Origin of the sequence: Tepidimonas fonticaldi (assembly GCF_007556755.1) — a bacterium.
Taxonomy (GTDB): domain Bacteria; phylum Pseudomonadota; class Gammaproteobacteria; order Burkholderiales; family Burkholderiaceae_C; genus Tepidimonas; species Tepidimonas fonticaldi.
Genome location: NZ_VJOO01000014.1, coordinates 1 through 57,671, shown reverse-complemented (window position 1 = coordinate 57,671; position 57,671 = coordinate 1). Strand labels below are relative to the sequence as shown.

Sequence of the window (57,671 nt, the reverse complement as noted above, 5' to 3'; positions counted from 1 at the left end):
GGCCGCCGGCTGCCCGGTCGTCATCAAACCGGCGGAGCTGACGCCGCTGACCGCGCTGGCCGCGGCCGAACTGGCCATCCGCGCCGGCATCCCGGCCGGGGTGCTCAACGTGCTGACCAGCGACGGGCCGGGCAGCGTGGAAATCGGCAAGGTGCTGTGCGCGAGCGACGTGGTGCGGCACCTGAGCTTCACCGGCTCCACCGAGGTCGGCCGCATCCTGATGGCGCAGTGCGCTCCCACGGTCAAGAAGCTGTCGCTGGAGCTGGGCGGCAATGCGCCGTTCATCGTCTTCGACGATGCCGACATCGACAGCGCGGTCGAAGGGGCGTTTGCCAGCAAATACCGCAACGCCGGCCAGACCTGCGTCTGCTCCAACCGCATCTATGTGCAGGAGGGCGTCTACGAGGCCTTCGTGCAAAAGTTTGCGGCCAAGGTGGCCACGGCCAAGGTGGGCAACGGCTTCGAGGACGGCGTCAACCAAGGCCCGCTCATCGAGGAGGCGGCGGTCCAGAAGGTGCAGCGCCACGTCGAAGACGCCATCGCCAAGGGCGGCCGCGTGCTGACCGGCGGCCGGCGCCTGGGCGGGCTGTTCTACGAGCCGACCGTGATCGCCGACGCCCGCCCCGACATGCTGTGCGCAAAGGAAGAGACCTTCGGCCCGTTTGCGCCGGTGTTCAAGTTCCGCACCGAGCAAGAAGCCATCGACGCCGCCAACGCCACCGAGTTCGGGCTGGCCAGCTACTTCTACAGCCGCGACGTGGGCCGCATCTTCCGCGTCGCGGAGGCGCTGGAATACGGCATGGTGGGCATCAACGTCGGCATTCTGGCCACGGAGCATGTGCCGTTCGGCGGCGTCAAGCAATCCGGCCTGGGCCGCGAGGGCTCGCACCACGGCATGGACGAGTATGTGGAGCTGAAGTACGTCTGCATCGGCGACGTGCTGAAGTGACGTGACGGAGCGGCCGGGGGTGGCCGTACACTGGCGACGCCCCCTGCCGATGGTCTCCGCACGCATCCCATGATCCGTTGTCTCTGGCGGCTGCTGGCCGCCTTCGCCTGGCTGGTGGCGGCGCACGGCCAGGCCGCCGGCGCCGCCAGCCCCCTCCTCGACCGCACCGCCGCGCCAGCACCGGACACCGCGGCCGCGCCCTCCGGCCACCGGCCGCGCATCGGGCTGGTCCTGTCGGGCGGAGGGGCGCGCGGCTTCGCGCACGTCGGCATCCTGAAGGCGCTGGAGGCGGCGCGTGTGCCGGTGGACGTCATCGCCGGCACCTCCATGGGCGCCATCATCGGCGGCCTGTACGCCAGCGGCATGGACCCGGCCGCGCTGGAGCGGGAGATTCTGGCGGTGGACTGGGGTCGGCTATTCGACGACCGCCCGCCCCGGCAGGACCTGACCCAGCGCCGCAAGGAGGAGGACTTCACCTACTCGCCTGCGGTGCGGCTGGGCTTCAAGGACGGCCAGTTCCAGTTCCCCAAGGGGGCGGTGTCGAGCCGGTCGCTCGAGCTGCTGCTGCGCCGCTACACCCTGCACACCCGGCACCTGCCGGACTTCGACGCGCTGCCTACGCCCTTTCGCGCCGTGGCGACCGATATGGAGACGGGCGAACCGGTGCTGCTCTCGTCGGGGGATCTGGCCGCCGCCTTGCGCGCCAGCATGTCGGTGCCGGGCGTGTTTTCGCCGCTGGAGTGGGACGGCCGCATCCTCGGCGATGGCGGCCTGGTCAACAACTTGCCGGTGGACGTCGCGCGGGCGATGGGGGCGGAGATCGTCATCGCCGTCAACATCGGCACCCCGCTGGCCCGCCGCGAAACGCTGGGCACCGCGCTGGGCGTCACGGTGCAGATGATCAACATCCTGACGGAGCAAAACGTCCGCCGCAGCATCGAGGGCCTGAACCGCCGCGACCTGTTGCTGACCCCCGATCTGGGCTCGCTGACGGCGGCCAGCTTCGACCAGGGCCCGGCGCTGATGGCGATCGGGGAGCGCTACGGGGCCTCCGTGATCGAGGCCCTGCGGCGCTTCGCGCTCGACGAAGTGGCCTACGCGGCGTGGCAGTCCGCGCGGCAGACGCGGCACGAGGCCCTGCTGGCAACGCTGCCCGACTCGCTGGCCTTCGTGCGCATCGAGGGCGTCTCGTCGGCACAGGCGGCGCGGCTGATGCGGCAAATCGACGTGGCCCCAGGCGATGCCCTGGAGCCGCACCGCATCGAGGAGGACCTGGGCCGGCTGGTGGCGCTGGACGACTACGTCCAGCTCGACTACCGGCTGGCGCCCGCCACCGACGGCACGGGCGAGGGCCTGATCTACCGGCTGCGCGACGACGACGGGGCGCGGCACCAACTTCGGCTCGGACTGAACCTGCAGACCGACTTCCAGGGCCAGGGTGACTTCCGCCTGCGCCTGAGCCATACCCTGCGCGACGCCGGCCACCGGGGCGCCCAGTGGCGCACCCGGGTGGAGTTGGGCGCGACGGTGGCGCTGGGCACCGAGTGGTACCAGCCGCTGGGCGACGACCGCAGCCGCTTCACGAGCGCGTACGCGGACCATGAACTGCGCAAGATCGAGTGGTTCGACGCCGGCGGCGATCCCCTGGCGCTGTTCCACCGCCGCACCACGCGCATCGGCGCCGACCTGGGCTGGCACCTGGGGCGGGCCGGCAACTGGGGCGACGTGCGCGTCGGTGCGATCGCCGCACGCCGCCGCTCGCTGATCGACTACGACAACCAGCGGGTCGGCCGCGGCACGCTGCGCGACGTGGGCTGGCGCGAGTATGCGTGGCGCCTGGCGTGGGTCTCGGATCAGCTGGACCACGCCAACTTCCCCGGGCAGGGGCACCGCTACCAGATCGAGTGGCAACGTGGCCACTACCGCGCCCGGGGGACCGCGACGGACTTCATCCGCTGGGAGGCGAGCCTCAACGAGGTCTTTCGCGACGGGCCGCACGTCTGGAACCTCTACGGACGCCTCAGCCGCTCCACCGCGCTGCCGCCGGGCGCCGCAGACGAGTACTCGCTGGGCGGCTTCCAGCAGCTCTCCGGCTACCGGGTCGGCCAGGTGGCCGGCAATGCCCTGATGCTGCTGCGGCTCGGCTACTACCGGCGACTGTCGCTGAATCCGGGCGTGGCGCGGGCGCTGTTCGTCGGAGGCACGCTGGAGGCCGGCGGGGCCTGGGATGCGACGGAGCGGCTGCGCCTGTCGGGCTACCGCGACAACCTGCGCTGGGGCAGCAGCGCATACCTGGGCGCGGACACGGCCATCGGCCCCGTCTACCTCGGCCTGGTGCACGCCCCCCGCGGCTACACGGGCCTGTACTTCCTGCTCGGCAAACCGTGAACGGCCCGGCCCCGCCCGGGCTTTGCTCTACAATACTGGGGCGACGCGGGCGTCGTTCAATGGTAGGACCTGAGCTTCCCAAGCTCAAGACGTGGGTTCGATTCCCATCGCCCGCTCCAGCATCCCCGCAGCCGGCATGCCGCCGGTTCCTGCAACCGATGGCACGTCCGGCCGTCGACGAGCTCCCCACACCGTGTTCAAGAACCTGACGGTCTTTCGCATCGGCGACGGCTTTGCCGCGACCCTGGAACAGATGGAGCAGGCCCTGGCGGCCCTGCCCTTCCACCCCTGCGGCCCCACCCAGATGCAGAGCGAGGGCTGGGTGCCACCGCGCGGCCAGCCCCATGCCCCCCTGGTCGAGTCGGTGGCGGGCCACCGGTTGATGCGCTACCGCATTGAGACCAAGCGCGTGCCCGGGGCCGTCGTCAAGCGCGCGCTGCAGGCGCGCTGCGCCCAGATCGAAGCCTCCGAGGGCCGCCAGCCGGGCCGGCGCGAGCAACGCGACCTGAAGGAAGCGATCCTGCAGGAGCTGCTGCCGATGGCCTTCGCGCAGGCGGTGGACGTGCAGATCTGGCTCGACGTGGGCGCGGGGCGCATCGCCTTCGACAGCACGTCGCCCAAGCGCGTGGACGCGGTGGTGACCGCCCTGGTCCGGGCGCTGGACGGGCTGCGTGTCGAGCCGCTGGAGACGGCACTGTCCCCGGCGACGGCGATGGCCGGCTGGCTCGGCTCCGCGCCGCAGGACTGGCCCACGCACTTCGCCCCTGGCCGCGACGCCGAACTCAAGAGCGACGGCGACAGCCCCGCGGTGGTGCGCTTCACCCGCCACGTGCTCGACACCGAGGATATGCAGCGGCACCTGGCGCAGGGCAAGCGGCCGACCAAGCTGGCCCTGGACTGGGACGGCCGCGTGAGCTTCGTGCTGACCGACGGCGCGCAACTGCGCCGCATCGCCTTCCAGGACGGCGTCTTCGAGGACAACGACGCTGGCGAGGGCGACGGTTTCGACACCGACGCCGCCATCGCCACGGGCGAGCTGTCGGCGCTGATCGGCGACCTGCTCGCCGCGCTCGGCGGTGAGCAGCGGCGCTGACTCAGCCCTTGAGCACCTGACCGTCGCCCCCGGTGACGCGCACGTCGATCGGGATGCCCTGCTGCACGCTCATCGAGATGGTGCAGAACTCCTCGAACTGCCCGAGGATGCGGTCGAGATGCTCGTACGCGTCCCCGGGGCGCTCCAGTCGAATCTCGACTTCGATGCGCTGCACCCGCAGGCGATTGGCGGCGTTGCGGCCGACGGTGGCGCGCGCCACCGCGGTCAGGGTGCCGGGGTCCTGCTTGAATTTGGTGAGCGCAAACGTCAGGCTCGCGCTCAGGCAGTTGGCCACCGCCGCCAGCAGCAGGTGTTTCGGCGTGGGGCCGTTGGATTCGCCCAGCGGGGGCGGTTCGTCGCTGAACAGCGTGGGCGTGTCCAGCCCGAAATCGATCGCGAACTGGTAGCCGCTGCGGCGGACGAGCGTGACGGTGGTCGGTGTGTCCATGTTCGGGTTTCTCCGGGGTCGATCGGGCGGGACGCTTGCGATGGATCAAGGAATCCCGCGCGTTCCGCTCCCATCATACAAACTCCCAAGGGTATCAACCATCCATGAGGAGACGGTCATGGTCCGATTCGATCCCGATCGCCGCGAGGCGCTCGCACGTCTGGCCGCACTCGGTGCCCTGGGGCTCATGGCCGCCCCCGGGGAGTCCCGGTCGGACCCCACACCGGTGGACGGCAAGGCCCGCATCGTCATCGTCGGGGCCGGGGCGGCCGGACTGGCCAGCGCCTCGCACCTGCGCCGCCGCCTGCCGCAGGCGAGCATCACCCTGATCGACGCGCGGCGCGACCACTATTACCAGCCCGGCTTTACCCTGGTGGGCGCCGGCATCAAGCCCGTCAGCTACGTCGTGTCGACGACGCAGGAGTACGTCGCGGCCGGCGTCGAATGGGTGCAGGAGGCCGCCGCCGAGATCGATCCCGAGGCGCGCCGGGTGACCACGGCGGGTGGGCGCAAGGTGGGTTACGACTTCCTGATCGTCGCCTGCGGCCTGGAGCTCGACTACGCGGCCATCGACGGCATGGACACCGCCTGGATCGGTCGCGACGGGGTGGGCAGCGTGTACAACGGCCCGGAGGCGGCCGCGGCCACCTGGAAAGTCATGTCCGCCTTCGCCGCGCAAGGTGGGGTCGGGCTGTTCGGCCGCCCGCACACCGACATGAAGTGCGCCGGGGCGCCCCTGAAGTACACCTTCATCACCGACGACCGTCTGCGCCGTGCGGGCATGCGGGGCAAGGCCGAGCTGCACTACCTCGCGCCGCAAAAAACGCTGTTCTCCGTCCCCATCGTCTCGGAGAAGGTGCGCATGCTGTTTCAGGACCGCGGCATCCGTCCGCACTACGAGCACCAACTCGTGTCCATCGACCTGGGGCGCCGGCTCGCCACGTACCGCTCGATCGCCGGGACGACGGAGCTGAAGTACGACTTCATCCACGTCGTGCCCCCGATGCGCGCGCCCGCCGTGGTGCGCGACAGTCCCCTGCCCTGGCAGGACGGCCCCTTCGCCCGCGAGCGGTGGCTGGAAGTCGACCGCGAGACGCTGCGCCACAAGCGCTACGACAACGTGTTCGGCGTCGGGGACATCGCCGGCGTGCCCAAGGGCAAGACGGCCGCCAGCGTCAAGTGGCAGGTGCCGGTGGCGGTGGATCACCTGGTCGGCGACATCAGCGGCAAGCCCTCGCAGGACAAGTACAACGGCTACACGTCGTGTCCGCTGATCACCCGGCTGGGCCGGGCCATGCTGATCGAGTTCGACTACCAGGACAACCTCTATCAGTCGTTCCCCGGTTTCATCGCGCCGCTGGAGGAGTTGTGGGTGAGTTGGGTCATGAAGACGGTGGCCCTCAAACCCACCTACATCAGCATGCTGCGCGGCCGCACCTGACCCCCGCACCCCCTCGGAGACCCCGATCATGAAGACCTACGACCCTCTGGTGTTCCTCGCGGTGTTCCAAGAGATGCTGGGCCCGCTGCTGTGGATCCTGCCGCTGCTCGCGCTGGGCACGGCGGTGGGATTCGGCTGGGTATGGCGGCGGGACGGCCACCTCGTGTCGCGCCGGCTGGTGCAGTCGGAGCTGCTGGGCCTGCTCGGCGGCGGCGTCGCCCTGGTGGTGATGGCCGCGGTGTCGTCGTCGGGCTTCACCGACGCGGCCGGCCCGGCGGACTGGTTCCTGATCCTAATCGTCTACGGTACTGGCTTCGTCGCCACGATGCTGCTGGCCTACACCGTGATGGGGCTGCTGGGCCGCCCGAGCGGCCGCGCCACGTGACCAGCGGGGCGGGACTCAACCGCCACCGCGCTGCAGATAGAGATCGAAGCGGCGCATGAATCGGTGGCGCTCGTCGGCGGTCAGCCCCTCGAAGCGAAAGCCCACCCACAGCCGGGGCAGCCGGATCAGGGCGATGGTCCGGGGGGGCAAGGGTCGCCAGGTGAGCGCCAGGGTCCCCGTGCCGATGCGCACCTGCACGCCATCGCCCGTGCGCGACCAGGGGTGGTCCCCGATCGCCGCGGGCAGCCAGCCCAGCCACTCCTGGACCGTGCACCCCATGTCGCGCTCGAAGGCCTGCGGGTAATACGACTGCATGGGAGGGGGCGGTCCGGACGGGGGGCCACCGGGGTCGCTCATCCCCCGGCGATTGGCGGCCAGACCGCCAGCACGTCCCCCGGGGCCAGCGCGCGCCCGGCGCGCTCGGACGGGGGCACGAACACGCCATTGACCAGCACCAGGTGCACCAGCTTCGGGGGGAGCTGATGGTGGTCAATGACGGTCTGCACCGTGGTGCCCTCGGGGACCTCCAGCTCGATCTGATTGAAGCGCGCGCCAGGGGGCAGGTAGTCCCCCAGCGTCGCGAACAGCTTGAATGTGACCTGCATGCGAACGCGGCTCCTCAGCGCCGACGGGTGTCGGCCGCCCCTGCCCACCGGGACTGCGCCTGGGCGGTGGCCAGGTACGCGGCCATGAAGCGTGTCGGATCTTGCATCAGCTCGCGCTTCCACACGCCCAGTCGGACCTTGCCCTCGACCAGCCCGCGCAGGGCACCGACGTGGTCGGTCCAACCCACGCTGTTGCAGCCCACCATCACATCGCCGTCGAAGCACAGGCTCAGCACCTTGTGGTGCTCGGCATCCACCCGTTCCACCCGGTCGCCACCGGGCACCCCCTGCCAGTTGCCAAAGCTGGTGGAAATGAGCCCCAGCGTGTCGAGCACGTTGATTTGCGTGACCCCGCGCAGCTCCGCCCGCTGGCCCACCATGTTGAGCGCAGCCACGCGCGCCTGATCGGCGGCATTGGGCTGGATCGCACTGACGATGGTGGTCCCCGACACCTTGTCGAAGGCCTCGGCGCAGTCCCCCGCCGCATAGACGCCGGGCACGTTGGTTTGCATGTGCTCGTCGGTCAGCACGCCTTGCAGGCAGCGGATGCCGGAGTTCTCCAAAAAACCGATGGCGGGCTTGACCCCCGCGGCGATGATGACCAGATCGGCCGCGACCGCGTGGCCGTTGGACAGGCGCACGTTCAGCGGCGCGCCGGGTTCGATCGCTTCCAGGCGCGTGCCGGTGTGCACCGCCACGCCTTTGGCTTCGCACCAGTCGCGGATCATGCCGCCGGCGGCCGGCCCCATCATGCGCGGCACCATGCGATCGCCCATCTCGACGATGGTCAGGGTGACGCCGCGCTGTTGCAACGCCTCCATGATGATGCAACCGATGAAGCCGGCCCCCAGTTGCAGCACGCGGGCTCCGGGTTTGGCCCGCTCCATGATGGCGCGGGCATCCGCCAGGGTCCAGCAGTGGTGCACTCCCGGCAGGTCGATGCCGGGGATGGGCGGGCGGGCGGGCCGCGACCCGGTGGCGATCAGCAGCCGGTCGTAGGTCAGGGTGTGCCCATCGTCCAGCCGCACGGTGCGCGCCGACGTATCCACCGCAGTCGCCTGCCCTTGCACCCGCTCGATGCGCAGGCGCTCGTAGTGATCGGCCGTTTTGCGCAGGTGGGTGCCGGCCTCGTCGATGTGCCCGATCAACAGGTACGGAATCGCCATGCGCGAATATGGCGGCTCCGGCTCGTCGCCGACGAGCGTGATGCGATCCGCCGGAGCATGCTTGCGGATGGTTTCGGCCGCGATCACCCCGGCCGGCCCGGCCCCCAGAATGACGTGGTGGGTCATGTCGTGCGTTGGATCAAAGGCCCAGTCGCGCCTTGGTTTCGGCGGTCGGGCGGCCTTCCGCGTCCCAACCCCGCACCGCGTAGTACTTGGGCAGCATCTCGGGCAGCTTGTTGACCAACCCCTTGGCGGGGCCGCTCTTGGCGGGCTCGGTCAGCAGGCGCGGCGGCAGGCTGTCGTCCTTGGCCGTGAAGCCGGCGGCGTTGTTGAACTCGCGCTCCATGTTCCAGATGCGCTCGCCGATGCGCTCCAGCTCCTCGGTGGTGTACTCGTCGCCGCAGGCGGCCGCAACCTGCGGCGCCACGTCGGCCAGCCCCCAGGCAAAGCTGGTAAAGATGCAGATGCCCGCCGAGTCGAACGCCGCCGTGGCGTCCTGGAAGGCTTTGACCAGCTCGGGCTTGCCCTCGGCCGTCAGCGGGTCGGTCTTGACGGGGATGCCCAGCACCTCGGACGCCACGGTGTAGCCGCGCAGGTGGCAGGCACCGCGGTTGCTGGTCGCATAGGCCAAGCCCATGCCCTGGATGCCGCGCGAGTCGTAGGCGGGGAACTCCTGGCCCTTGACGCTCATGGACAGCTCGGGGTGGCCGTACTTCTCGCACAGGCGTTTGGAGCCCAGCCCGATCTCTTTGCCAAACCCGACGCCGTTGGCCGTCATGTCCGCCAGCTCGCACAGCGCGCGGGCGGAGCCAAACGGCGCTTCGATGCCGATCTGTTCCTTGGTCAGCACGCCCAGTTCGTACAGCTCCATGACGGCACCGACGGTGGCCCCAAAGCTGATCGGGTCCATCCCGTGCTCGTTGCAGATCAGGTTGGCGTACTGCAGCGCCTCCAGATCGTTCACGCCGTTGGCGGCCCCAAGCGCCCACGCGGCCTCGTACTCCAGCCCGCCGCTGGCCCCCCAGTACTGGGGCTTGTTCTGCACGCTGAAGTGCGTCTCGTCGATCTTGCTGATGCGCCCGCACGCGATGGTGCAGCCAAAGCACGCCTGGTTGGTCACGAGGTGCGTCTTGCCGTCGGTGGGGCGCGGCGTCAGCATGGCCTCGGCCGAAATGTCTTTGGCCCCCTCGAACTGCACGTCGCGGTGGTTGCGCGTGGGCAACGCGCCGATTTCGTTGATGACGTTCATCAGCACCTGCGTGCCGTATTTGGGCAGCCCCTGCCCCGTCACTGCGTTGTCGGCCAGGATCTTTTTCTTTTCTTTCGTGACCTGCATGAAGGCCTTGGGATCGCGGACATTGCCCACGCCCTTGGTGCCACGCACGGCAATCGCCTTGAGGTTTTTGCTGCCCGCCACCGCCCCGACGCCGGAGCGGCCGGCGGCGCGGTGCAGGTCGTTGACCACTGCCGCGTACAGGACCTGGTTTTCGCCCGCGCGCCCGATGCTGGAAATGCGCAGCAGCGGGTCCTGCAGCGAGCTCTTGAGGATTTCCTCCGTCTGCCAGACCGATTTGCCCCACAGGTGCGAGGCGTCGCGCAGCTCGGCCACGTCGTCGTTGACGTACAGGTACACCGGCTTGGGCGATTTGCCCTCGAAAATGATCATGTCCCAGCCGGCCATCTTGAGCTCCGCCCCCCAGTAACCGCCGGAGTTGGAGCAGGCAATGGCCCCAGTCAGCGGGCCCTTGGTGATGACGGTGTAGCGTCCGCCGGTGGAGGCCATGGTGCCCGTCAGCGGCCCGGTGGCCCAGATGATCTTGTTGTCGGGCGACAGCGGATCGACCTTGGGGTCCACCTCCTCGACCAGGTATTTGCTGCCCAGCCCGCGCGAGCCCAGGTATTGGCGCGCCCAGGTCATGTTCAGCGGCTCGGCCGTGCAGGTGCCGGCCGTCAGATTGACGCGCAGGATTTTTCCAGCCCAAGACATGTTCGTGCTCCTTTGACGATCAGGCCGCGGCCGTCTGGTTGCCCAGTTTGTCGGCCCACTGCTTCATGCGGTCGATGCCGGTCCAATTGGCATCGATGAAGGTGATGGCGCCCGTGGGGCAGGCATCGGCGCAGGCCGGCTCGCCGCCGCACAGATCGCACTTTTGGACCTTGCCGGTTTCCTGCACGTAGTTGACGGTGCCGAAGGGGCAGGCAATGGTGCACACCTTGCAGCCGACGCAGGTAGTCTCGTTGACGACCTTGGCTCCCGTGACCTTGTCGACCGTGATGGCCTCCACCGGGCAGGCATGCAGGCACCACGCCTCGTCGCATTGGGTGCAGGTGTAAGGCACTTTGCGCCCGGTGTGGTGGAAGTCGAACACCTTGATGCGCGATTTGGACGTGGCGTATGTGCCGTAGTTTTCGAACGAGCAGGCCATTTCGCACTGAAGGCAGCCCGTGCACTTGGCCGGATCGATGTGCAGCACCTTTTGCATGCTTGGTCTCCTGGGTAGCGGGGCCGCAAGGACGCCCTTGTGAAGTTCACCGCTTTGGTATTGTTGTAGGAGAATCCCCTGCCATCCTTGGGGATAACCCTAGTCGACCGGGGAGGCGTGCGGAATTTCTCAAAATGCGACAGTGAACGTGTACGACGGGCGTCGCGCCGAATCGGCATTTGCCGTCCAATTGCCCCGGCGAATCGGTCAGCCCGCGGCCGATCCCCCCGCACGCCCGCACCGTCGCCATCGACCAAGCCCGGCGCCGGATGCTCGACGACCCGCAGCTCGACGGGGATGTGCCGGGCCTCGAGCCGTGGATCGCGTCCTCGTGGCGCCGCTGCCTGGCACGCGGGCAACGCCCAGGCGAGCGGGTGGTGTTCGACAGTGTCAGCGCCGCCGTGATGCGGCGGACCTTGGAAGCCAGCCAGACCCTGAGGCAGGCGGCCACCCCCATCATCGACCGCACGCTGGGTCGGGCAATGTCCGACACCGGCTACTTTGCGCTGCTGACCGATCCGAACGGAATCGTCATCGACGTGCACGGCCCGGTCGATCCCGGCAACCGGCATATCCATGCAATCGCCCGCATCGGCGTGGATCTGTCGGAGAGCGCGATCGGCACCTCGGCCATCGGCGCCGCGCTGACCGAGCGGATGCCGGTTTGGCTGCACCGGGGGGAACATTTCTTCGACAACACTGCGGTCTACAGCTGCGCCGGGGCACCGCTGTTCGACCCCGACGGCGCATGCATCGGCATGCTCGATCTGACCGGTGTCATGGCGCCGGAGCGCCGCGCCCTCAAGCACTTGGTCAGCGTGACGGCGCGCCGCATCGAAAACGCCCTGGTGCTGTTGCGCCCCCATGCCCTGAGCCTGCGATTGACGTGGCCCGGGCATCTGCCGGGCGATGACGACGATGGCCTCCTGATCCTCGACGCCGACGGGCGCATCGTGGGCGCCAACCGCACGGCCACCGAGATGCTGGACCTGCGGGCGAACATCGGGGCGAGCGCGGGCGGCTGGCCCCACGCCGACGAGGTGTTTGCCGTGCCGTATGGCGACCTGTTCAGCGCCGCGCGACGGGGGCGCGGGCCGCTCGAAGTACCCAGTTGGCTGGGGCTGCGGCTGCTGGTGTTGGCGCAGTCGGGGGGCGACGACACCCAACACGGCCCCAGCTTACCTCTCAAAAGCCGGGAGGCGGCCCTCATCCGCCACGCCGTGGCGCAAGCTGGCGGCAATGTGGCCGAAGCGGCGCGGCAACTCGGAATCAGCCGGGCCACGGTCTATCGCAAGCTGGCCCAGCGCTGAGGCCGGCAACACCTGCCGCGCCGATCAGCGCCGCGCGCTCGGGAAGAAGGCCGCCTCCCCCCCGATCCGATAACTGGCAATCGCTGCTTGCCCCATAGGCCCGGTGATCCAATCCACAAACGCTTGTGCCGCTGCCGTCTTGACGTGTGGGTGTCGTTCGGGGTTCACTCGAATCACCCCGTAGGGATTGAACAGGCGCGGGTCCCCCTCGACCAGCACGGCCAAATCGGCGCGGTTTTTGAAGTTCAGCCAAGTGCCGCGATCCGTCAACACATAGGCAGCGGTGGCGGCGGCCATGTTGAGCGCGGCCCCCATGCCGCAGCCGCATGGCCGATAGCCGCTCCATCCAGGCTCGGGTCGCCCCGCCTGCGCCCAAAACCGCAATTCGGCGGCGTGGGTTCCGCTCCTGTCGCCGCGTGAGACGAACGGCGCGCCGGCTGCCGCCACCTTACGCAGCGCCTCCACGATGTCGCGCCCCCGAACACCGGCGGGATCCGTCTTGGGCCCCACCAGCACGAAATCGTTGTACATGACCTCCAGCCGCTGCACCCCCCAGCCTTCCGCAACGAAGCGCTCCTCGGCCGCCTGATCGTGCACGAACAACACATCGGCATCGCCGCGGCGCGCCATGTCGATCGCTTGCCCGGTCCCCAGCGCCACCACCTTGACCTCGATCCCTGTCGCCTGTCGAAACAGTGGCAATAGGTGGCCGAAAAGACCCGACTGCTCCGTCGAGGTGGTGGAAGCCACGACGAGGGGCTGCGCGTGAACCGTCCACGCCACGAGACAGCCGACAACCGTCAGTAACCAGGATAGCAACTTCATGGGGTTTCTCCAAGGACAAAAGCACGAGCCTGAGGCGAATGCCGCGCCAGGACATCGGGGTCGAAAAAATCATCCACAGGAAGATCGGCCAGAATGCGCCCTGCTTCCAGATAGACGACGCGGCTGGCCAGGCGCCGCACCTGCCCCAGTTGGTGACTGCTGAAAATCAGAGTCCCTCCCCCCTCCTGCGCTGGTGAGGCGCCAGGAGCGGCGAAAGTGCGGATCAAGGCCTCGACCTCGAGCCGGGCCTGCGGATCGAGGCTGGCGGTCGGCTCATCGAGCAGCCAGACATTGGGGTGCTGCGCCCAGGCCCGGGCCAGGGCCAACCGCTGCTGCTGCCCCCCCGACAAGGTCCGCCCGTTGCGCCCCGCGTAGGCCGCCAGGCCCACCCGCTCCAGCGCTTGCAGGGCCAGCACCCGCGCCTGTGCCCAGCGCTGCCCCTGCAACCACAGCGCAATCGCCACGTTGTGCAACGCGCTCGAGCGCATCAGGTACGGCCGCTGGAACACCAGGGCCGCACGCACCCCCGGGGCGCGGTGCAATACGCCCCCCACCGGCAACAGACCCATGAGCGTACGCAACAGCGTACTCTTGCCACTGCCGTTGCTGCCCACCAGCGCCACGCGCTCGCCAGGCTGCACGCGCAGGTCGATCCCGCGCAAGGCGTGTACCTGCCCCGCAGGGCCCAGACGGACGTGCACCCCGCGAAAGTCATATAGCGGCGTCATGCGCGCGCCTCCAGCAGTGTAGGCCCATCCGCCCGTTCGCGCCAGCGTCGCAGCAGCGCCACCAGGGCATTCAGGATCAGCACCACCCCCAGCAGGACGATGCCCAGCCCCAGCGCCAGCGGCAGATCGCCCTTGCTGGTCTCCAGCGCAATCGCCGTCGTCATGACGCGGGTAAAGCCATCGATATTGCCGCCCACGACCATCACCGCCCCCACCTCCGAGACCGCGCGCGCAAACGCCGTGATCACGACCGTCAGCAGCGCGTACCGCTCATCCCAAGCGAGCAGCCAGCCGCGCCACACCGTCCCGGCGCCCAGCGCGCGCAACTGCTCGCCGTACTGCGATTCCGCATCCTCCACCACCTGGCGCGTGAGCCCGATGACCAACGGCAACACCAGCACCGTCTGCGCCAGCACCATGGCCTGAAACGTAAACAACCACCCCAGAAAGCCCAGCGGCCCCGAGCGGGACAGCAGCAGGTACACCACCAGCCCGACCACCACCGATGGAACCGCCAGCAGCGTATTGACCAGCGTCACGACGGCAGCGCGCCCCGGAAAACGCGCCACGGCCAGCCATGTTCCGATCGACAACCCCAGCACGCACGCCAACCCGCAAGCGGTCGCACTGACCGCCAACGACCGCGCGACGATCTGCCACAACGTCGCGTCCCCCGACAGGACCAACCCCCAGGCAACCGCCAACCCCTGCGCAAAAGACTCCATGACCGTGCATCGTAGCGGCCGAGCAAACGGCAAGCGCCCGTGGCTTTCCCGGTATGCAGCGGCGTGCATAGGCCTGGGGACACCGGCAGCGCAGGCGGTGCCCCCGTCACATCGGGCACACTGTGGGCATGCGCAGGATTGGGCTTCACTACCTTCTGGACGACACGGGCAGCGACCATGCCGCCCCGCTGCGCAACCCCTTGATGGATCTGCTGTACGCCGTGCGCACTGGCGGCTCGATCGCAGCGGCGGCGCGTGCGCTGGGGTGGTCGTACCGACATGCGTGGGGACAGCTCAAATCGTGGGAAGACCGGCTCGGTCAACCGCTCGTGCACTGGGAGCGGGGCCAGGCCGCCACCCTCACCCCGTTTGCCGAAAAACTCATCTGGACCGAGCGGCTGGCGCAGGCCCGCCTGATGCCACAGATCGAGGCCCTGCGGGCCGAGTTGGAGCGCACCTTCGCGCTGGCCTTCGACCCGGACAGCCATGTGCTGCCGCTGTACGCCAGCCACGACGACGCCCTGCCGCTGCTGCAGACACACGCGGCCGAACACGCGCGCCTGCACCTGGACATCCGCTTTTGCGGCAGCGTGGAAGCGCTGCGCGCACTCGACGACGGGCGCTGCGTGGTCGCTGGCTTTCACACGCGTGAGCAGCCAGGCATCGACAGCCCCGCTGCGCGCGCCTACCGGCCGCTGCTCGCCCCGGGGCGGCACAAGCTGCTGGGCTTTGCGCAGCGCTGGCAGGGCCTGATCGTCCCCCCAGGCAATCCCCGCCGGCTGCGCGGTCTGGCGGACGTCGTGCGCTGGCGGCTGCGTTACGTCAATCGGCCCGAAGGCACCGGGACCCGGCTGCTGTTGGATGAGCTGCTGCGCGAAGCGGGCCTGCAACCGCAGGAGCTGCCGGGCTACGACCGCTGCGAGCCCTCGCACGCCGCCGTTGCGCAGACGGTGGCCAGCGGCAGCGCCGATGCGGGCTTGGGTACACAGGCGGCCGCGCAGCGGCTGGGGCTGGGCTTCGTCCCCTTGGTGCGCGAACGCTATGCCCTCGCCTGCCTCGAAACTGCCCTGGAGCAACCCGGGCTGCGCGCCCTGCGCGACGTGTTGACCACGCCCGCCTGGCAGGCGCGACTGGCCGGCATTCCAGGCTATGCGCCGCAGGACTGCGGCGCCGTGCTCTCTCTGACCGCGACGCTGCCGTGGTGGCGGCTGCCGCCAAAGCGCCGGCCCAGGAAGGCCGTGGGGTCAGAATAGCTCCCGCTCGGCTTCCAAGTACGCCAAACTGGTGTACTTGCCAATATTGGAGTCGAACCCCGCCATCCCCCGCGCCCGTGCGGCCACGCGGGGGTCCTTGAGCACGAGTTCCTTGGCCTTTTCCAGCGGCACGCCGTCCTTGACGGCCTGCACGCACGGCTCCCAAATGCCCTTGAGGAAAGTGCCGTAGTCGCGCAGCAGCGTCTTGCTGCCGCGCCCATGCCCCGGCCACCACACTTGGTCGCCGGCGGCCTGTTGCAGCGCTTCGTAGTACTTGAACGTCCCCGGGTAGGAGCCATCGTCGATGTTGGCGATGCGGTTTTCCATCGCAATGTCGCCGACATAGGTGAAGCGATCCTGCACCACCTCCACGCACAGATCGGACGGCGTGTGCGCCTTGCCGTAGTGGTGCATGCGCAGGGTGACATCGCCAAAAGTGAACGTCTGCCCGTGCTGCACCGGCCGGTTGGGCGCCACCACCTGTGTGCCCATCGTGGCTTGGTTGGTCCAGCGCTCCATCAAGCTGCGCCACAGGCTGCCTTCGGCCCCTTTGATCTGCTCGATGGTGTGCGGCAAGGCGTAGATTGGCAGCGCCTCGCCGTACGTCTTGACGAAGGCGTGATTGCCCAGCCAGTGGTCGCCGTGGTAGTGGCTGTTGAAGATCGCCACCACGGGCTTGTCGGTCACGGTGCGGATCATGCGGACGACCATCTCGCCGTGCTGCAGCGAGCACCCGGCGTCGAGCATCACCACCCCCACCGAAGTCACGACGAACACCACATTGGCCATCACCCCGCGGTTTTCCGGCGTGGGAAAGCCGTCCTGAGCGTAAATCATCCAAACGTGGGGGGCGATGCGCTCGGGCTTCACATCGGGCACCGGCGGCCCCTCGATAAAGTCCTGCAACTGCTGGGCAAACAGCCGCACCTCCGGCATGGTGGCGAGGCCGGCCCCCACCAGGCCGGAGCCGGCGGCGATTTGCAACCAGCGGCGGCGGGACAGGGCGACAGAAGACATGGGGGCAACTCCTTCGGGGGCAGGCTCGGGGCCGAGCGGCTTTCAGCCCTCTCTTTTTGATCGCTCAATAAGCATACAACGATTGCACCAGCACGGCGACGCCCGCCGACAGTCCATCGACGCCGGGCGGACGGCGCAGCGATGCGCCCGTGCGACGGCCGCCAAGACGCCGCCGACCGGCCCGCCCCGGCCTGAGCGTCACACTCCCAGCGAGGCACCCACCCCCATCAGCGTCAGCACCCCCAGCCCGGCAAAAATGGCGGCCGCCACCCCATGCACCAGCCGCATCGGAATGCGGTTGGCCAGCTTGTCGCCCACGAACACCGCCGGCACGTCGGCGATCAACATGCCCAGCGTGGTGCCGATGACCACCATCAGCGGCGCGGCGTAGTGCACCGCCATTGCCACGGTGGCAATTTGCGTCTTGTCGCCCATCTCGGCCAGGAAGAAGGTCACCAACGTGGCCCCAAAGACGCCAAAGCGCCGCGCAATCGATACCTCGTCCTCCTCGATTTCGTCGGGGATCAGCGTCCAGACGGCCATTGCAATGAACGACAGGCCCAGCACCCAGCGCAGCACCTGGGGGCTGACGGTGGCGGTGATCCAGGCACCCAGCGCCCCGGCCAGGCCATGGTTGGCCAACGTCGCGACCAGAATGCCCAGGATGATCGGCAGCGGCTTTTTGAAGCGGGCCGCCAGCAGGAAGGCGAGCAGCTGCGTTTTGTCGCCGATTTCGGCCAGGGCGACGACGCCCGTCGAGACGAAGAGAGATTCCATGGACGGTTCCCGGCCGGAGCAAAGACGAATGACCACGGCGGATCCCCGGCCGAGTCGGAGGCACCCTGGTCAAAGGTCTTGCCAAGTCCGGAAACCGCCTGCGCCATGGCAAAACTGCCAAGCATGTTGACGCAGGCCTCTGGCGGTCGCAGAGCGGCTACTCCCCAGTGACGACCGAGATTGTACAAACAAGGGGGGCGGCGCCGTCGGCGCAGACGCCATCGACGCGGCCTGACCGGCCACGGGGGAAATTGTCGGCAAAAGCTTACGAGTCATGCCGAGGGCATCCGTGGGCTTGCGCGTAGAAGGCCGACGGATGCCCTCCCATCAAGGCCGGGCGGCTCCATGGAGCCAGACCCCGTGCGGCGAGCTTCACTGCGTATCCCCCGGAAGCTCCGCCGCCCCCATCCAGTAGCACAGCAGCGGCGCCGGAATGCGCATGATGCGCGTCGGTACATCGGCATCTTCGGCCAGCGGCAGGCCCTGCATCGGCCCGAAGTGGTCCAGCGCTTTGGTCACCACGTAGCCGCGCGCGATGCGCTTGGCCTGGCACAGCTCGATCAGGCCCTTCAACTCGCGCGCACCGGTGTGCTGGGCGCGGTACTTCACCTCGAACGGAATGAGCTCGCCGCCCACTTCAGCAACGAGATCGACCTCGTGCTCGCGCTTGCCGCGCCAGTAGGAGAAGCGCACGTTCTGCGCGTAGTAGCGGGCAAACAGGTGCTTGAAGACGGCCGTCTCGGTGGCCACACCCAGAGCAGCAGCATCCTCCAGGATGGCCTTGCCCTTGAGCATCACCGCTGGCGCGATGGCGGCATCGGCCAGATAAATCTTGAACCGCGCGCGCAGCACGTCCTTGCCGTAGCCGTAGGGCGCCAGGCGGTAGATCAGGTGGGCGGCCTCCAGCAGTTCGATGAAGTGCTGCGCCGTGGGGCGCTTGACCTCCAGGTTGCTGCACAGGTCCACCATGTCCAGCAGGCCGCCATCGTGCAGGCACAGGTAGAGGAAGGTGTGTTCCAGGTCCAGCACGCGGCGCACGCCAAAGAGCGCGGTCATGTCGCGCTTGAGCACCTTGTCGATGATGTCCTCGCGCAGCAGGCGCTGCGCCTGCGTGACGCTGTCGACCTGCGCGGTCTGCGGAAAGCCACCGCGCAGCAGGTATTCGTGGAAGTGGCCCACGTAGTCCCGCCCCAGCTCGGTGGCGCGGTAGAAGTCTGCCGGCGCCCAGTCGAACAGGTCGCGCAGGCTGCGCAGTTTGGGCAGCTCGGGCAGTTGCAGGCGCTTGATCTGCAGGTACTCGTAGAACGACAGCGTGGTCAGCCGGATCGTGTGCCAGCGGCCGACGCCGGATTCGGGGGCGGCCTCCACCAACGGCATGGCCGAGCCGGTGAAAGCGATGCGCCGGTCCTTGCGGAAATCGACCTGGTGCTTGACCCAGGTGCCCCAGTCCCGGATGAACTGGGCTTCGTCGAGCAGCAGATATTCCGGCCCCTCGGCGCGCGGCTCGCGCTCGCGCCAGGCGTCGAGCACGGCGTCGATGCCGGCGAGCTTCAAAATCGGGTGGTCGAAGGTGGCATAGAGGATGTTGGCCGCGGGTACGCCGGCGGCCAGCAGCGCCTGCGCGGCCTGCAGCATCAGCGTGGTCTTGCCGATCTGCCGCGCGCCGGAGAGCATCACCGCCCGGGGCGCGGGCGGCACGGTCAGCCAGGCGTGCAGCTCGCGGAAGGCGGCACGCCGCCATGTGGGCAAGTCCGCAATGGGCTCGCCCCGCCACCAGGGATTGAACTGGGCGAGGACGGCGACGAGTTCCTCTTTTGAGACTTTCACGGGAGATATTCTACTTACATCATGAGTTTAGTTAAAGTGTAGTTTTCTTGTTTGTATTTCACAAGCAGAATGCCTCGCCATCCGGGCGCTTGGCCTCCCGCACTCACAGCACGCCGATCGCATCGTCGCGATCATCCGGAGATGCCGATGGAAATTTGCCCCAAGCTCACCCCGACCTAGGCCCTGCTTGCGCATTCCACTGATGGCGGACAGTGATTCCATTGCCATCGCGGACAGCGTTCCAAACGATGGCGGACACGCTGCGCGGGTGTCCTGAGTGACGCTCAAATCGTAGCCAAAGTGTCCGCCATCAGCGTGGAATGGCACTCGGTGCGACCGGCTCAGGCGGCCTTGGCGAGCTTGCGCATTGACTCGCCCTTGAGGGCTATCTTGTGCGAGCCGTGCACGATGCGGTCCAGGATGGCGTCGGCCAGCGTCGGCTCGTCCAGCCAGGCGTGCCACGCCGTCACCGGCAACTGGCTGGTGATGAGCGTCGAGCGCGTGCCACCCGGTCGTCCAAGAGTTCGAGCAAATCGTTGCGCTCGTGCGCGGCAATCGGCACGATGCCGAAGTCGTCTAGGATGAGCAGGTCCAGCCGGGCCAGTTGCGCCAGGCGCTTGCCAAAGCTGCCGTCGCCATGGGCCACGTGAAGTTCTTCCAGGAGTCGGGGAGCCCTGGTGTAGAGGACGGAGAACCCCAGGCGTGCCGCCTGCTGCCCCAGCGCACACGCCAGTCCACCTCGCGCTGCACCAGCAGCGCCAGGCGCTGTTCAAAGGGCAGTTCGCTGGCTGCGATGTGGGTGGCCGCGTCACTCAGAGCGGCCACCATGCCGTCCAGGCGCAGGGCGCGCAGTTGGTTGAGGGTCTGTCCGTTGAGCATCGGGTGTTCCTTCGGTCTTGGCACTGTCTCAGTGGTAGTAGCCCGGCCCGCGCACGTTCGCGAGCGAATCGACTGCGCCCGCGCACAGGCCGCCTCCAGCCGCTCGGCCCCGTACTGCCGCCCCAGACGCATCAGTCCCAGACAGGCGCGGTAGCCCTGTTCGGGGTGGGCGCGGTGCTCCATCTGCCAGCGCACCACGGCGGCGGTGGCCGAGCCGATGCGCTCGCCCCAGGCGATGAGCTTGGCTGGCGTCCACTGCAGGTGTGCCCGGTGCGAGGCCGGCATGTGCTCAGCAGCCGTGGTGTGCGCGCCTTTGCGCCCATTGAGCGCGTGGGCGGCCACCCGCTTGTGGCCGCGCAGGACTTCCACGGTGGTGGCGGTGATGCGCAACTCCACCACCTCGCCCACCAGGGCGTGGGGCACCGAGTAGTAGTGGCCGTCGAGCTCGGCAAAGGCGCTGGCACGGTTGCCCGGCAGCTTCTTGAACGGGCGTTGGTTCAAGTCCACCAGCAAGCCGGCAATCGAGCGGTTGAGCTCGGCCAGGCTGAAGAAGGTCTGGTGGCGCAGCCGCGCCAGAATCCAGCGCTCGACCACCTGCACGGCGACCTCGACCTTGGGCTTGTCGCGGGGTTTGGCCGGGCGTGCGGGCATGACCGCGACACCGTAGTGTGCACACAGCTCATCGAGCAGGCGGTATGCGGTGGGCTCGTAGCGGTCGGCACGGGTCATCAAGGCGCGCGGCTGATCGGGCACCAGCAGGCGAGGCACGCCACCGATGAACTCCAGCGCCCCCATGATGCTGGCCACCCAGTCGGCGGCCTTCTGGCTGGCGGTGGCACAGGCGTAGGTGTAGTTCGATGCGCCCAGCACGGCCACGAAGACCTGGGCTTGGCGTATCTCGCCAGTGTCGGCATCGACGATGGGCACCGTCTGGCCGGCGTAGTCCACGAAGAGTTTGTCGCCGGCCATGTGGGTCTGGCGCATGGAGCGCTTCAACCCCCGGGCCCAGACCTTGTACTTCTCGCAAAAGGCGCTGTACTTGTACGCCTGACCGCTGTGCTGTTGCTGGTACTCCTCCCACAGCAGTTGCAGGGTGACGCCGGGGCGGCGCAGTTCGCGATGGATGTGGGCATGGTCGGGTTCGAGGTGCCGGGACGCGCGCGCCACGGGTGGCTTGTAGAGTCGGGCTTGCAATTCCTCGTCGCTCAGGCTCTGGGCCAGCGCCCAGTCCACGCCGGCGGCGCGCGCGTAACTGGCGATGTCGTTGACGGTGGACTTGGAGATGCCAAGCGCCGCGCCGATTTGGCGGGTGCTCAGGGCCCCGCCGTGCAGCAGTTGCAGTGTGTGTCGTAGTTTGCTCATGGTGACCCTGGGTGTGGGCATCGCTGGCTTCGGTCAAAAACCGGGCAGCGTATGCCGCGTTCGGGTCACTCAGAACACCCTGCAGGTGTCCGCCATCCGTTTGGAATGCTGTCCGCCTTCAGCGTGGAACCGCGTCCGGCTTCACGCTGGAACACTGTCCGCCATCAGCATGGAATCGTGTCCGCCATGGCGTGGAATACGCACGCAAACAGGCAATAACACACGACAACTCATGAGGTTATGAATATTTCACGGGCGACCACCTACGTCTCGACCTGGCAGGGCTTCGTCTACGTCGCCTTCGTCATCGACGTGTTCGCGCGCCGGATCGTGGGCTGGCGAGCGTCGTCCTCGGCCCGCACGGACTTCGTGCTCGACGCGCTCGAGCAGGCGCTGTACGCCCGCAAGCCGGTCGGCCCGGACAGGCTCGTGCATCACAGTGACCGCGGCGTGCAGTACGTCTCCATTCGCTACATCGAGCGCCTGGCCGAGGCCGGACTGGAGCCCTCGGTGGGCAGCGTGGGCGACTCCTACGACAACGCGCTGGCCGAGACCATCAACGGACTCTACAAGGCCGAGGTGATTCACCGGCGGCCGTCCTGGCGAACCCGCGATGAGGTCGAATGGGCCACCCTCGCCTGGGTCGACTGGTTCAACAATCGACGACTGCTGGAGCCCATCGGCAACATCCCACCGGCCAAAGCCGAGCAAGCCTACTATTCGCAATCCACCGGGTCCGTCGTGACGGCGTGACTCAAACCAACGAGCCTCCGGGGAAGCCGGGGCGGTTCAAATAGTCGATTGGGCAAGCCGGTGAGCAGGTCGTAATGAGCAACGCGTTCAAGCTGTTGCTGGTTCTCCTTCAGCGCTGTGATGTCGGAAAACATGGCTGCGTAATGCTCGATATTGCCCCGCATATCCGGGGCTGCACTGATCGTCAGCAGCGCGGCAAACTGACTGCCGTTCTTGCGTCGGCACCAGAGCTCTCCGTGCCAGTAGTCGTGCTCAAGCAGAGCCTGCCAAACGGTCTGATAGAACTCATCGTCATAGCGATCGGACTCGAGCAGACGGGGTGTCTGGCCCAATACTTCCTCCCGCGCGTAACCAGTGATCACGGTAAACGCTCGGTTGACGTTGACAATGTGGCCTTGAGCGTCCGTAACGAGGATGCCCTCTCCTGCGTGCGCAAAAACTTTAGCCGCAAGGCGAAGCTCTTCCGCGGATCTTCTGCGTGAGGTGACATCATGGATATAGCCGTGCCAGAGGATGCTCCCATCAGGCATGGCTTCAGGCGACGCCTCGCCTTCGACCCAGATCACCCGACCGTCTGGAAACTGCACTCGGTACTCGTCATGCCAAAGCGCGAGTGACTGCCCCGACGCTTGTATGGTTTCATGCACACGGTCGCGGTCTTCAGGATGGAGCGCAGCGAACGCAGGAGTGGCATCTTCAACAACATCCTCCGGTGCAACCCCGTATATTTCCTCTATCCTCGCGCTGGCATAAGGGAAGTGCGAGCTGCCGTCCGGACGAAGACGGTATTGGTAAAGCATACCGGGAACGTGGCTGGCCAACTCTTCTCGCTGTCGGCGCATAGAGTACAGCGCCTGCTCGACCCTCTTGAGATCGGTGATGTCCTCTACCGTCCCGTCTGCCGCTCTGGGCCGACCAGATGCGTCGCCCTTGAATGTTGCCCGCAGGTGTATCCAGCGAACCTGCCCTCCGCTGACGATGCGACACCGCAGATCAAGGGACTTTCCGCACATGGCAGCATCCCATGCCCTATCGAAGAGGGGGCGGTCTTCAGGGTGAATGCACTGCAGGAATCGCTCGAAGGCTATTGGCGCACCAACATCCAGGCCGAGCACGCGGCAGGCTTCATCGGAGCAAGTGAGGAGTTGCGAGCCAAGATCGAGATGCCAACTGCCAGAATGGGCATTCTGGTCAATCTGGTCACAGTGTCGGGCTGAGATTTGAGGAGCCTCGTTCAAAGGTGACGCTCCTTATGGGTGAAACAGAGGTTCCAAAGTTTCTGCAACTGGGAACGCATTTCGTCAAAGATTGTGTGGTTGGGGTCGCTATGCATCGCGGCTACACACTTTCTTCAAGGATCGAACAACTGATAAGCAGGGTGGTTCGCGCCGGGTCATTGCGGCAAGCGGGATGTCACCCAGCGCATAATGTCCTGCGCCCCCATGGCGCCCGCCTGACGTGCAACCTCATGTCCCCCTCGGAACAAAATCAGGGTTGGAATGCTGCGAATACCGAACTGGGCGGCCAGGTGAGGCTCGGCCTCGGTATTGACCTTGGCCAGCCTGACCCTGGGTTCGAGCTGGCGCGCCGCTTGCTGGAACTGCGGGGCCATCATCTTGCACGGCCCGCACCAAGGTGCCCAGAAATCGACCAACAGTGGCAGGTCACTGCGCTCCACGTGGCGCGAGAACGTCGCCGTGGTCAACTCGATGGGCTCGCCGGTGAACAAGGGGTGCTGGCAGCGACCGCAGTTGGGATGATCCGCGAGCTTGGCCGCCGGTACGCGGTTGATGGACTGGCAGTGCGGACAGACGAGGTGAAGATCATTCTTCATGGTTCGCCTCCTTGGACCACAGTGAGGCTGCCGCGCTTCGGGTCACAGACAATGCCGACCAATCAATGCCTTGGAGCCAATCGTTCCCGTCTTTGCTTACTCCGGCCTCTTCCAGATGGGCAGCCATGAATGCTTCGGCCTGCATGAGCCACCCTCGGACAGCATCTTCCTTACTAGGAATCAGCAGGATTTCACAGACGCTGCTGGCATCCAGCCCATCCACACGGATGAGTAGAAAAATGCGCCGCCACAAACGCGGCATGTCCTTCAGCAGATTGAATGCAAAAGCGAACTCGCTCGACCGATCAATTAGCTCCTCCTGTTCCGCGATCGTTGCGGCATCGGGATGCTGATTGTCAGCGATGACATCGGCAAGCCTGAGTGTGTCATCGGGCTGATAAAATTCGAAGACTTCCTCTTCCACCATGGCCTCGGCGACATCCTGGGCATCCGGTTCGACCGGCGCGTCCAGAGAAACGAATTCGCCAAATTGCCGGCTGTTTGCCACTTCCTGATCCAGGATGGCGAACAGATGCTTCAGAAGACCGACGTAAGCCGCTTTTTCTTCCGGCACGGATTGCCATTCCAACTCAGCTTTGACAATCGCTTCATCCACCACGTCACGCAGCGTCGGATAATCGCGCGGCAAATCGCCGACGGCCCGCAGATAAGCCAGCTCACGCCTTGCGACAGCCTCAAGTTTCGACAGTAGAGGCATTCGGGTCACCTCGGCCTCATGGGCGGCTGATGCGGGTTTTGCGGCAATCCGCACCTTGAGCTCGCGCAAGCGCTCGCGTCGTGCTTTGCGCTTGATTTGATCCTGAGCATGCAGTCGGTCAAAATGCTTCTTGGCCTGACGGAACAACGACTGTGCGAGCATCTGCGCGAGGGGCGTCAGCTCGTCATGTGATGCAGTGACGCTGACAATCTTTTTGCCGGGCAGGTGCATATAGCCACTGGCCAGAAATTGCCGCTTGGTCTTGTCGCGATCAAGGACGATTTGAAGTCGCGCTGAATCTTTAGTGTGTTTGTCGAGCAATGGCTTGAGGGCGTGCTCGATCATATTTCCCAAAGCTCTCTGCCAAGGTTCATGAAACTCTTTGTCGATAGCTCGATAGCTATATTGCATCTGCATGTATGACTCCTTTGATGTCATTTCTATGGAGGCACGAACCGAAAATGCTCATATCCATAGAATTTAGTTTGACCCGCTCTTATCCCTGGCGCGTTTTGCGAAGACGCCAACTCAAGAACAAAAGCGTGACACCATAGACTGCCGCATAGAAGCTCAACAGCCAGCCTGCGGCCAGGAATGACTCGACCGGACGGGTAAAAAATATCCACAAGACGATAGCACCAAGGATAATCGAGAGCAGTCCACTGAGGGCAAGCCAGATTTCACCCTTGATTTCTTGACGCAGCCGAACCGCGGCGGATATCTCCAGCACACCGGTGAAAACCGCCCAGAACCCCACGCTAGCCCATAAAAAAGAAGCCATGACCATCGTGGCGACCCAAGGAGCAACCAGGACGACGACGCCGGTAAGTATGCCGACAATGCCGCTGAACAGCAGCCAGCCCCAGCGCTCTTTTTTCTGGATATGGCGCACCGCTGCAACCAAGTTGAACGCGCCATTGACCAAGGAAAATGCGCCGAACATGATGGTCATGGCCAACAGAGCCGATTGTGGCATCCAGAACGCGAGGGCTGCAAAAATCAATGCCAAGACACCGCGCAGCACAAAAAGCCACCAATTTTGGCTCAGCGAACACAGTGCTTTGGTGGGGTCATCCGCATTGGAATTGGCGATGGTGTCTGTGTTCATGCAATATCTCCTAAAGACCTATACGAGATGAAAAATCAAACACTCATGGGACATGAGAGGGGGCGCTATGCGCCCCCTCTCCAGCGGTTTCAGAACAACCTGGACAGTTTTGCCTTGACTTCATCGAGCCAGCCTTTTCCGCCGCCTCCCCCTCCCGTCTTTTCCTTGATTTTCTTGAGTTCATCGTACAGGGGCTCAAAGTCCTTCCTTTTTCCATAGCCCAGCAGTTCTGCCATTTCCAACTGCCGCCGGGCTTCGTTCAACAATGTCTCCAGGCGCTCATTGGACGCTTCGCTGCGCTGACCATCTTCTACCAAGGTCTCGGCGCGCTGCAGGAGCAGCCTGGCGCGCAGGAGGGGCAGCGGAAGCACGCTGCGCGTCTCGACCAGCGTGCTGAGCGCTGCCTGCAGCGCGGCTTTGGCTTCTTCAATCTTGCCCTGATCGATCAGCGGCACGACTGCCTTCACGGCTGCGGGATAGGACGCCAGAGGGATGTTGGTGACCGTGATCACGATTTCACTGGCCAGCAAAGCCAGCACGTGACGTGCCTGTTGCACCTCGCCATGTTTGAGGGCATCCAGCGCCTCGTCGGTCATCGCCTCAATGGTTTCCGTGTTGGCGAACAAGTCGTGCACGATGGTGCGCACATCAACGGGGGCCAGGGCAAGCGTGGGTTCGCGCGCGACGATCAGCTCCAGCTTTCCCGTCACTTCGGCCAGCGTTGCCAATGCGCGTGCAGCGTCCTTGCCGTCAAGTGCGGCCAGCGCTGATTTGGTCAGCGCCAAGGCCGAGACGGCCTCATCGAGGACTTGTTTACGTTTGTCTGCCGCCTGCGAGTCTGTTTCTTTCTGAACCTCAGGCTGTACCTCCGTGACGACTTCAGGCTTGGGCTCTGGTCTGGCAGGAAGGCTGCTTACCGCGGCCTGTTCGTTCGTGCCTTCGTTGATCGCGTTGGGATTCGATGTTTGCTCATTCATGGTGATATGCCTCGTATGAGATAGTGAAAATAGGGGAATCTATTGGGGCCGACTGCGAATATCGCGAGACTGACCGATGGAGCAGTCGGCCCCTTCATCACCTCAAAACAGCTTTTGGATGCGCGTCTTCAACTCGTCGAACCATCCCTTGCCGCTTTTGCCACCAGCCGACTTTTGCTCAATGGACTTCACCTGATCGAAGATGGGTTTGAAATCCGCCTTCTTGCCATAACCCAGGATTTGCGCCAGCTCGATCTCCGTGCGCACGGACGACAGCAAGGTGCTGAGCTCCTCGTTCTGCTTGGCATCGCGCTTGTCAGTCTCGGCCAGCTTTTCAGCTTTTGCTATCGCGGCTTCGGCCCGTAGCACGGGCAGAGGGAGTACAACTTGGGTGACCACCAGCGTGTTCAGTGCTCGGGCGAGCTCTGCTTTGGCTTCGTCGATCTTGCCGCTGTCGATGAGCCGTGCGGCCGACTTGATCGCAGCCGGGTACGTTGCCATCGGCAGGTTGTCGGTTTCGATCACGATTTCGCTGGCAAGATTGGCAACGATGGGCCGTGCCTTTTGCACCTCGCCATCATCCAACAACTCCCGAGACAACTTGACCGCTTTCTTTACCGATTCCACGTTGGCGTGGATATCGTGGGTGATGACGCGTACATTGACCGGCGCCAAAGCAAGTTTGGCGTCGCGTGCCAATACCAGTTCCAGCTTTCCGCTGGCCAGTTCCAGCGCAGCGAGCGCGTCCTTGGTCTTCTTTGCATCAAGGAGGATCAATGCCTCATGGGTCTTGGCCAGCGCAGTGATTGCATCTTGGGAGAGTTCGGCGCGCTTTTTCGCGGCTTCCCGGGCGACCTTGTCATCTACCTGTGGCTGCGCCGCCTTGGATGCGGCAGAGGGTGCTGCAGCACCTGGGCTAGAACCTGCCGCTGATTGGGCCAGAGCCGGTCCGCTCAGTCCGACGACGACCGCCAGGGCAAGTGCGGAGAAGGTTGATTGGGGCTGTTTGATATTCATGATCTTGGGCTCCTGATTGAAGTTAGTTGACTGAGATTTCAATCTGTTTCGGTTTGGCTTGCTCGGCCTTGACAAGCCGCACTTCCAGCACGCCGTCTTTCATGGAAGCCGTCACCTTGGTCGGATCAACGTTGTCAGGCAAGACAAAGCTGCGCACAAAGCGGCCATACGCACGTTCGATGCGGTGGAACTTCTTGCCCTGCTCCTCTTTTTCCAGTTTGCGCTCGCCGCTGATGGTGAGCACGCCGTTTTCCGCGCTGACGCGCACGGCATCCTTGGGGACCTCCGGCAGATCCAGCTTGAGGAGGAATGCGTTCTCATCCTCGCTGATGTCCACCATTGGTACCCAGTCCGCCGTGGTCATGGCTTCGTTGCCGGTACGGGCGCCCTGTCGCTGGGGTATTCGTCCGAACATCGTCGCCAGGCGGTTTTGCAATTCATCCAGTTCCCGGAAGGGGTCCCACGGAGTCAATGCAGACATATCGGTTCTCCTTGAACAATGCCGGCGAATTGGATGACGCACCGAACAGAGCCGCCGGCTCACTCTGAATAGCGCCTACTACTTTTCGTTTCCATCAAGAACAAGTCCTTGGGTCAGCTGACGGATGTCGTTTTCGTCCAGGGTTTCCCGCGCGAGCAGTTCGCGCGCGCACCGCTCCAGCACTTCTCGGTTAATTTCGAGAATTCGGTATGCACGATCAAACACGCCCATCACGATGTCGCGGATCGCCTGATCGATGCGCGCCTGGGTCGATTCGGCCACCCGGCAGCCGCCGTGGGCCAGTTCCGGTGTATCGAGAAAACGCGGCCTCTGCGCCTCGAAGGCGATGTAGCCCAGTCCTTCGTCCATGCCAAAGCGGGTGATCATGTCGCGGGCGATGTCGGTGGCCCGCGCGAGGTCATCGGCGGCCCCAGTTGACAGCTCGCCGAACACCAGCTTCTCGGCCGCACGACCGCCCAGCAGCACGGCGATCTTGTGCTCCAGGTCGGCGCGCGTCATCAGGAAGCGGTCTTCGGTGGGGCGTTGCAGCGTGTAGCCCAGCGCGCCGATGCCGCGCGGGATGATCGATATCTTGTGTACCGGGTCTGTGCCTGGTAGCGCCAGCGCCACCAAGGCATGGCCCATCTCGTGATAGGCCACCGTCTCGCGCTCCTTCGGGTTGAGGACACGGTTGCGCTTCTCCAAGCCGGCGACGATGCGCTCGATCGCTGCAGTGAAGTCCTGCAGCTCGACCGCACGGGCCTTGCGCCGGGTGGCAGCCAGCGCCGCTTCGTTAACCAGGTTGGCTAGGTCGGCACCAGAAAAGCCGGTCGTCAACGCCGCGACTTGTTCGAGATCGACATCACTGGCCAGGGTAACCTTCTTGACGTGGACTTTCAGGATGTCCAGCCGCCCCTTCTTGTCGGGCCGGTCCACCAGCACCTGACGGTCGAAGCGACCGGCGCGCAGCAGCGCCTGGTCGAGGATTTCCGGGCGGTTGGTGGCGGCGAGGATGATCAGCCCGACCGAGCTGTCGAAGCCGTCCATCTCGGTGAGCAGCTGGTTGAGGGTCTGCTCGCGCTCGTCATGGCCGCCGATGGGGCCGCCGACGCCGCGCGCGCGGCCCAGCGCATCGAGCTCGTCGATGAAGATGATGGCCGGCGCCTGCCTGCGGGCCTGCTCGAACAGGTCGCGCACGCGCGCTGCACCCACGCCGACGAACATCTCGACGAACTCCGAGCCTGAGATGGAGAAGAACGGTACCCCGGCCTCGCCCGCCACGGCCTTGGCCAGCAGGGTCTTGCCCGTGCCGGGCGGGCCAACCAGCAACACACCTTTCGGGATGCGCGCCCCGAGCCGTCCATACTCCTGCGGATTCTTGAGGAAATCGACGATCTCAACCAACTCCGCCTTGGCTTCATCGACGCCAGCGACATCGGCAAAGGTCACGCCAGTGTTCTTCTCCATGAATACCTTGGCACGGCTCTTGCCGATGCTCAGGAAGCCACCCATGCCCTGCTTCTCGGCGAAGCGGCGGAACAGGAAGAACCAGACGCCGAAGAAGGCCACCGCCGGCAGAATCCAGGAGAGCACATCACGTAGCCAGGTGTTTTCCACCACCCGCGCGTAAGGCACGTCGTACTTGGACAGCCGCTCGGCCAGGTCGGGTTCGACGCGAGTGGCCACGATGGTGGTCTTGCCCTGGCTGTCCGGCGATTTCAGGCGCCCGGTGACCGTGCGGTCCGACACCAGCACTTCGGCGATGCGCCCCTCGGCCAGCGCCTTCTCGAATTCGCTGTAGGGCACGGGCTCGACGGTCTTGGCCGCCTGCCAGTAGTTCTGCAGCGTCAGCAGCAACAGGCCGGCGACGATCCAGTAGCCGATGTTCCATTGATCTTTCTTTTCCATGGGCAATGTTCCTCGCAAGTCGTGTCGCTAGAGAATGGGGGTGAACAGACGGGCCACCCCGTCGCGCAAGCGGATGGCCAGCGGGCGGGCGCGCAACGCCATGGCCGATATCTCGTTCGACGCATCACGGGCGGCATCAAAAAGGGATTCCAGCCGCGTAGACAGCGCGGTGTCGTACACCTCCACATTAAACTCGAAGTTGAGGCGCAGGCTGCGCGCATCCCAATTGGCCGAACCCAGGCAGCACCACTGGCCGTCTATCAGCATCAGCTTGCTGTGGTCGAACGGGCCAGGCCGTTCGAAGATGCGCACACCGTGCTCCAGCACCTGCCAGTAGTGGGCGCGCGCGGCCCATTGCACCGTGGGATGGTCGCCGTTTGCGGGCGTCAGCACCTCGACGCGCACGCCGCGCAACGCGGCCGTGCTCAGCGCCGCGATCATCGGCTGATCGGGCACGAAGTAAGGTGTCCAGATGCGCACCGAATGCTTCGCCGCGCTCAAAGCGCCCATGAAGGTCCAGCGCAGCCGGTCCAGGGCCTCATCGGGACCGGCCTCGATGCCGCGCGCCCAAGAGGTTCCTTGCTCATCAGCCGTTGCGGGCGGTTCGCCCCAGTAACCCTTGCTGAGCCGCTCGCCCGTGGTATCGCACCAATCGTCGGTGAAGCACCGCATCAGATGCGCAACCACCGGCCCGCGCAGACGAAAGTGCAAATCGTGACAGGCCTGCTCCGGCGCATCGGGCCGCCAATACGGGCTGAAGATGTTCATGCCGCCGGTGAAACCCGTCTCGCCATCGATCACCAGCAGCTTGCGGTGATTGCGCAGATGCGCGGCATGCAGGCGCGCGGGAATCAACGTCGGGTTAAACGCCGCCGCCGGAACACCGGCGCGCTGCAAGGCGCGGTAGGCGCTGCGGAGCCTCCAGCGGGCATAGACGTCGTCGATCAGCACCCGCACTTGCACGCCGCGCTCATGAGCCCGGCGCAGCGCATCGACGAACTGCGCCCCGATGCCTTGGCTGTCGAAGATGTACGAAGCCAGCGCGACGCTGTGCCGCGCCGACTCGATGGCAGCGAGCATGGCCGGGTAGGCCTGCTCGCCATCGACGAGCGGCTCGATGCGGTTGCCGCTGGTCAGCGACTGGCCGGTGGCGCGTCCGACCAGGTGGGCCAGACCGGCAAGCGGCGGCGATACAGCCTCGGGCATCGTGGGCGCGAGGTCCTGCCGAACAGCAGGATCTGCCCCCGGGAAGAGCCGCCGCGCGCGCCGCTGGTAACGGTTGATGCCGAACAGCCCATACAGCAGCGAACCGCCCAGCGGCAACAGCGCGATCAGCAGCACCCACAGCGTGGCCGATCGAGGGTCACGCTTGTAGATGACCGCGTGCCCCGCTGTGGGGATAGCGACCGCCAGCGACACGAGGGTGGCTGCCCATGTCAGCCCGTTGGGGTCGGACACGACAGCCTCCCCATGACTCAAGATTCGCCGCCCGCTGACTTCTTCTTGCGCGCAGGCTTGCTCGCGTCGCTCGGCGGCGTCTCGGCCACGTTCGCGGCATCAGGCTTTTCAGGCTCGACCGGCTTCACTGGTGGCTCCTGGCGCTCGAAAACCACCCGTTCGGCCTTGTCGTCCCAGCGGGCGCTGACGTGATCGGCCTTGCCGATACCGCCACCCAGCATCTCACGCGCCAGTGCCGTCTCCAGCTCGCTGCGGATCAGCCGCTTGAGCTCACGCGCGCCGAACTCGGGCTTGTAGCCTTCCTCCGCGAAGTGATCGATCAAGGTCTGGTCGAAGGTCAGCGTCACGCCCTGGCTAGCGGCGTTGCGGGCCACACGATCGAGCTGCAGGCCGACGATATGGCGGATCTCCTCCTTGCCCAGCGCATGGAAGACGATGATCTCGTCGATGCGGTTGAGGAACTCGGGGCGGAAGTGTCCGCGCAGCACGTCCATCACCTCGGCCTTGGTCTTCTCGTATTCTTCGCCGGCGGCGCCACGGGCCTTCAGCCGACGCTGGATGATGTCCGAGCCCAAGTTCGAGGTGGCGATGATGATGGTATTGGTGAAATCCACCACCCGGCCCTTGCCGTCGGTGAGCCGCCCGTCGTCGAACACCTGCAGCAGGATGTTGTAGACGTCGGGGTGAGCCTTCTCGATCTCGTCCAGCAGCAACACGCTGTAGGGCTTGCGACGCACCTTCTCGGTGAGCTGGCCGCCCTCGTCATAGCCCACATAACCCGGAGGCGCGCCCACCAGGCGTGCCACGGTATGGCGTTCCCCGTACTCGGACATGTCGATGCGCAGCAGCGCACCTTCATCGCCATAGATGGACTCGGCCAGCGCCTTGGCGAGTTCGGTCTTGCCCACGCCGGTCGGCCCGAGGAACAGAAAAGTCGCCACCGGCTTGCTGCCTTCGCGCAGCCCCGCGCGCGCCAGACGCACGGCATCGGCTACCGCGCGCACCGCTTCGTCCTGGCCCACCAGGCGCTCGTGCAGCCGCTGCTCCAGGTGCAACAGTTTCTCGCGCTCTTCCACCGTCAGCTCGTTGACCGGAATGCCGGTCAGGCGCGAGACGATCTGTGCGACATGCTCGGCTTTGACTTCGGCGCTGCCCGAGGCACGCTCGCGCTCCCAATCTTCGACGAGCTTCTTGAGTTCGGCCTCTTTGGCCTCGATGCGCTTGCCCAGCTCGGCGGCCTTGTCGTACTGCTTGCGCGAGGCCACGTAGTCCTGCTCACGCCGTAACTGGTGCAGTTCGGACTCCAGCTCCTGCACCGCCACCGGGCGGGCCGTGGCCGACAGCTTCACGCGTGCGGCCGCCTGGTCGAGCAGGTCGATGGCCTTGTCCGGCAAAAAGCGCGCGGTGATGTAGCGGTCCGACAACTCGGCGGCGGCGATGATCGCATCCTCTGTGATGCTGACCTTGTGGTGCGCCTCGAAGGTGTCGCGCAGGCCGCGCAGGATCATAATGGTCTGCGCTACCGTCGGCTCCGGCACCATCACCGGCTGGAAGCGACGCTCCAGCGCGGCGTCCTTCTCGATGTACTTCTGATACTCGTTGAGCGTGGTAGCGCCGATCAGGTTCAGTTCGCCGCGCGCCATCATCGGCTTGAACACGTTGGCCACGTCCAGCCCGCCTTCGCCGCCACCCTGGCCTGCACCGACGATGGTGTGCACCTCGTCGATGAAGAGAATCAGCTCGCCCTGGTGCTCGGACACTTCCTTGAGCACCTTCTGCACGCGCTCCTCGAACTCGCCGCGGTACTTGGCGCCTGCCACCATGGCGTTGATGTTGAGTTCGACCAGACGCTTGTCGCGCAGCGTCTCGGGCACTTCGCCGGCGACCATGCGCTGCGCCAGCCCTTCGACGATGGCGGTCTTGCCGACGCCGGGCTCGCCGATCAGCACCGGGTTGTTCTTCTTGCGCCGGGCCAGCACTTCGATGGTCGTCTCGATCTCCTGCGCGCGGCCGATGACCGGATCGAGCTTGCCCTCGCGCGCCATCTTGGTGAGGTCGCGCGAATACTTGTCGAGCTCGGGTGTGTTGGTCGGCGTCTCGGCGCGGCCATCCTCGGCCCCTTTGCCGACCACCTTGCTTACCTGCTGGCGCAGCGCTTGCGGCGTGAGGCCGTAACGGCGCAGCAGGTTGGCCGCCAAACCTTCGCCTTCCTCGGCGAGCCCGATCAGGAAATGCTCCGGCCCGACATAAGAGTGGCCGAGTTCGTTGGAGGCCACGAAAGCACGGCTGAGCGCGTCCTTGACCCGGGGCGACACGCCGATCTCGCCCTCGAACGGCTTGTCGCCGCGCTTGGCTTCGGATTCGATCTGGCGCTTGAGGTCATCGACCTTGATCTTGAACTGCCCCAGGATGGTCTTGACCACGTCGCTGTCGGATAGCGCCAGCAGCAGGTGTTCGGTATCGACTTCGGCGCGCCCGAACTCTGCAGCGTGTCGGGCGGCCTCCTGCAATAGGGCCTCGGACTGTTCGCTGATACGGCTGGCGAGCCCACTGCCGCGACGGCGCGAGGTGCCCGTACCGGCCGGGGCGGGTTCGCCGAACGAGGCATCGACCACCTCGTCGGTATCGGCCGCCATGGACCGCGCGTCGTCACCGATGCGGAAGAAGTCGCTGCCAAGGAAGTCTTCGAACAGCCCGCTGCGCGAGCCGAACAAGGCTTCCAGCGGTGAGACGGTGCGCTTTTGCTGGCGCACCAGTTGGCGATAGTGATCGTCACACAACAGCATGGTGCTGTGGCGACCATTGAGATTGGTTTCCACCCGCACCGTGGCGGGCTGGCCGCAGACTTGGCATTGTTTTCTGGCCATGCTGATGCTCCTGAGAGGGTTAACTGGGCGAGGCACCGCAGATCACGGTGCCTCATCTCTTTGTGGTTTTTGAGAAAAACGCGCTGCCCCGCGTCAGCCGTTGATCGGGATCGAGCGCCCCTGCTTGGGCGTACTGGCCTCGCGCTTGTCCATCGTGATCGTGAGCACGCCGTTCTTGAAAGCGGCCTTGATCGTGTCCTGGTTGGCATCGGCCGGCAGGTTCAGAATGCGCTGAAAGCTGCCGTAGGAGCGCTCCACCCGGTGGAAACCGCCGTCTTTCGTTTCCTGCTCCTGACGCTTTTCACCGCGCACCAGCAGCACGTCGTTGTCGAGCGTGATCTGGATGTCTTTTTCCTCGACGCCGGGCAGTTCCAGGGCGATCTTGTACTGCTTGTCGGTCTCCTGGATGTCCAGCGCCGGTTTCAGCAAGCCCGGCCACTCCGACGGCCAGCGTGGCATGGCCAGCGTCGGGAAACCGAAGCCTCGAAACGCGTCGTCGAACAGGCGATCGATCTCGCGATGCAATTGCAGGAGGGGGCTGACCGGCCCACCCGCCACCGGCAGGTCATTGCGCTGCACCGGCAGCGAGGCAGTGCTCTGTTGTTCTTCCTGCTCTTTCTTGAACCAGTTCCAGGGAGCCAACTTCTTGAAATCAATGTCCATGTCACACCTCCAGAAGAAAAATTGAAGAATCTCGCTCACTCCGTTTGCCTGCGGCGACGGACAGCGCGCCCAGGCGACACGGGATGTTTCGCTGACTTTGGCTGCTCATCTGTGCGTATCACCTCCTTCTTTCTGCCTGCTTGGGTCTGATCATTGATCCATTGATCGATTTCACTTTGACGAAACCGCCACGTCCCGCCGACCTTGAAGGCTGGAATTTCCCCGTGCGCGGCGAGCCGGTAGAGCGTCCGCTTGCCGACTTTCAAGTAGGCAGCCAACTCGTCGAGTGTGAAGATCGCCTGCTGGCGCGCTGTCATACTACCCCACAAGTTCCGTCGTCACGCGGCCTCGCTCGAGGAAGTTCTTGCAAGACTTTGCAAGATATTGCGCCTAATGCCGAAAGTCAAGAGTCTACATCCAGCGACCTGCTGGCCGATTGATGTGACTCAAATCTTCAAGGACGGTATGCCAGGGCGGGCCGGTCCCCCACCACCGAGCAGGCATGCCCTGTGCGGCATGCTCTCACCCGCCAGCCGCACAGGGCGGCAACCCGGCGCATGGCCGCAGCGGGGTTTCATAAGGTGCAGGCTGGACGCATCGACCATTCGTTGTCCCCACGCCGCCGCGCCCGATTTCTGGCGAAATCGAGCCCAGCGGCCTCATTCTTTGTGCTCTCGCGAGCCAGCACAAAGAATGTGCTCATCGCGCCGGGGACAAGCGACTCTCAGGCTGCGTCCCGCCCGGAATGTGTCAGGCATGGTGGCAACACTGTGTGCACAAAGTGGCGTCAATGTGGTGAACAGCGTGTCAACATTGTGTTGAACATGGCGGCAGCATTGTGGCGACATGTGGGTCACAGTGTGGCAACAAGGTGGCGCTGACAGTTCAAGCGACCGCATGGATGAAAGCATTCAGTGCCGCCGCGATGCGTTTACGGCGCTCTTGCAAGAACGCCTTGTACTGATCCAGTACCAACAGTTCCTCCTCCACCGGGATGCACTGTGCCGCGAATGGTGCCGCACCGTGCTGTGCCACCAGCGGCAACAGGTAGGTCACAGGCGCTTTGTCGCTGATCGTACGATTGGTTTTGCCGCCGATGAAAGCCAGGTTGGCGATGTCGTCGGCCTCGCGGGGGGTGTAGCTGCCGCGCAGCAATGCCTTGGGGAAAATGTGATGAAACTGCAAGCGGTGCTGACTGCCCGAGTGGTCCAGCGCAATGGCCAGGTGGCTGCGCCAATCCTTGGCGCCTGCCGCACGAAACGCCAGGAACATGGTCTTGAACAGCGCGCTGCGCTGGTTGCGCCCTTCCAGCTCTTCCGGCGTGATCTCAAGGCGGCCGAACTGCAGACGCAGCCGGTCGATCAGTTCATTGACGCCGCCGCCATTGCGGATGGTCGCCAAATCCTGATCCAGAATGGTCTCACTGGAACCCCGGGAGAAACGGCCTTTGGCATTGGCGGCCAAGGCCCAGTAGCGCAACTGCTGCGCCTCTTCCGTGCTGAGGGCATAGTCGCGGCGGTGTCCAAAGTAGGCCAGTACCACCAGTAAGAAGGGCGATGACAGCAAGGCAGGGCTGTCGATACCCAGATTGCTGCGTGCGAAATTGAGGGCAAATTCCATTCCCTCGCAGGCTTCTTTCCACGCTTGCTGCAGTACGTCCAGGGTCAGACTGCCGACGGTCAGAAAACGGGATTGCCCGGTGGCAAAGGCCACCAAATTCTTCAGATGCAAACCCAGATCCAGCTCGAAACCGTTCTGGGCGCAAGCACGCTGGAAGTCCAGGAAGGTCTGCAGCGAGTGCCGCCATTTGGCGGTGATCTGCGCCAGCGCCAGGTCGGAACTGCGCAGCTTGGCGCCCAATGAATTCACGCGAACGAAGATTTCCGTGACCTCGTCATATGAAAGCGTGCGCTCCAGTACATCCATCCGGTAAACGTACTTGCGGATGCCTCGCAGCCGGGCCAGGCGCTGGCTGTACTTCTCGTAACGCGGATCGTCAAAGCCACTGATGCCCGCACGTTTGAGGAAAGGCGCATCGCTGTCGGTCTTGAAGACTTCGGATACCTTCACCCACTGCGGCAACTGCTCCAGCTTGCGGGTTGCCACCACGAAGGTCATCTTGTTGAAGCGCTTGAGCAGTTCGTCCTCGGTCGAGTCCGTCTCGTCACCGATCAGTTCGCCGTCCTCATCGAAATCCTCCTCATCGCCACCGTTTTCTTCCACTTCGGTCACAACCGCCAGTTGGTCGGGATGCTCGAGGTTGAACAACAGGTCGATGGGCCGACGACGGCCGCGCACCGACACCGGCTCGCCGCGAATGACGGCCGAGAGTGATGTCAGACGCTGCTGACCATCCAGCAGAAGCCGCGTGCTTTGGTAGGGGTTCGTGCTCTGGCTGACCGCGAAATCCTGCAGCGGTACGGCTTCATCCGTTTCCCAAAGCAGGATGGCGCCCGATGGGTAGCCGCGATACAGCGAGTCCAGCAAATCGCGCACCCGCGTGGAACGCCACACATACTGGCGCTGCATTTCCGGCAAGCGCAGCTCGCCGCGCTCGATCATGGAAACCAGTTCTTCAACGCTTGCTTCGGCCTTGGCCATGCTATTTCCTCGATCAGGATGCGAGCAGGAAGCGCTCGCGGTGCCATTGCAGATAGTGCAGGTGCTCGCTGGCCAGCCAGCGCAGCCTCATGCCCGGATGAATGCCAAGCCCCTGCAGATCGCCTGCGGACAGGCGAGGGCTGGTCATCAGGTGTCCGGTATCGTCGAAACTGATCAGAAAGCGATCAAACAACGCATCCAGATTGGCCACCAGCAGAAAACCGTTAAAGGCATCCAGCCGCTCGGCATCATCGGCGCACTCGGCCCAGGGTTTGGCATGGCTGGCACGCAGCACCTCAGGCACATTGATGCCGGTTACCGCACAGGCACCACCCCAGTAAGCGAGCAAGGCATCGCGGTAACGCGCCTGTCCCACACGCTGGCGCACCAGGCGTTCGACTTCCGTGCCCCGGGCTTCGGCAGGCATCGCTTCCACCGCTTGCGCCACGGCAGCGTGGTAGTCGCGCACCGCCTGGTTCGGCAAGGCCTGCGACAGACTGGCTGCACGGCGCAGCAGGGCGGCCAGATCAGCCAGGGCGGGCACACAAAACACATCACCAGCGGCAGCCCAGGGCTGGAAGCTGCGCAGCAACTCCGGCAACAGTGCGGGCGTGGCCGGCTGAAAGTGCACCTCAAAGCCTTGGGTCAATGCTGTCACCACTGCCTGACTGCGATGACGGGCCGAAGCCAGTGTCACCGCGTCGCCAGTCGGGGATAGCGCGTGCTCGAAGCCATTGTCGTGGCCGGCTTTTTCGATGAGGGTGCGTTGCAGGGGGTTCATGCCATCGTTGCCTGTTCTGCACCCAAGCGCTTACGGAAAAGAAGTCCGTCCACGCCCTCTGTTGAGAGCCTGTGCCGCTCATAAATCTGGAGTGATTCAGGTGGTTCAGTTGAAGTGGTGACGATGTATTGCAACGAGTCTCCACCTTTTTTTGCGACATGTTCGAGCAATGCCCAGAGTATGTCTTCGCTCATCTCCGCTTCGCGGGGAGAATCGTGCAATAGAAACCCGGGATGGAAGCTTTGCTCCTGAGTGCTATCGAGCAAGCAGGCCACATCACCTGCGAGAATCTCCAGAACTTTGTAGGTGGTCGAGTGTCTCGGCCCCATTCGGAAGGGGTGATTGCGGTGTTCTTCTTGATCGTTGAAAACGCCCCACGTGAAGGAAGGCAGTGATCTGGCAACAGCCATCATGGCGTCGCTGATTGCCTGGCGGCGCCCCGCTACCATCTGGCGCTGTTGTTCGAGCTGTAGCTTCAACTGATTGCAACGACGCCGATGTTCATCCAGCTTGCGTTGTAACGCATCCATTTCGGTTGATTGTGACTTTCCAGAGGCAAGGCTTTCATAATATTCGTAGCTCTCGATAGCCTCCGTGAGCAGCTGATCAGCCACCATTGCTTGGGCGTACCTCTGGTCCATATCAGCACTTCTTCCATCAATAGCGGCAAGTGCTTTATCCAGTGGAGCGATCTCATTGCTCAGCTCATCCCTGCGGCGGCGCAGCGGAATCAAACTGCGCTCAAGGGACTCTTTGGTTTGCTGATGAAGCAGGGTGCGTTGCTTTCGGTCAATCTGAACCAGTTCGATGCGCTGAGTAACATAGTGACACTCCCCGAGCAGGCGATTTCCTGCGTCGCAATGGTTGGAGAGGTTCTTTTGCAATGATGCTGCTTCGTTCTGCAACGCCTCTAACCGCTCGATATCGCCAGCAATCAACGCTTCCATCTGGGCGATTTCATTGACAATGACACCCAGCCTGGATTTCAGCGGCGCAAGCTTTTCCAGCAAGTGCATGCGCTCGTGTGCAAGCGCTTTTCGCTCTTCCTCAATTGATAGCAATTCCTGTTGATAGGCTTCGTGGCGTTGCCTGGCGATACCAATCAGGTTGGGATGCTCGATCAATCCTTCCTGCCGGAAGGGTGTATTGATTGGCGCTTCAAGGCGGTTGGCCAATTGCCGGCGCACATGGTTCAGCAAACGCGCAGGTTCCTCTCGCAGCTGATCCAGTCTCGCCTTATGGGTTTCTACCGCTTTTGCTGCGCTATCCAGATCACGCAGCGTCGTGGCGTCGTGCAGCATACCTAATACGATCTGTATGAGAGCCAATGGCGACTTCGCCGGCAAACTGAACCGGACACCTTCCGCACGCCATTGGAAGTAATGCTGGTATCGGGCGTTCTGGTCACGGGAGCACCAGGCCAGAATGTGGTGCCATTCAATAGGCTGCCCGGAGCCAGGCAGCTCCTGAACCGGCAAGGTTTCGACAAAATGCTGTCGCAGTGCATTCTGGTAAGCGTGGTATTCGTTCTCAGCGTTACCTGCGACCAGCTGCCGCCAATCCGCATGACGGGAAGCGCGGTACATCTTCTGGTGTCGCCACGGCTTCAAGACTGTCCATACTTCCCCGCCAATATGCACACGGGCGGCAACAGCCCCCTCCTTCAAATCCTCGCTTTGCAGCAGTTCATCGCGCAAGGCTGACCCCTCGGACCAGAGGGGGTCATCCAGTGCGAACCGCAGCAATTGGCAAAAAGCGGTTTTTCCCACGCCATGCCCAGAGCTGCCTTTTCCTGGTGGCGATACGATCAGGTTGAGGCCGCGACGCAGCGATATTTCACGCAAGGGCTCATCCGCTGTCAGTGACTCCAGTAGCCACAACGTCTCTACCCATAGGCGAGGCTTTGTAGAAAATGGTTCTGGCATACCGACAGCGTTCATCCCTTATCCCCTTTTTTGCAGACCTTCCGTTTGCATGGGCGTTTCTGGTACGACCAATGCCTGCTCCAACGCCAACTCCTGTTGTTGCCTTGCGTCAATCAAGGCGCTGGCAAGCGATGCTGTACGGATGTCGCCCAGCACCTGTGCCAGACCTTTCGCATCACGGATAGACAGAGGTTCTGTGGTCGGCACCCCCAACAGGCTGCGCAGCCAGGCACAGATATGTGACCACCGCTCGTTCTTGACCGGCTGCAGCCACTCGCTCAGAAGCTCCCTGTGCGGAATATGCTCCGGCAGGTCTGCCAGCAGAATCTGGCGCAGGCGAACATCATCACAAGTACCTGCCTGAAGGAGAATGTCGCAGACTAATCCCGCGAGCCAGTCTTCAGCTTCGGTAGCAGGTGTGTAGCCCGCTGCATAGGTACGGAATGGTGTGCTCGGGCGAGCGGGTTGGGCTTGCGGAATGATGGCCGGTGACGCTTGTTCCAAGCGCCCCCAAGCCTCCAGCACCAGCCTTTGCGTGCGGTATTCGCCGAACTCCTTCAGTTCCTTGTTCTTGAGCACGCGGAAGGTTTCGCTGGGGTAGTCTTCGCCCATGACGTCGGTAGGGTCGAGGATGTAGCGCAGTTCTTCCTCGGTAAGGCCGTAGAGTCTGGCGTAGTAGGCGTCGAGTTCGGCGCGCAGGGTGGCGCGGCGGTTGGGGTCGTAGGGGAATGGGGTCAAGGGCGTGCGGCGGATCGCCTCGGGGGTGCCGGGCTTCCAGTCGCCGGTTTCCGTTTTCCATGCGCTCACCAATTCCTCGGCCCAGGGCTGCAAATCCCGGGAGGTGTAGGTCAGCTCCAGTACACGCGGGACGATGAAGTCGAGGTCAGCTTCGGTGTAGCGGTCTGGGGGCAATACAGGAAGCTGTTTGTAGATGAAGTAATTCATGTGCGTGCCGCCTGTCTTGTGGCGTGCCACAAAGTCAAAGACCAGCGCAGACAGGTTGGCGAGCAGCGCAGCGAATCGTGCACGGTTTCCCCCTTCGGGGAACAGCATCAATGGCATTTGATTGCCAACGCCAGCCAACGGCACCACCGACGCAATGACTGTGCGCTCATTGGTCGCATTGGTGATATCTCGCCAACCCATCAGCCACTGCGGGCAGGCGGCCTGCAGCCAGCGTTCAGCCAGGGTGAGTACAGCAGGTTCGTCCGTTAGGGGGGCCTCCGACGCCGGCAGATGGCCATAGTCGGCGGCGAGCGCCAGTATGGCGCGCTCAGCGTCGGGGTCGGTGGCGTACCAGGCGGTGGCGTTGCGGGCGCCGGGCGTGTAGGGCTGCACCCTGACTTCGCTTTCGGCGGGCAGGTAGTCATCGTTCAGCGGTTGCAGGCATGGGGGGTTATCCCCGACGAACCCCAGTGATGTGGGGACGATGGCGCAGGCATAGGGATGCTGGGCGACAAATGCTTTCCACGCGGGATAGATGCCCATGCCGGGATGGGCGCGACGCTGTTCGGCCAGGTAGCGCCCGAACAGCAACTGGGTGACACACAGCACGGCAGCCTGGGTGTTGCCGTCCTTGAGGGCCTTCAGCAAGCCATCGGGCAGACGGGCGACGCGCAGCCAGACTTCGCGGGCTTGCACCCAGTAGCGCGGGGTGACGGTGAAAGCCGCGTCGGCCTTTTCCGCCGGCGTGACATCGCGGCTGTTGCCGTCTGGCGTGTAGGTGGCCCAGCGGTGGTCGAACTGGTGGATCAGTTTGGCCTCGTACAACGGCAGGCGGTCGGGGGCTGGCTCGGTCTTGAACAGATGGCTGTCGTTCGCCATGTCCAGCATCCGCATGAACGAAATGCCCCACGGGTTTTGCGCGGGTTCCACCACCTTGGCCTGCTTGCCCTCGCCTGCGATCACGGCATCGCGCATCAGGACCGGGGCGGCGCGGTAGAGCTTCTTGGTCAGTTCCGCGTCGCGCTCGCTGCGGAACACCGGGCAGGTGAGCGTGTTGGGGTTGATAAGGCGGAATTCCTCGGGCGTCAGGGTGAAGCGGCGGCGCGGGTCGGCCAGTTGGCTGACCTGGGTTGCGAAGCAGACGAACTCGGCCCGTTCCGCCGCACCCAAGGTGAGTAGGCAGAACTTCATGCGGCTATCGACGGCGGGGAACAGCTTGTCGCGGTTCTCAATGTCGTACAGGCTGACCAGCCGCCGGTTCTGGGTGATGTGGCCGAAGTACGCCTTGGTGCTGTCGTCGGTAGCAATGCCGGTGGGCACGATGAAGCCGGCGCGGCCGCTGTCGGCATGGATTTGCAGGATGGTTTCGGCAAACAGCGCGTAGGTGTTCACATCGCCCACGCCGGTCAGTGGATAGCGGCCGCCGTCGGCGCCTTTCACATGGGCGAACACGCTGGCGGCTTCCGCCGTGCGGCGGGCGGTGACGAATTCGCGGTAGAGGCGTTTTTCGGCTTCGTCCTCGTGTGCTTCGTGGGCCAGATCGGGGTACAGGTGGCGCGCCAGCATGCCCTCGCTGAGCCACTGAATGCGCTGGGCGCGTTCGGCCTTGTTGCGGGCTTGCGCCACATCGCGGTGGCGGGAGGCGAAGAACTCTTCTTCTTGCAGCTTGATGCGCTCCCACGGCGGATTGCCCAGCACACAGTCGAAGCCGCCCTGCGCAAACACCTGCGGGAAGGCCAGCGGCCAGTGGAACGCGCGCGCCTGTTCGCAGGCCGCGCGTGCGGCGGCGATGGGCGCGGCGTGCTCGGTCTGGGCGCGTTGCGGGTCGGTCAGCAGCGCATGCAGGGTGATGCTGGTGGGCACGGTTTCTGCCGTGTCTTCCGTCTTGGGCAGCAGGTAGGCGCCCACCAGCGCATCGGCGGCGTGGGCCAGCGGGCTGTGGGCGGAGTCTTCCAGAAAGCGGCGCCAGGCCTGTTCCTTGGCGGCCACCTGCTCCGGGGTGTCAGCGGGCAGGGTTTCGATGGCGCGCAGGGCATCGAGGCCGCTGCGGTTGTCCACGCCCAGCAGCATCTGTTTTCGGTTCAGATCCTTGTCTATTTGCTTGAGACCGGCGGCGTTGGCCTTGGCCAGCTCCTTGCAAACGTCCTTGTCGTCGCCGCTCAAGGGCTTGAAGGCATCCTTGGCAATGCCTTGTTCGAGCGCGTTCAGGTCGGTCAGGCCGAGCAAGGCGTCGCCCACTTGCAAGTGGTGGTCGAGAAAGCCCAGCGGGCGGCCTTCCTCATAGCTCTCCAGCCACAGTGCCATGCGCGCCAATTCGATGGCCATGGGGTTGCGGTCCACCCCGAAGATGCAGCGAGCTACCACCTCGCGCAGGGCGTGGCGGTAGTCCTGCGGCTGGATGGCACCCTCCTGTCCGCCTTCGAGACTGCGCAACAGGGCCAGTTTTTCGGCCAGACGGCGGGCGGCGGCGAGCAGGAAGTGGCCGCTGCCGCAGGCCGGGTCGATGACGCGGATGGCCAGCAGTGCCTCGGTGGGGTTGGTCGGGTTGGCTGCCAGACGTTGTTCGATGACGGGGTCGAGCGCGCTCCTGATCAGCTCCTGCACCAGGCTGTCGGGGGTGTAGTAGCTGCCGGTGAGCTTGCGGGCGTTGCCGGCGGTGCTGCCTTCCTCGGTGCGGCCGACGAAGCCGAAGGTGCGGGCGGGCAGGTCGATGGCGGGCACCAGTTCCAGCAGGCTTTCGTAGACACTGCCCAGTTCTTCCGGGCCCATGTTGCGGTAGTCCACCGGCACCAGGCTTTGCGCGCCGGTCGGCTTGGCCCAGCGCAGATGTTGCAGGGCGGCCAGCAGGTGGGCGTTGTCCAGGCTGGCGGCATCCAGATCTGGGCATTGCGCGGGAGCGAACAGGCCGCCCAGGGCGGGCAAGGCCAGACGCGGCTCGCCTTGTGCCAGGCCACGGAAGACGATGCGGATGGCCTGCCACTGGTCGTCGTGCCGAGTGCGGGCACGGCGTTTGAGGCACAGCTCGCGCAGGCGGATCAGGGCATAGCCTTCGGCATAGGCTCGGCGAGCGGCTTGTGCTTCGGCGCTATCGTCCTGCGGATGCAGCAGGCCGCGCTCTTCCACGGTGAAGACGAAGATGAGCCGGTAGACCAGGCGCAGCAGTTGTTGGAAAAAGGCGTCCTTGCTGAGTGTGCCGTCATGCAGGGCGGTGCGCAGGGCGTGGTTGTCGGGGTGTTGCAGGAAGCCCTGACCGAAGGTCAGCAGCGCCTGCTCGACGCCATCGCGCAGGCCATCGCGTACGCGGGTGCCTTCCTGCTGGCCTTCGCTGCGCCATTGTTCCCAGATGCAGGTTTCAGCTCCTTGTACACGGTGACCGGGCGCACGACTGGCATGCAGCAGGCGCCAGACGTTGGCGAATTCGGCGTAGCGCTGGCCGCCCAGCAGGTCGGCCAGATCGACTTCGAGAAAGCTGGGGCGGGTGAGGCTGGCGGCGTCGCGCAACAGGCGCAGTTGCTTGCCGTTGCTGACGATGCCCCAGAGGTGATCGGGGCTGGCGTTGAGCAGCTCCTGCATGGCCTGGAAGGGGGCCTTCCTGCGACTGCCGCCGCCCTGCACGGCAAAGTGCGCGTCGGCCTCGTCCAGCCCCAGGGAATACGGGGCAACGAGTACGGGCAGGCTGCCGTTCGTCAGGCTGACGGGGTAGCGCAGTTCCCCCACCGACTGTGCCGAAGTGGCTTGCAGGGTGGCGTAGCCGAAGGCATCGCGCAGCAGTTCGTGCACGAAAGCGGTGGTGAGCTGGGCGGCATCGACGTCGGCGCGCTCCATCTGCGCGGCGAAGTGCTGCCACTGGGCGCAGGCGATCTGGAAGGCGCGGCTGTATTCGTCCTTGAGCTTGACGCCCTTGGGCGTGCCGTAATCGGCCTCGCTCTGGGCGCTGGCGCGGCCCTGGGCGGCTTTTTCCAGTTGGTCGGGCAGGAACAGGCCACCTTCAAGCTTGAGAGTGGGCAAATCCAGCGTGGCCTGGGTCTTGCGGATGCGTTTCATGGTTGTTCTTCTTTAGGCCGAGGCTTATAGCGAGTCGGGCAGCAGCACGTACACACCCATCACATCCACTGGCAGGCAGGGGCTGACGCTGTGGTGGCCCACGTCGCGGGCGGCGGCGCGTACGCGCTCGTGGTCGGCCAACAGGGCTTGGGCGCGTTGCTCTGCCAGGGCTTGCAGTGGTTGGGGATGCGCGGCGAGGAAATCGAGCGCGGCGCACACCTCGCGTTGCACGGCTTCTGCGGGCAGGTTGCCACTGGGCGTGCATTCGAGCAGGCGGTTCACGCTGTCATCGGCCAGCCATTGCGGATTGGCACGGCCACGCACGGCCAGGGCCACGGTCTCCTCGGCCATCATCTGGAAAGGCTCGCGACGGCGCACGTAGCTGAGCTGATGGCGCAAGCGCAGCAGATAGATCGTGGTGACAACATCGACGTCGTCGGTCAGCGTGGCAGCACAACGGGCGGCCAGCGGACGTTCGCTGCTGAGGGCATCTTCCAGCAAGTGCTGCGCCAGCAGGCCGACCAGTGGGTGGCTGCGGTGCAGTTCGGCTAAGTCGATGCTTTGCGGTTTGTTGATGCCTTCGTCGGCTAGACGCTGGCGCAGGGCTTCGGGCAGATGCTGGGGCAGGAAGCGGGCCTGCTTGCGGCTCATTTCCAGAGGCGATCCGAGGCGCACGCAGGCGCTTTGCAGGAAACGCTGTACATCGGCCTGGGTGCCCAGGGCTTGTTGCTGTTTATGCCACTCCGGCAATACCTCGTCGGGCTTGATGCGGCGCTGAGCAAAGACGGTGCGGTTGGCCTTGGCTTTTTCCAGGGCGTCCTGCCATTGGGCCTGCAACGGCGCCAGCAGTTGCTCGGATTCGCCGAAATCGAAACTGGCTTGCCGCGGGGCCATGCTACTGTCGCTGCGCCGCATGAGAGCAGCCTTGACCAGGGCCTGGTTGATGCGGGCTTCGTCCTCAGGGAGGGGCACCAGCACGCCCAGTTCCTTTTGGATGGTTTCGCCCTTGCGCAGGATGACGTTGAGCACAAAACCATCGACCGGGTTGTCCTGCCCGTAGAGCATGGTGCAACGGACTTCGTCGGCCTGCTGGCCAAAACGGTCAACGCGGCCTTCGCGTTGCTCATGGCGTGTCGGGTTCCAGGCCAAATCGTAATGGACGACGGCGGTGAACAGATGCTGCAGGTTGATGCCTTCGGAAAGACAGTCGGTGGCGACAAGGATGCGTCGCCCGGCCTCTTCCATATCTTCCACGCGCTCACGGCGCTCTTCCGGGGTGAGCTCGCCGGTGACGGCATCGACAGTAGCCTTGGGAAAGGCGGCCTTGAGGTGCTCGGCCACGTAATGGGCGGTGGCGACATAGCGGCAGAACACCACGGGGTGATAGCCATCTTCAAGCAATGAACCAATGTGCCGGATGAGCGCGGCCAGCTTGGGATCGCCCTTCTTGCCGGACAGGCGCTGTGCTTCGGCAATGAGGTCGCGCAGGCGGCTGGCGTCCTGCACTTGGGCGGGCGGCTCCAGATCACTGCCCGTGAGATCGTCGGCCTCGCCATCGTGCAGGCGCTCGTCACTGAGCAAGTCGTCATCCGCCATGGTGCCTTCCAGCCGCGTGGTCAGGGCCTTGACGGCCGCCGCAGGCGAAGAGGCCACACAGCGCAGCAAGGCCAAAGTGGCGTACCAGATCAGGCGGGCGCCACCTTGCTGCGTGTCCTGCTGCTCAATGGCTTCCGCCATTTCCCGGCAGTAGTCCTGCACGGCATCGAAGAACGCACCCCATTCGCCGCTGAGCTGGTAGGTGAGCTCGGTTTTCATGCGGCGGGGGAAGCCCCGCCCATCTTGGGTTTCGGCCTGCCACTCGGCGATGTCCTTGCGGCGGCGTTGCACAAAATGGCGGGCGAGTTCCTGACGCAGCGGATCGGCGGCCGTCATGCGCCCTTGCAGCGCTGCAAAGCGGGGATCGAGCAGCGACAGCAGGTTGTAGAAGGCGGTTTCGTCACCGGAGTGCGGAGTGGCGGTCAGCAGGATCAGGTGTCGCTGCGCGTCACGGGCAAGGCGTTGCAGCAACTCGAAGCGCAATTGCTTGCCGGCGCCACTGCTGGCGCACGTGTGGGCTTCGTCAACGATGATGCATTCAGGGGCAGCGGCAAGAAACTGTTCGCGGTGGCGTTCGCTCTTGATGTAGTCCAGGCTGACGACCACCACGGGATGATGGTCGAACAGGCGCACGCCATGTGGCAGATCACGCTCGATGCGCGACGCGGAAGCCGAGGTCAGCGCGATGGCGTGCAGGTTGAAGCGGCTTTCCAGCTCACTTTGCCATTGTTCGACCAGATGTGGCGGGCAGAGGATGGCTAGGCGGGCGATCTCGCCACGGTCCATGAGCTCACGTGCGATCAGGCCGGCTTCGATGGTCTTGCCGATGCCGACGTCATCAGCGATCAGCAGGCGCACCGTAGACAGGCGCAGCGCCATCAGCAGCGGCACCAGCTGATAGCCACGCGGCTCCACGGCGATATTGCCAAAGGAGCGGAATGGGCCGGCGCCGGAGCGCAGTGTCAGCCGCAAGGCATCGCGCAGCAACAACGCGGCGGCGTGGTTGCCGGCGTGCGCGGGATCGGGCCATTCGAAGGAGGCTGGTTCGACGGGATGGAGTTCCAACTCTGGGATCAGGGTGATGCTTTCGTCCTCGGCGCCGCTCAATGGACGCAGGCGCAGCCAGTCGCGGCGGGAGTCGTTTTGCACCACCCATTCGCGGCCTCGGGCACGTACCAGGCTGCCGGGCAGAAAGTCGTGTTCAAGGGTTGTCATGTACCTTTATTCCTTGGGGCCGAATACATCGGCGTGTGCGGCGAACTGTTGTGGCCACTGTGAAGCGTCCGAAAAATCGAGCACCTGCCAGCCTTTGTCCTGCAGCACGGCGGCGGTCTGCTCATCCACTGCGGACAGAAACACCAACGCACGAGATGCCTTGTACTGGGCTGCGGCGATGGCTGCGCCATTGTTGACGGGTACATTGACCGCATCAGGTTGTCTAGCCCCGGCCTGGCGGAGTGCGGACAGCCAGGCGTCGAGCAGCTCGTCTTCTGAAGTCGTTGCGGCAACGGTGGCCGGGCTGTTCGCTACGGGCTGCACCTGAGCATTGGCCAGCGCGACCAGCAGCTTGAGTGCATCCGCGTTACGGCGGTTGATGTGCTCGTGATCCGGCTGATTGAAGTAGGAGAGCAGGCATTGGTAACAGCCGGCCTCGCATTGATGATTGCCCAGTTCATCGGTCTGCTCCAGTGAGGGCAGATCGTCCAGCGTCCAAACGCCGCTCTGCGGTGCGCGGTAGTGAATCAGTTGCAGCGCATTGCTGGCGACGAGTGCAAGGTCGTCGCGATGATTTGCCAGGCGAGTGAGCACACCCGCACCGCCTTCGGCCGCTTCGTAGAACAGCAAGGCGCGGCGCTCATCTGCCTTGGGCAGTGGCTCGACCACCAGCTCGGATTCCTCGATCTGGAAGGTCATTTCGATGCCACGCTTGAGAGCAGCCTGCAGGGTAGCCATGGCCTCCAGCGACAGGGCATGTAGAGGTGTGAATATCAGCAGGTTGCGATGATCTTCCACAAAAGGAACGATGCGCTGGGGCGGCACCTTTTCCAGCAAGGCATCGTCGTTGCCGTTGTCGTCTTCCGCATCCGGTGCGTCCTGCTTGCTCCAGGTGCCGGTAATGGGATTGATGTAGAAGCCCAGTTGCTCCTTGTTCTTGCGCCTGCGCCAACCGCGGTTGATACGCCAGATTTGCGCAGCAGGCGCATAAGTAAGTTCGCCCAACAATTCTTCGCCCAGCCGGACTTCGGCTTTCTGCTTCTGAATCTGGCCATCGGGCCCGGGCAGGAAACGGTAGGTGGTCTGCAACTCGAAGCCCTGACGCTGGCGCTCCTCGTCGTTGATGGAGATGCGCTCGGTGGCTACCGTCTCCACGGTTTCGATGCGATAGAGCTCGCGCACCCAATCGTGCTCGGTGAGCAAGGCATCACAGTTTTCGCAGCGATTGACCAGCGGCTGTTCGCCGCCCGGGTCACCGAGATGCCCGTAGCCGCACTGACTGCACACCAGAGAGGCAATAGTGGCCAACTGGCTGCTACCGGAAATGTGGTCTGTATTGCCGACGTTGAGTTTGGCTCGCACCACGCGGTACATGCGGCCCTGGTGATAGATGAGGCTGCGAGGGCCGAATTCTGACAAGGCCAGGAAACGCGGACGGCTGACCATGCTGCCCTCGTCGTCCCTGCCATTGGCGGTCTGGCCGCCTCGGGCAGGAATCCAGGCCATCAGCGGCAGGCGCGGGAAGTTGTAGCCTGGCAGGAAGCCCTGGCTGGCCAGGTAGCGATAGGTGTAGAAGTCGTTGTTCTGGCCATTACCGGATTTGAGCAACACGGCGTACTGGCGCGCGGCATCGCCGTAACGGCGCTGGGCATTCTGGCGCTCGGTGTGCGAAGCGGTATGGCTCTTGACGATGCGATCCGCCATGTCCATCTGCTGACGCGTTGCATCGAACAACACGCGCCAGCGTTCCAGTGCTTCGGAGAACGCCTTGGGTGCATTGGCGATGACCTGGTGTACGTAGTCAGGCGTGAACCAGGTGCTGCCTGCAAGCTCATCCTTAAGCTGATCGATGACCCGACTAGCACTGGCCAAGGCCCGCTGCTGGACGGTCTGTGCCTGTAGCGCTTCCTGCAAGGGCTGTTTCAGTGGTTTGCCAGGCCGATCAAGATCCAGCATGGGTGCAATGCTGTCGTCCAGCGGCACCTGGGTGCTGGCCAGCCAGACCGCTTGCAGATGGCTGTCGATCAGGTCACGGTTGGCCAGATCGAGTGTCGGTGCGCGTACCACGCCATGCACCATCTCGCTGGCATTGTGGAAGAACCACTGGTCATGCGGGCTGAGTGCCGCGCAGTAGGTGATGACCAGCGCCTGCTGGCCCGAACGCCCCGCACGGCCGCTGCGCTGGGCGTAGTTGGCCGGGGTCGGCGGCACATTGCGCAGGTACACGGTGTTGAGTGCGGAGATATCCACGCCCAGCTCCATGGTGGGGGAGCAGAACATCACCGGCAGGCGCTCCAGCGGCGCTTCGTGGGCCGGGTTCTGCGCCCAGTCCTGCCTGTCTTTTTCTGTGTAACGGAAACGCTGCTCCAGCAGTTGCCGGCGCGGTGCATCCACCTGGGCCGTGTGTTCCTGTGCCTCGAAATCAAACAGCGGATGGGACGGCTGACGCAGCAAGTCGGCAATACTGAGATACAAGCTACGGAAGTACTGGTTGATGCGATTACTCTCTGCCGGTGGTTCATTGGCAATCAGGCACCATTCGAGGGCAGCTGCGTTCAGGCGCCAGCCAGCAAGCTGCGAATCAATGGCATGTTTTTGCACATAACCATAGTTGCTGGCTGCCTTGAGCATGTCTTCGATCAGAACAGCCCACTCGGCATCTTTCCACTGCGCTACCTCGCTGGCGCATGCGCTGTTGCGCCAGAAGGCGACCGTCTTGATTTGCCGCAACAGTCGGGAGCGTGGGCCACCCGTCACCAGGTCGGTGCGCGGCTTGCCCTTGTATTCCGGGCGCTTGCCGAGGATGAGATAGCGGCCGGTATCGAGTTTTTCGTCGGGAGCGAAGGCCCAGCGTTCATTCAGATAGGTGTGGGCGCTGGTACGTGCCTTGTCCTGCTCAACCGGGTCGAGGTAACGGCTTTCCAGGCACAGATGGCGGCGCAGCGTGTCGAACAGTAATTCGTACAGAACTGCTCGCTGCTCCGCCGTCAGTTTGTTCAAGGTGCTGTTTGCGGCAAAGATGCTGGTGTCAGTGCTAAAGGCAGCCAGGTCTCGGTACCGAATCTGCAACAGGCCAAGCTGATCCAGATTCGGATTATTGAAGCGCCAGCCACGCCGTAGATCGCGCAGCAGCCGGTAGGCAATAATGAATCGCAAGGTGCGTTGCGCTTCCTGCCGTGCCAGCCCCATGAGCTTGGGAGTGCGCAGATATTCCACCAAGGTGGCTTCATCGACCCCTTGAAAGCCGAGGGCCTTGAATACGCTTTCGGCCAGGTTTTCTTCATCAAGCTGGCCGCCACTTGCCTGTAGTGCGCCGATCAAGCCGGCACGCAGCGTCAACAGGAAAATGAAATCGTTGAAGTGACCCGCCTGCAGCGCTGCATCCTGGCGGTTGTCGGTAAACCCAAGCAATTTACGCGGATCAGGTTGGCCTGGAGCTGGCTCGGGAAGTGCAAACAGTTGCTGTAAGGCCGCCAGGGTAATCATGGTAGTGGCCGAAGAACGGCCTTCCCCGGACAAACTGGAGAGGCGGTTGGCATCTTTGCCGTGGGCTTCGTGTGTCGTGCCGCAGTTCAGGCAGAAGCGGAACTTTCCGGGAATGAACCAGAACTCCGTCCCGGAGCCTATTTGTCCTTTGGCATCGACCGTGACCATATAGGGAACGGCATTCTTGTAGGCTGACTTGACTTTGGGCTCGCTTCGGCTGAGGTCGATCCAGGTTTCCGGCAGGTCTTCAAGCAGGCCACCGTATTGCTGCCCGGGCACCAGTGGGCACAGGAAGCCATAGCTGGCGGTGTCGTCTTCTGCTGCGATATCGTCGATTTCACGCGGGCTGAAGCTGACCGGTTGCTGTGCGCGCCAGACAGGCAGGTATTCCTGGCCGCAATCGCGGCAGAAATGCGTGGGGTAAAGCAGCACATTCTCTTGCTGCCGCCCCGGTGCGAAACGCTGGGCATCGAGCGTGACATGGCGCTTGCCTCGCTCTTCCAAGGTGGTGAGCACCTTGCCCGGTCCACTGATGAACTGGTGCAGCTTGAACGCGAAAGGCGGTCTGCCCTGGGGCGTGCGCACATCATGGGCAGCCACCAGAAAGCGCTGCAGGGCGGCGCGAGCGGCTTCAGGCTGGCAGCCCGCATCTTCGGCAAGACGGCGGCTGGCCTCTTCCAGGGTCATGGGTTTCGCGCGCCTTGGAGGCTCGTCCGCAGGCAGTTCGATGCCCAGATTCAATTCCACCCAGATGGCCAGCGGATCATTGCGAAACGCGTCAAAGTCAGCCCAAGCATCCTGATTTCGTGAAATTGTTGCCGGCAGTTCGGTGCGGATGGCGTTGACGTCCTTGAGCTGGTTAGTGACGCGCTCCAGTGTCTCGCCTATGACGTCATGCTCGCTGATCCGGGTGCCAAACAATTTGCTGGCTACATCAGCAACCACGCGGTTGCGGTCGGCTTGGCTGCCTGTGCTGGACATGGTGGCCGACGTACCGATGCAGACCAGTTGCTCGGCTTTCAGGCGCTCTCGCAGGCGACGCACCAGCAAGGCAACGTCCGCCCCTTGACGGCCACGGTAGGTATGCAACTCATCCAGCACCAGGAACTCAAGTCCCTCGCAGTGTTCCACCACGCGCCGATCCACTTCGTCGAAGCGCGTGAGGATGTACTCCAGCATCATGAAGTTAGTCAGCAGGATATCGGGCGGGTCATCCGCGATGGCGCGGCGTTCTGTCTGGCTTTCTTGGCCGGTGTAGCGCTTGACGGTGAAGGGTCGGTGCTCTGGCGCATAGCCATGCAGAAACTTGTCGAGTTCTTCCAGCTGGCTGTTGGCCAGGGCATTCATCGGATAGATGACAATGGCCCTGGTACGTGCTTTGCCATCGGAGTCCTTGGCCTTGAGAATGCGGTCGATGATCGGGATGAAAAAGGACAGGGACTTACCCGACCCCGTTCCGGTTGTGACCACATAGCTTTGGCGTTCCTGGCCTTTGGCCAGGGCTTCCATTTGGTGCTTGTAAAGATGCAGGGGACTTGGTTTGCCTTCCGTCTTCCCAACCTGAAAGATGTCTGCGCAGGCAGGATGCAGGACCCCCTCCGCCACCAGATCCTGCACTGTGCCTTGACGTTGATAATTCGGGTTGATCTGCACCAGCGGTTCAGGCCAATAGCGGCCTTGCGCATATTGATGCTCGACCTCGGCTTGGATATCAGGTGCGGCGATGCGAACGAAACTGCGGGAAAAGCTGCCGTATCGCTCGATGAGCTGGTCGCGGAACTGGAAAACGTTATCCATGTAGAGTCCTCACTGATCCATCTTGCGGTCAATCGCCAGAACCGCTGCTCTATCCGAGGTGCCTGCTGTGACGCGCTTCCACTTTGCCCCTCTTCCCTTGCCAGTCGATTCGATCAATCCCTCTGACTTCATCGCCCGCAGCACCATCCGTGGTCCTTCGTCATTTCGTGTGGAACCCAACAGTCACAATGACTCCTGGTCGTCGAGCCCGGTGGGCATGTGTGCACGCCGCTGGCCGGCCTGTGCACATGTCCACGAGGCGGGTTTGATCAGGAGGATGAGTCCATGGGCATTGCCGTAGAAGCTCTGTTCACCAGCGCGCTGGGCTTGCAGCCGCCGTGGGTCGTCGATGACGTCAGGCTCGACACCGCCAAGCGGCGTATCGACTTCGAGATCGGCTGCCACACCAGCAGGCTCGCCTGCCCGGCATGCGGTGCGGCCACGCAACCGGTGCACGACCGGCTGCGCCGATCCTGGCGGCACCTGGACTTCTTCCAGTTCGAGGCCTGGCTGCATTGCGACGTGCCGCGCGTGGCCTGCGGTGCCTGCGGCAAGACCACGCAGGTGGCCGTGCCCTGGGCGCGTCCGGGCTCGGGCTTCACCGCGGCGTTCGAAGCGCTGGCGCTGACCTTGTGCCTGGACCTGCCGGTGCGCCAGGCCGCCGAGTTGCTGCGCTGCAAGGACAAGCGGCTGTGGCGGCGCATCGAGTTCTACGTCGCGCAGGCGCGTGCGCTGGAAGACTTCTCCGGCGTGCGCACGGTGGGCATCGACGAGACCAGCCTGCGGCGCGGGCAGCACTACATCACCGTCGTGCACGACCTGGATCGCAAGCGGCTGCTGTTGGCCACCGAGGGGCGCGAGCACCGCACGGTGGTGGAGTTCGCCGAGGATCTGAAGGCCCATGGCGGCGATCCCGCCCAGGTGCGGCACGTGTGCATGGACATGAGCGCGGCCTACGCCAAGGGCGTGGCGCTGGCGCTGCCCGAGGCGCAGATCAGCTACGACCGCTTTCACGTCGTCTCGATGGCCATCGAGGCGATGGACCAGGTGCGCCGCGCGGAGATGGCCACCGACGCGCAGGCGGTGCGAGCCGCGCTGGGCACTGGCCAGCGTAAGACGCTCAGGCAGCTGCTGTGGGGCATGCGGCGCAACCCCAGCAGCTGGAGCGCCCGCCAGATCCAGGCGATGCACTGGCTGCAGCGCTCGACGCTCAAAAGCGCGCGGGCGTGGCGGCTGAAGATGGCGCTGCGCGAGGTGTACGCGCGGGCCACAGCGCACAACAGCATCGAACAGGCCGCATCCGACCTCAGGGCCTGGCTGAGCTGGGCGCGGCGCTGTCGGCTCGAGCCGTTCAAGAAGCTGGCCGCCACGCTCAAGGAGCGGTTCGACGCGGTGGTGCGCGGCATGGTCGATCACCGCAGCAACGCCTTCGTCGAGGCGATGAACGGGCTGCTGCAGCAGGCCAAGCGCGCCGCGCGCGGCTTCAGGACGAGCCAGAACTTCATCGCCATCGCCTACCTGCGCATGTCCAAGCTCAAGCACCTGCCGGCCAGCCCGTTCGCGCCGGCGATGCCCCAGTGACAGTGTTGCTTTCCACACGAAACGACATGGAGCCATCCCACGGCACCACCTTGTTCATCTGCTCCAGGAACTCACGCTCGCGCGTCTTCTTGGTCGACAGGTTCAATCCCAGGCTGACTTGCTTCATGTCCTTACGCCACGCATCAACTTGACGACATCATCATGCAAGACTCGCGCCTTGACGGCGGGTTTTGCAGACCTTCCCTAGGTCAAAGTGAAGGGTGATTTTTCACTTTTGCGTCAATGACTCGTTTTTGTTGCGGATGCTGGGGCGAACGTGGAACCCTGTCACACGCGATGTCTCTCAAGCGGTTTGCAGCGTTTTGAAGCGCGACACCAGCGACACCAATCCAATGGCCTGGTGGCGCAGGCTTTCCGCCGCGGCGGCTGTTTCCTCCACCAACGCCGCGTTCTGCTGGGTCACCAGGTCAAGCTGCTGCACCGCCTGCCCGATCTGTTCAATGCCCTGAGACTGCTCTGACGACGCGCCGGTGATCTGGCTGATCATGTGGCTCACTTGGTGAACCTGGTCAACGATGTCCTTCACGGCACTTCCCGCCTGGTTCACGGTGTCGGTGCCAGACACCACCTTCTGCACGCTCTCGTTGATCAAGGACTTGATCTCTTTGGCGGCTGAGGCCGACCGGCTGGCCAGACTGCGGACTTCGCTGGCCACCACGGCGAAACCACGTCCCTGTTCACCAGCCCGAGCGGCTTCAACCGCAGCGTTCAGCGCCAGGATGTTGGTCTGGAAGGCGATGCCGTCGATCACGCCAATGATGTCTGCAATGCGACGTGAGGATGTAGAGATGTCCTGCATGGTGTGCACCACCACTTCCACCAGTTGGCCGCCTTGTTGTGCAGCCTGTGCCGCAGAGCTGGCAAGTTGGTTGGCCTGAAGGGCAGTGTCCGCACTTTGCCGAACGGTGCCTGACAACTGTTCCATGGATGCGGCCGTCTGCTGCAGATTGCTGGCCTGTTCTTCAGTGCGCTGGCTGAGGTCGGCGTTGCCCATGGCAATCTGGGCCGATGCGGTAGCGATGCCTTCACTGCAATCTCGGATCTGGCTGACCAGCGCGGCCAGATGGCCTTGCATGTCCACCAGCGCTTGCAGCACGCTACCAGCAGGCACGGCAGACTGAAGCTGGATAGGTCGCAGATCTCCACTGGCCACCTGTTGCGCAATCACCTTGAGCTCGGTGGGCTCCGTGCCCAGCGACCGCATGAGGTGGCGGATGATCGAAGCACACAAGACCATGGCCGCCACGATGGCCAGCGCGATGCTGGCCGCCGATGTCCAGAACGAGCGCTGCTTCAGCGCATACGCTTCGGCGTTGATCTGTTCAGAAATGCTCAACTGAACATTCACCAGATCACCGATCACCCCCTGCATGGCATCAAACATGGGGTACATCTCACCGGCCCGAAACTGGTCGGCAAACGCGCGGTCGTTGTCGGCGAAGGCCTGACGCAGGCGTGGCAAGGTGGCGTCTACCCTGTCCCGCAATGGGGTCAGTTTCTCAATGAGCTGTTTCTCGTCCGGCACCAGAAACGTGGACGTGTAGGCTCGCCACTGTGAATGGATGGTGCCTTGTGCCACGTCCAGTTGTCGGAGGGCTTCTTGGCCATCGATCGAGCCGTCGGCAAACTTGTGCACCACATCCACGATCTGCACCGCATACGCATCTGATACCGCCTTGATCTGCTTCAGCGGCACCACTCGATCGGCGTACATCGTTTGGAGCAGGGCGCTCATCTGGTGCCCTTGCCACAGGCCGAGTGCACCAATCGCCAGCAGCGCGGCGATCAGCATGCCCGACAGCACCATCAACCAATCTCGTATGCGCAATGTGTTCATTCAAGACAACCTATGAAGCAGGGCCAGCGTCTGAAACAGGACTGGATGCATGAGCCGTTCAGACCAAGTGTTGAAGCAATTTCGGCCTTTCGGACACAGACTTTAGTTGAAAAATTTGGTGTGTTTTGCTGATATCGGATTCAATTCGGGTTCAGTTTCAGCGTTTGCTCCTGGCGCTCGTCATGAGTGACATCAGGCTTGATTTGCCTCATGTCGAGGTGGTCTGTGGCGTTAAGGAAGGTCTGAACAACTCGTTTGTGATGCGTCATGGGGGATGTCCTGTTTTTTGTGTGTGGGGCGGTTTCTGAATCTGTCCTCGTGTCGTTCAGCGTGGTGCGAGGGTGAAGCGGTCGCCGTATAGTATCGCGAACTGGTTCATCGCCGATTTCCACTCCTT

General features: G+C 64.2%; 40 protein-coding genes, 1 tRNA gene, 4 pseudogenes and 1 riboswitch (1 of these 46 running past the window's edge). Of the genes and pseudogenes, 10 read left to right on the top strand and 35 right to left on the bottom strand.

Annotated features, from left to right (window positions below; all coding sequences use genetic code 11):
• From Tfont_RS08365 to Tfont_RS08350, 4 genes are all read left to right on the top strand, one after another.
• Positions 1-949, top strand: the 3' portion of a protein-coding gene (locus tag Tfont_RS08365) for an NAD-dependent succinate-semialdehyde dehydrogenase (RefSeq protein WP_068607572.1). The gene continues 530 nt to the left of window position 1, outside the view; only the last 949 of its 1,479 coding nucleotides appear in the window; its start codon lies off the left edge, out of view; it ends in the stop codon at positions 947-949.
• Positions 950-1,018: 69 nt separating this feature from the next.
• Entirely contained in the window at positions 1,019-3,337 is a 2,319-nt protein-coding gene (locus Tfont_RS08360; RefSeq protein ID WP_068607573.1) for a patatin-like phospholipase family protein, read from the top strand.
• Between the two features lie 45 nt (positions 3,338-3,382).
• Positions 3,383-3,456: transfer RNA gene (locus tag Tfont_RS08355), tRNA-Gly, on the top strand.
• A gap of 74 nt (positions 3,457-3,530) precedes the next feature.
• Positions 3,531-4,430, top strand: coding sequence for a recombination-associated protein RdgC (locus Tfont_RS08350; protein ID WP_068607575.1), 900 nt, complete (start codon positions 3,531-3,533; stop codon positions 4,428-4,430).
• A 1-nt stretch (position 4,431) separates the two neighbouring features.
• Here the strand turns inward: Tfont_RS08350 and Tfont_RS08345 are convergent, their stop codons facing one another.
• Complete coding sequence (locus Tfont_RS08345) at positions 4,432-4,878, bottom strand: OsmC family protein (RefSeq protein WP_143969092.1); 447 nt, start codon at positions 4,876-4,878, stop codon at positions 4,432-4,434.
• A gap of 118 nt (positions 4,879-4,996) precedes the next feature.
• Here Tfont_RS08345 and Tfont_RS08340 point away from each other — a divergent pair, with 118 nt between their 5' ends.
• A complete protein-coding gene (locus Tfont_RS08340) occupies positions 4,997-6,319 on the top strand; it encodes an NAD(P)/FAD-dependent oxidoreductase (RefSeq protein WP_143969091.1) in 1,323 nt (440 codons plus the stop codon).
• Positions 6,320-6,347: 28 nt separating this feature from the next.
• Positions 6,348-6,704: a DUF5368 family protein gene (locus Tfont_RS08335; protein WP_143969090.1), complete on the top strand. Its 357-nt coding sequence runs from the start codon at positions 6,348-6,350 to the stop codon at positions 6,702-6,704.
• Between the two features lie 15 nt (positions 6,705-6,719).
• Here Tfont_RS08335 and Tfont_RS08330 read toward each other — a convergent pair whose 3' ends face one another.
• Genes Tfont_RS08330 through Tfont_RS08310 form a run of 5 tightly spaced genes read right to left on the bottom strand, consistent with a single transcriptional unit; the run spans position 6,720 to position 10,958 of the window.
• A complete protein-coding gene (locus Tfont_RS08330) occupies positions 6,720-7,019 on the bottom strand; it encodes a hypothetical protein (protein WP_143969089.1) in 300 nt (99 codons plus the stop codon).
• Positions 7,020-7,057: 38 nt separating this feature from the next.
• On the bottom strand, positions 7,058-7,309 hold the full coding sequence (gene thiS / locus Tfont_RS08325) for a sulfur carrier protein ThiS (protein WP_068607585.1): 252 nt from the start codon (positions 7,307-7,309) through the stop codon (positions 7,058-7,060).
• 14 nt (positions 7,310-7,323) lie between these two features.
• Positions 7,324-8,601: an NAD(P)/FAD-dependent oxidoreductase gene (locus tag Tfont_RS08320; protein WP_143969088.1), complete on the bottom strand. Its 1,278-nt coding sequence runs from the start codon at positions 8,599-8,601 to the stop codon at positions 7,324-7,326.
• Between the two features lie 13 nt (positions 8,602-8,614).
• Positions 8,615-10,462 (bottom strand): aldehyde ferredoxin oxidoreductase family protein, encoded by a 1,848-nt coding sequence (locus tag Tfont_RS08315; protein ID WP_143969087.1) that lies wholly within the window; start codon positions 10,460-10,462, stop codon positions 8,615-8,617.
• Positions 10,463-10,481: 19 nt separating this feature from the next.
• Complete coding sequence (locus Tfont_RS08310) at positions 10,482-10,958, bottom strand: 4Fe-4S dicluster domain-containing protein (RefSeq protein WP_143969086.1); 477 nt, start codon at positions 10,956-10,958, stop codon at positions 10,482-10,484.
• 269 nt (positions 10,959-11,227) lie between these two features.
• On the opposite strand from Tfont_RS08310, the gene Tfont_RS08305 reads away from it, so the two are divergent.
• Positions 11,228-12,268 (top strand): helix-turn-helix domain-containing protein, encoded by a 1,041-nt coding sequence (locus tag Tfont_RS08305; protein WP_143969085.1) that lies wholly within the window; start codon positions 11,228-11,230, stop codon positions 12,266-12,268.
• 24 nt (positions 12,269-12,292) lie between these two features.
• On the opposite strand, the gene Tfont_RS08300 is transcribed toward Tfont_RS08305, so the two are convergent.
• Genes Tfont_RS08300 through Tfont_RS08290 form a run of 3 tightly spaced genes read right to left on the bottom strand, consistent with a single transcriptional unit; the run spans position 12,293 to position 14,546 of the window.
• Positions 12,293-13,093, bottom strand: coding sequence for a substrate-binding domain-containing protein (locus Tfont_RS08300; RefSeq protein WP_143969084.1), 801 nt, complete (start codon positions 13,091-13,093; stop codon positions 12,293-12,295).
• A complete protein-coding gene (locus Tfont_RS08295; protein WP_143969083.1) occupies positions 13,090-13,821 on the bottom strand; it encodes an ATP-binding cassette domain-containing protein in 732 nt (243 codons plus the stop codon). Before Tfont_RS08295 ends, Tfont_RS08300 begins: the two co-directional genes overlap by 4 nt.
• Positions 13,818-14,546, bottom strand: coding sequence for an ABC transporter permease (locus Tfont_RS08290; protein ID WP_143969082.1), 729 nt, complete (start codon positions 14,544-14,546; stop codon positions 13,818-13,820). Before Tfont_RS08290 ends, Tfont_RS08295 begins: the two co-directional genes overlap by 4 nt.
• A gap of 128 nt (positions 14,547-14,674) precedes the next feature.
• Here Tfont_RS08290 and Tfont_RS08285 point away from each other — a divergent pair, with 128 nt between their 5' ends.
• Positions 14,675-15,799, top strand: a complete 1,125-nt coding sequence (locus Tfont_RS08285) for a substrate-binding domain-containing protein (RefSeq protein ID WP_068607599.1) — start codon at positions 14,675-14,677, stop codon at positions 15,797-15,799.
• Here Tfont_RS08285 and Tfont_RS08280 read toward each other — a convergent pair.
• From Tfont_RS08280 to istA, 5 genes and pseudogenes are all read right to left on the bottom strand, one after another.
• Positions 15,791-16,816 carry an MBL fold metallo-hydrolase gene (locus Tfont_RS08280; protein WP_068607601.1) on the bottom strand — a complete coding sequence of 342 codons (1,026 nt, stop codon included), beginning with the start codon at positions 16,814-16,816 and terminating at the stop codon, positions 15,791-15,793. The genes Tfont_RS08285 and Tfont_RS08280 overlap by 9 nt on opposite strands.
• A gap of 198 nt (positions 16,817-17,014) precedes the next feature.
• Positions 17,015-17,593 (bottom strand): TMEM165/GDT1 family protein, encoded by a 579-nt coding sequence (locus tag Tfont_RS08275; protein ID WP_143969081.1) that lies wholly within the window; start codon positions 17,591-17,593, stop codon positions 17,015-17,017.
• A 4-nt stretch (positions 17,594-17,597) separates the two neighbouring features.
• A riboswitch (yybP-ykoY riboswitch) is annotated at positions 17,598-17,771 on the bottom strand.
• Positions 17,772-17,965: 194 nt separating this feature from the next.
• Positions 17,966-19,420 carry an ATP-binding protein gene (locus Tfont_RS08270; protein WP_143969080.1) on the bottom strand — a complete coding sequence of 485 codons (1,455 nt, stop codon included), beginning with the start codon at positions 19,418-19,420 and terminating at the stop codon, positions 17,966-17,968.
• A 341-nt stretch (positions 19,421-19,761) separates the two neighbouring features.
• Positions 19,762-20,120, bottom strand: a pseudogene (locus Tfont_RS08265) (ATP-binding protein).
• 245 nt (positions 20,121-20,365) lie between these two features.
• Positions 20,366-21,661, bottom strand: a pseudogene (istA, locus tag Tfont_RS08260) (IS21 family transposase); the annotation flags it as partial.
• A gap of 261 nt (positions 21,662-21,922) precedes the next feature.
• Between istA and Tfont_RS08255 the strand changes: the two are divergent.
• Positions 21,923-22,414 (top strand): annotated as a pseudogene (locus Tfont_RS08255) (IS3 family transposase); the annotation flags it as partial.
• Here Tfont_RS08255 and Tfont_RS14750 read toward each other — a convergent pair.
• From Tfont_RS14750 to Tfont_RS08160, 19 genes and pseudogenes are all read right to left on the bottom strand, one after another.
• Positions 22,378-23,214, bottom strand: a complete 837-nt coding sequence (locus Tfont_RS14750) for a PAS domain S-box protein (protein ID WP_260682323.1) — start codon at positions 23,212-23,214, stop codon at positions 22,378-22,380. The pseudogene Tfont_RS08255 and the gene Tfont_RS14750 sit on opposite strands and share 37 nt — an antisense overlap.
• Positions 23,215-23,364: 150 nt before the next feature.
• A pseudogene (locus Tfont_RS14745) lies at positions 23,365-23,529 on the bottom strand (hypothetical protein); the annotation flags it as partial.
• Between the two features lie 278 nt (positions 23,530-23,807).
• Positions 23,808-24,248, bottom strand: a complete 441-nt coding sequence (trx-GI, locus tag Tfont_RS08245) for a heat resistance system thioredoxin Trx-GI (protein ID WP_143969079.1) — start codon at positions 24,246-24,248, stop codon at positions 23,808-23,810.
• Complete coding sequence (locus Tfont_RS08240) at positions 24,238-25,383, bottom strand: hypothetical protein (RefSeq protein ID WP_143969078.1); 1,146 nt, start codon at positions 25,381-25,383, stop codon at positions 24,238-24,240. Before Tfont_RS08240 ends, trx-GI begins: the two co-directional genes overlap by 11 nt.
• Before the next feature lie 79 nt (positions 25,384-25,462).
• Entirely contained in the window at positions 25,463-26,074 is a 612-nt protein-coding gene (gene hdeD-GI / locus Tfont_RS08235; protein ID WP_143969077.1) for a heat resistance membrane protein HdeD-GI, read from the bottom strand.
• A gap of 89 nt (positions 26,075-26,163) precedes the next feature.
• Complete coding sequence (gene yfdX2, locus Tfont_RS08230) at positions 26,164-27,051, bottom strand: heat resistance protein YfdX2 (protein WP_143969076.1); 888 nt, start codon at positions 27,049-27,051, stop codon at positions 26,164-26,166.
• 102 nt (positions 27,052-27,153) lie between these two features.
• The gene (yfdX1, locus tag Tfont_RS08225; protein ID WP_143969075.1) at positions 27,154-28,068 is read right to left on the bottom strand and encodes a heat resistance protein YfdX1; all 915 of its coding nucleotides are present in this window, start codon (positions 28,066-28,068) and stop codon (positions 27,154-27,156) included.
• Positions 28,069-28,090: 22 nt separating this feature from the next.
• Entirely contained in the window at positions 28,091-28,549 is a 459-nt protein-coding gene (hsp20-GI, locus tag Tfont_RS08220) for a small heat shock protein sHSP20-GI (RefSeq protein ID WP_143969074.1), read from the bottom strand.
• A gap of 78 nt (positions 28,550-28,627) precedes the next feature.
• A complete protein-coding gene (ftsH, locus tag Tfont_RS08215; RefSeq protein ID WP_143969073.1) occupies positions 28,628-30,457 on the bottom strand; it encodes an ATP-dependent zinc metalloprotease FtsH in 1,830 nt (609 codons plus the stop codon).
• A gap of 27 nt (positions 30,458-30,484) precedes the next feature.
• A complete protein-coding gene (cls, locus tag Tfont_RS08210) occupies positions 30,485-31,915 on the bottom strand; it encodes a cardiolipin synthase (protein ID WP_143969072.1) in 1,431 nt (476 codons plus the stop codon).
• A 17-nt stretch (positions 31,916-31,932) separates the two neighbouring features.
• A complete protein-coding gene (gene clpK / locus Tfont_RS08205) occupies positions 31,933-34,782 on the bottom strand; it encodes a heat shock survival AAA family ATPase ClpK (RefSeq protein WP_143969071.1) in 2,850 nt (949 codons plus the stop codon).
• A gap of 93 nt (positions 34,783-34,875) precedes the next feature.
• Positions 34,876-35,445: an Hsp20/alpha crystallin family protein gene (locus tag Tfont_RS08200; RefSeq protein WP_143969070.1), complete on the bottom strand. Its 570-nt coding sequence runs from the start codon at positions 35,443-35,445 to the stop codon at positions 34,876-34,878.
• Between the two features lie 35 nt (positions 35,446-35,480).
• On the bottom strand, positions 35,481-35,762 hold the full coding sequence (locus tag Tfont_RS08195) for a helix-turn-helix domain-containing protein (RefSeq protein ID WP_143969069.1): 282 nt from the start codon (positions 35,760-35,762) through the stop codon (positions 35,481-35,483).
• Positions 35,763-36,330: 568 nt separating this feature from the next.
• Positions 36,331-38,046, bottom strand: coding sequence for a GmrSD restriction endonuclease domain-containing protein (locus tag Tfont_RS08190; protein WP_143969068.1), 1,716 nt, complete (start codon positions 38,044-38,046; stop codon positions 36,331-36,333).
• Between the two features lie 13 nt (positions 38,047-38,059).
• Positions 38,060-38,827 (bottom strand): HNH endonuclease, encoded by a 768-nt coding sequence (locus tag Tfont_RS08185; RefSeq protein ID WP_143969067.1) that lies wholly within the window; start codon positions 38,825-38,827, stop codon positions 38,060-38,062.
• Positions 38,824-40,767, bottom strand: a complete 1,944-nt coding sequence (locus Tfont_RS08180) for a coiled-coil domain-containing protein (protein WP_143969066.1) — start codon at positions 40,765-40,767, stop codon at positions 38,824-38,826. Before Tfont_RS08180 ends, Tfont_RS08185 begins: the two co-directional genes overlap by 4 nt.
• 3 nt (positions 40,768-40,770) lie before the next feature.
• Positions 40,771-45,741, bottom strand: coding sequence for an Eco57I restriction-modification methylase domain-containing protein (locus Tfont_RS08170; protein ID WP_260682322.1), 4,971 nt, complete (start codon positions 45,739-45,741; stop codon positions 40,771-40,773).
• A gap of 24 nt (positions 45,742-45,765) precedes the next feature.
• On the bottom strand, positions 45,766-48,552 hold the full coding sequence (locus Tfont_RS08165) for a helicase-related protein (RefSeq protein WP_143969065.1): 2,787 nt from the start codon (positions 48,550-48,552) through the stop codon (positions 45,766-45,768).
• A gap of 6 nt (positions 48,553-48,558) precedes the next feature.
• Positions 48,559-53,835, bottom strand: coding sequence for a DEAD/DEAH box helicase (locus tag Tfont_RS08160; RefSeq protein ID WP_143969064.1), 5,277 nt, complete (start codon positions 53,833-53,835; stop codon positions 48,559-48,561).
• 285 nt (positions 53,836-54,120) lie between these two features.
• Here Tfont_RS08160 and Tfont_RS08150 point away from each other — a divergent pair, with 285 nt between their 5' ends.
• Positions 54,121-55,416 carry an ISL3 family transposase gene (locus tag Tfont_RS08150; protein WP_143969063.1) on the top strand — a complete coding sequence of 432 codons (1,296 nt, stop codon included), beginning with the start codon at positions 54,121-54,123 and terminating at the stop codon, positions 55,414-55,416.
• Positions 55,417-55,720: 304 nt separating this feature from the next.
• Here Tfont_RS08150 and Tfont_RS14955 read toward each other — a convergent pair whose 3' ends face one another.
• The gene (locus tag Tfont_RS14955) at positions 55,721-57,274 is read right to left on the bottom strand and encodes a methyl-accepting chemotaxis protein (RefSeq protein ID WP_143969062.1); all 1,554 of its coding nucleotides are present in this window, start codon (positions 57,272-57,274) and stop codon (positions 55,721-55,723) included.
• Between the two features lie 140 nt (positions 57,275-57,414).
• Positions 57,415-57,671 (bottom strand): hypothetical protein (locus tag Tfont_RS14550; protein ID WP_221934281.1); only part of this gene is annotated, 257 nt, incomplete at its 5' end.

Bases quoted from the DNA above. Each gene is read 5' to 3' on its own strand.
- hsp20-GI (WP_143969074.1), bottom strand. From the start codon at position 28,549: ATGTCTGCATTGACTCCGTGGGACCCCTTCCGGGAACTGGATGAATTG.
- Tfont_RS08295 (WP_143969083.1), bottom strand. From the start codon at position 13,821: ATGACGCCGCTATATGACTTTCGCGGGGTGCACGTCCGTCTGGGCCCT.
- Tfont_RS14955 (WP_143969062.1), bottom strand. From the start codon at position 57,274: ATGAACACATTGCGCATACGAGATTGGTTGATGGTGCTGTCGGGCATG.
- Tfont_RS08315 (WP_143969087.1), bottom strand. From the start codon at position 10,462: ATGTCTTGGGCTGGAAAAATCCTGCGCGTCAATCTGACGGCCGGCACC.
- Tfont_RS08320 (WP_143969088.1), bottom strand. From the start codon at position 8,601: ATGACCCACCACGTCATTCTGGGGGCCGGGCCGGCCGGGGTGATCGCG.
- Tfont_RS08180 (WP_143969066.1), bottom strand. From the start codon at position 40,767: ATGAACGCTGTCGGTATGCCAGAACCATTTTCTACAAAGCCTCGCCTA.
- Tfont_RS08345 (WP_143969092.1), bottom strand. From the start codon at position 4,878: ATGGACACACCGACCACCGTCACGCTCGTCCGCCGCAGCGGCTACCAG.
- clpK (WP_143969071.1), bottom strand. From the start codon at position 34,782: ATGGCCAGAAAACAATGCCAAGTCTGCGGCCAGCCCGCCACGGTGCGG.
- Tfont_RS14750 (WP_260682323.1), bottom strand. From the start codon at position 23,214: ATGCTTTACCAATACCGTCTTCGTCCGGACGGCAGCTCGCACTTCCCT.
- Tfont_RS08310 (WP_143969086.1), bottom strand. From the start codon at position 10,958: ATGCAAAAGGTGCTGCACATCGATCCGGCCAAGTGCACGGGCTGCCTT.
- Tfont_RS08360 (WP_068607573.1), top strand. From the start codon at position 1,019: ATGATCCGTTGTCTCTGGCGGCTGCTGGCCGCCTTCGCCTGGCTGGTG.
- ftsH (WP_143969073.1), bottom strand. From the start codon at position 30,457: ATGGAAAAGAAAGATCAATGGAACATCGGCTACTGGATCGTCGCCGGC.
- thiS (WP_068607585.1), bottom strand. From the start codon at position 7,309: ATGCAGGTCACATTCAAGCTGTTCGCGACGCTGGGGGACTACCTGCCC.
- hdeD-GI (WP_143969077.1), bottom strand. From the start codon at position 26,074: ATGAACACAGACACCATCGCCAATTCCAATGCGGATGACCCCACCAAA.
- Tfont_RS08200 (WP_143969070.1), bottom strand. From the start codon at position 35,445: ATGGACATTGATTTCAAGAAGTTGGCTCCCTGGAACTGGTTCAAGAAA.
- Tfont_RS08340 (WP_143969091.1), top strand. From the start codon at position 4,997: ATGGTCCGATTCGATCCCGATCGCCGCGAGGCGCTCGCACGTCTGGCC.
- yfdX2 (WP_143969076.1), bottom strand. From the start codon at position 27,051: ATGAATGAGCAAACATCGAATCCCAACGCGATCAACGAAGGCACGAAC.
- yfdX1 (WP_143969075.1), bottom strand. From the start codon at position 28,068: ATGAATATCAAACAGCCCCAATCAACCTTCTCCGCACTTGCCCTGGCG.
- trx-GI (WP_143969079.1), bottom strand. From the start codon at position 24,248: ATGAAGAATGATCTTCACCTCGTCTGTCCGCACTGCCAGTCCATCAAC.
- Tfont_RS08280 (WP_068607601.1), bottom strand. From the start codon at position 16,816: ATGTCTTCTGTCGCCCTGTCCCGCCGCCGCTGGTTGCAAATCGCCGCC.
- Tfont_RS08285 (WP_068607599.1), top strand. From the start codon at position 14,675: ATGCGCAGGATTGGGCTTCACTACCTTCTGGACGACACGGGCAGCGAC.
- Tfont_RS08165 (WP_143969065.1), bottom strand. From the start codon at position 48,552: ATGACAACCCTTGAACACGACTTTCTGCCCGGCAGCCTGGTACGTGCC.
- Tfont_RS08160 (WP_143969064.1), bottom strand. From the start codon at position 53,835: ATGGATAACGTTTTCCAGTTCCGCGACCAGCTCATCGAGCGATACGGC.
- Tfont_RS08330 (WP_143969089.1), bottom strand. From the start codon at position 7,019: ATGCAGTCGTATTACCCGCAGGCCTTCGAGCGCGACATGGGGTGCACG.
- Tfont_RS08300 (WP_143969084.1), bottom strand. From the start codon at position 13,093: ATGAAGTTGCTATCCTGGTTACTGACGGTTGTCGGCTGTCTCGTGGCG.
- Tfont_RS08170 (WP_260682322.1), bottom strand. From the start codon at position 45,741: ATGAAACGCATCCGCAAGACCCAGGCCACGCTGGATTTGCCCACTCTC.
- Tfont_RS08185 (WP_143969067.1), bottom strand. From the start codon at position 38,827: ATGAACCCCCTGCAACGCACCCTCATCGAAAAAGCCGGCCACGACAAT.
- Tfont_RS08195 (WP_143969069.1), bottom strand. From the start codon at position 35,762: ATGACAGCGCGCCAGCAGGCGATCTTCACACTCGACGAGTTGGCTGCC.
- Tfont_RS08240 (WP_143969078.1), bottom strand. From the start codon at position 25,383: ATGCAGATGCAATATAGCTATCGAGCTATCGACAAAGAGTTTCATGAA.
- Tfont_RS08335 (WP_143969090.1), top strand. From the start codon at position 6,348: ATGAAGACCTACGACCCTCTGGTGTTCCTCGCGGTGTTCCAAGAGATG.
- Tfont_RS08190 (WP_143969068.1), bottom strand. From the start codon at position 38,046: ATGGCCAAGGCCGAAGCAAGCGTTGAAGAACTGGTTTCCATGATCGAG.
- Tfont_RS08290 (WP_143969082.1), bottom strand. From the start codon at position 14,546: ATGGAGTCTTTTGCGCAGGGGTTGGCGGTTGCCTGGGGGTTGGTCCTG.
- Tfont_RS08275 (WP_143969081.1), bottom strand. From the start codon at position 17,593: ATGGAATCTCTCTTCGTCTCGACGGGCGTCGTCGCCCTGGCCGAAATC.
- Tfont_RS08305 (WP_143969085.1), top strand. From the start codon at position 11,228: ATGCTCGACGACCCGCAGCTCGACGGGGATGTGCCGGGCCTCGAGCCG.
- Tfont_RS08150 (WP_143969063.1), top strand. From the start codon at position 54,121: ATGGGCATTGCCGTAGAAGCTCTGTTCACCAGCGCGCTGGGCTTGCAG.